Source organism: Akkermansiaceae bacterium (genome assembly GCA_019634595.1).
Lineage (GTDB): Bacteria > Verrucomicrobiota > Verrucomicrobiia > Verrucomicrobiales > Akkermansiaceae > Luteolibacter.
Genome location: JAHCBC010000002.1, coordinates 343,779 through 401,449 on the forward strand (window position 1 = coordinate 343,779; position 57,671 = coordinate 401,449).

A 57,671-nucleotide genomic window follows, 5' to 3' on the forward strand; every position below is an offset into this window, starting at 1 on the left:
TGCAAGGGCAACGGCCGCGTGAAGCTGGAAATGGACTTCCTGCCATCCACTTGGGTTCATTGCGAAACCTGCAACGGCGCGCGCTACAATCCGGCGACACTGGAGGTGACCTTCCGCGAAAAGAACATCGGTGAGGTGCTGGCGATGACCATCGATGAGGCGGCTTCATTCTTCGAGTCCCAGCCGCGCATCGCCGCGCCGCTGCGCCTGATGGCGGACACCGGCCTCGGCTACCTCCAGCTCGGCCAGGCGTCGCCGACACTTTCCGGCGGTGAGGCGCAGCGCATCAAGCTGGTGTCCGAGCTGACCCGCGGCCGTGTGACGGCGAGGAACCTGAAGACGCTCAGCCGCGTGAACCTCTACCTCATCGAGGAGCCGACCGTCGGCCTCCACCTGGAGGACGTCCGCCGCCTCATTGATGTGCTGCACCGCCTGGTTGATGAGGGGCACACCGTCATCGTCATCGAGCACCACATGGCCGTCGCCGCGGAAGCGGACTGGATCCTCGACATGGGTCCTGAGGCCGGCGACAACGGCGGGAAAATCATCGCCGAAGGGCCGCCGGAGAAGATCGTGAAATCGAAATCATCGCGGACGGCACCGTTCCTCAAGGCGGCGCTGGGGCTGTGAACCGCAGGTTGATGGCAGTCTCCACCACCGGATGCCATGGAAGGATGCCGCTGCGTCGGGTGGTTTCATGATCCCGCCGGAACCGTCGGCTTCTTGATCGGCTTCAGCACGTTCCAGGCGGTGACCCATTCGTGGCCGGTGCGGGTAAAGCCCTGCTCCAGCAGCCGTTGCTGCATGTCCGGGTAGTGGGCCGCACCGTAGAAGATGCCGACCTTTTTCCGGCCCGCGCCGAGTTCCCGCGCCAGCACCTCCAGGCAGCGGATGTTGCGGTCGCCGATGATCACGTTGTCCCCCGCGAGCCTGGAGATCTGGTCCTCCGCATCCCCCAGCGTGTGGATGAGGGAAAGTTTCAGCAGATCCGCCCGGCCGAAGACGGCCCCGAGGATGAATTTGACCGGGTTCGGCTGCGTGCCGGAGTGGTCGAGCTTGAGCATGAACTTGAGGAGTGACTCGCCGCGTTCCTCCAGCTTCTCGCTGAACTCGCTGGCGGTCAGATCCGCATGGAGGAAATTCTCCGCGTGGTAGTCGATGTGGTCCACCTGCCCCACCAGCTTCAGCGCACGGGCGGCCTGGTCATAGATGACGGCGAGGGGATCGGGCGCTTCCTGGTCCTCCACCTTCGGCGCGGGTTCGTCATCCGGTTTGATGCCCTCCCCGCCGATCATTTCGAAAAGCAGCACCTCGTAGTCCGCGAACCGCTTGTTGAGGTCCTGGTAATAGGCCCTGTCCCCGATGTGGACGGCACCGATGAGGTCCACCACCGTGCCGTCTTTCTCATAGCGGGTGATGCCGGTCTGGAGCCGGGCGGCCTTCGCGTCCTCCTCCACGCGGATGAATTCCTTTTCTTCCGCCCGGGAGTGGACCGGCAGGAGGAAAAACAGCGCGGCGGCGAAAACGGCGGGACGTTTCATGGCAGTGGGCCGGATTCTGGCACCGGAACCCCTGTGCGGCGAGGGATTTGTAAAGGTTGGTGCGGGCGACCGTTGCCGATGCCGGGATTTTCGCTTACAGGTCTTTGTCAATGAATCACGCGTCGCTGCGATATTGTCCGGACCTCCTCCACTACGCCCGCCGGGAGACCCGGGAAGTGATGGTGGGGAACGTCGGCATCGGCGCGCACCACCCCATCCGCATCCAGTCGATGATCACTTCCGACACGCGAGACACCCCGGCGTCGGTGAAGCAGGTGCTGGACCTGGCGGAGGCTGGCTGTGAGATCGTCCGCATCACCGCGCAGACCCGCATTTACGCGGCGAACCTGGAGAACATCGCCCGTGAGGTCCGTGCCGCCGGTTGCAACGTGCCGCTGGTGGCGGACATCCACTTCAAGCCGGACGCCGCCATGGAGGCCGCGAAGTGGGTGGAGAAAGTCCGCGTGAACCCCGGCAACTACGCGGACAAGAAGAAGTTCGAAGTCCGCGAATACACCGACGCGGAGTATGAGGAGGAACTGGAGCGCATCCGCGAGGAGTTCACGCCCCTCGTCCATCTCTGCAAGGATCTGGGCCGTGCCATGCGCATCGGCACCAACCATGGTTCGCTCTCCGACCGGATCATGAACCGGTATGGCGACACGCCGCTGGGCATGGTCGAGAGCGCGTTCGAGTTCGCCCGCATCGCCCGCGACAACGACTACCACAATTTCGTGTTCTCGATGAAGGCCTCCAACCCGAAGGTCATGATCGAGGCCTACCGCCTGCTCGTCGCCCGACTGAAGGCGGAGGGCGCGGACTGGAACTATCCTATCCACCTCGGTGTCACCGAAGCCGGCGACGGCGAGGATGGCCGCATCAAGAGCGCCATCGGCATCGGTTCGCTGCTGGCGGACGGCATCGGCGACACCATCCGGGTCTCGCTCACGGAAGATGCCGTGCACGAGATCCCCGTGGCGAAGGCAATGGCGCGGCCGTTCAATGAACGCGATGAGCAGAAACAGAACAGTGGCTGCGGCGTCCCGCCGCAGGCCGTGGCGGCTGCGTCCCGCAGCCGTTCTTTGGAAACGGATGCACATTCCACCCGGGTGAATTGGGATGAAGTCGCGAAGACGGAAGCTTCGTTTCTTCCTCACTGGTATGTGGAAAATGGAACTTACTCGGTCACTTTCCGCCTCGCGGACTCATTGCCAGCGGAGGTTCTGGATCGCTACAAAGCGCGCCAGAAGGAGCTGACGGAGCAACTTCAGATCCTGCAGCAGCTTTCCGGTTCACGTAGTGTTCGTGATGACCTCATTTCGTTGCGGAAGCAGTTGGCAGAGCTCCAGGTGCGGGAACTCGAACCGGAGCTGGATCGGTCCTTTGGCTCCAGCTTGTTCAACGATGCCTCCCTGGCTGGGCTTGTCGCTGGTGCACTACGGCATTTTGACGGAGAGCGTTACGATCTTCTCGCCTGGTGCGTGATGCCCAACCATGTCCATGTGGTGGTGAAGCCTCATGCCGGTGAAAAATTGGAGGATATCCTCCATTCGTGGAAAAGCTTCACGGCCCACGAAATCAACAAACGGCAGGGAACCACGGGCGCCATTTGGCAGAAGGAAAGTTACGATCACCTGATACGTGATGGGGAGGATCTGAGGAATCAGGTGGCCTATGTCCTGAATAATCCGCGGAAGGCGGGTTTGGGTGACTGGGAGTGGGTTGGTAGTGCCTATGGGGATGTTGCTGCGGGACGCAGCAACCACGGCCTGCGGCGGGACGCCGCAGCCACAGATGAAGATACCCCAGCCACATTCACCCCATCCTACGACCCGTTCTCCTACGAGCGTCGCCGTAGCTCCGTGATGACGCTCATGGGTCATGAACTGGGCGGGGACAAGACGATGCGTGTCTTCACCACCCAGGAACGCTGGAACGCGCTGGCGCACAAGATCGCCTCGATGGGTGACTTCAAGCCGGAGATCATCTTCGAGAAATCCGGAGCCATCGAGATCGATCCGCGTGACGAAGCCGCGGTTTCCCATCTCAATGACCTGACGGAACCCCATCTGGTCACGGTGAAGGATGGCATCGGCCTGGAGGTGATCCATGCGTTCCGGCAGCTCGCGTTCGAGGTGGATCCCCGCCACCCGATTCTGCTGAAGGACACGCTGGAACCACCGTCCGGCGACACGGACTTCCTGGAAGCGCTGCTGCCTGCCGCGCGGAACATCGGCTCGTTGCTCTGCGACGGCATCGGTGATGCCATCCTGGTCCGAGGTGAAACCGCACCCGGGCAGTCCCTCCGGCTCGCCTACAACATCCTTCAGGCATCCGGGAACCGCATCTTCAAGACGGACTACGTGGCCTGCCCGAGCTGCGGGCGCACGCTGTTCAACCTCCAGTCCACCACCCAGAAGATCCGCGCCGCCACCGGCCACCTGAAGGGCGTGCGCATCGCGGTGATGGGCTGCATCGTCAACGGTCCTGGTGAGATGGCGGACGCCGACTTCGGCTACGTCGGCGGCGCGCCGAACAAGATCAACCTCTACGTCGGCAAGACACCGGTGAAGTTCAACATCCCGGAGGACGAGGCCGTTCAGCGCCTCATCGACCTGATCAAGGAGCATGACAAATGGGTGGACGCCCCGGAACCCGCGGCAGCCGAAGCTTGAGACAATTCCATGGCGGACACCGACACACTGACGCTGACCCGGGAGGAGGTCGCCACGGCCTCTCCATGGAACGTGCTCGTCCATGATGATCCGGTGAACCTCATGGGCTACGTGACCTTCGTGCTGATGAAAATCTTCGGCTACGACGAGAAGAAGGCGGGCGTCCTCATGATGCAGGTGCACAAGGCGGGCCGCTCCGTCGTCTGGTCCGGGGAAAAGGAAAAGGCGGAGTTCTACGTCCAGCAGCTCCAGGCGCACCAACTGAAATCCTCGCTGGAGAAGGCGGAATGAAAGTCGGTCCCACACTGGAAGGCGGTCTGCGGATCGATGCGGAGGATCTCAGCGACTGGGAGATCCTCCATGCCATCCTGCATGATGCGAGGCGTGGTGAAACCGACCTTGCCCAAAGCCTCGGCGCACTGATTTCGGAGGAAGCGGGCGCGGAGGACTGGCGGGACTTCGTGGTGCCGGACTTGCGTGACGAGTTCGATGACCAGATCTCAAAAGTGGCCAAAGCCATCGAAAGCGCGATGGAGAAGTCCGGCGGCGAAGCCGGGTCCATCTGGATCAGCAAGGCGGACGGCTTCATCTGGTACGGCGCGCTGAACCAGGCGCGGTTGGCCATCGAGGACCTGCACCACTTCGGCCCGAGCGAGGATGTCTCCATGGAGGAACTCCACCCCGCGCGGCGCTCCGCCTTCTTCCGCTCGCAATTCTATCTCGCGATCCAGAGCCTGCTGCTGGATCATGTGATGCGGTGAAATTTCCGCCGGATCTCCACCAGCGCGCGGTTCACCGCTTCGCGGTCCGGGGCATCGGGCAAGCCGGAGTTCGTGAACGCCTCCGTCGCTTCCTGGAGTTTCCGTTCCGCCAGTGAGACGAGTTCATCGTAATCGAACTCCCCCGCCCTCACCCTCAGCAGGAACTCCCGGTCCGGACGGCGCACCCCCAGCTCTCCTGTGGTGGCGATCTCCCTGGCCATGTCCAGCAGGCGCAGCGTGTGCATCAGGTTCTTCGAGTCATAGCCGCGGCCATGCTGGGAGTTCGTCTGGTAGCGTTCCTCATTCCGGTTCGCGACCCATTCCCAATACTCGCGGTGGGCCTTGCAGTGGGCCTGGAAGGCATCGTGGTTGCAGTGCATCCAGCCGACCGGCTCCGCACCGATGGGGACGCTGCTGAAGACCAGCGCATCCGGATCCTTCGGGGAAACGAGGCCACGGTAGTTCGTCACGCCGTCATGGTAGATGGCATACATCCCGGCGGCGTGCTGGACGGCGGTCAGGCCGCATGCTTCAGGATCGATCCCGCGCTCTGCCAGCCATGACAGCACCGGCACACTGCCCTGCCCCTTCGGAACATGGCAGAAGTCCAGCAAGGCCAGCCGTTGCTCCGGCTGCGGATTGACGATCTTCTTGTTCAGCCCGCGGGCCTTGCGGATCTGGCCCATGGCATACTCGCCGAAGGTCTTCGCGCACAGCTTGGAAAGGAACAGCTGCGGCGGCAACAGGTCGAACAACGGATGGCGGTGGCGGATGCAGTCTTCCGGCATGCCGAGCAGCTCCAGCGCGTTCGGATTGTTCTTCAGCAGCAGCTCCACGAAGCGGCCCACCTCGTAATAGACGATGTCCCCGCGCTCGTCGGAAACCTGGTCGAGGTGATCCAGCCCGAGGATGAACTCCGTGGGCGCGACGAACACGCCGCGCCGGTCCTCGTCGGAGCCGGGCAGGTCCGTGCCATAAGCCTTGCTGCCCGCCACGCAGCCGAACAGGAGCAAGTCGGGCTGGTGCACGCGGTCTAGGGAAAAGGCCTCCGCCGCGACCGCCGGGCGTGGTGCGCCTGCCTCCAGTTCCTCCCGCAGCATGCGGTCGAGGATGTCGAAATGATCGCCGGGCCGGGCGAGTCCGGCGGCTTTTTCATCCAGATCCAGAATGGTTGATTCCAGGAAAGCGTCGATCACCGGGAGCTTGTCCATCCGGTCGCCTTCCGCGCTGCGCGCCTTGTATTCCAACAAGCCGGGGATCTCCGCCATGACATCGGCGGGTGCCAGGGACAGCAGCCGGTCGAACTCGACGGGCGGCGGGCCTTTGCCTGCGGTGACCCATGCGGCGGAAAGCAGCGCGCGCATGGCGTAGAGGTAGTCCTTCGCGCGGACCTTTTCCGCATCCAGCTTGCCCTTCATCATCTGGCGGGCCAGGCCACGGTAGTGGTCGGACGATGCACGCGGGGCGAAGACCTTCCGTGCCGCCGCCTGCCACCTTTCCCGGAAGCCGGGGGTTTCACGATAGATGATGGGGGAGTGCAGCCACTCGACCAGCGCGCCGTTGGACTTCGCCAGCAGCTTCAGCGCCTTCCGCACATCCCATCCTCCGGCGTCCAGCAGGCCCTCCAGCGGACGCTCGATGGTGTCCGCATGTTCCTTCACGGAAAGATAGGTCTCCGCCGGGCGCAGGTAGATGAAGCGGATGTCGAAGTCGCTGTCCGGCGAGGCGAATCCCCAGGCACGGCTGCCCGACTCGCAGGCGTAGAGGATCCTCACACCATACAGTGCTTCCAGCCGCTCCAACAGATTGCCGATCTCCACGTCACTCATGCACGCGGATCAGGTTACGCCCCCGCTCGATGGAATCGATCTGGAACTTCATCGGCAGGAATTTCCCGATGACGGAGATGTTCGTCGCCACATGGGAATCGAGCGAGCCGGTCGTGAAGCTGCCGCCACCGGCGAGAGCCATCGGCAGCAGCAGCTGGTCCGCCAGCCAGCGGCCGACCGGGAGGCCGGACTGGATGTGGTTGCGCATCGACTTCGCGGCACGGTGGCCCACCGCTTCGGCGGTAACTCCCATCTCGCCCAGCGCACTGGTCAGTTCGTTCACGTGGTCGAAGGTGGCGGAAACAAGGCACGTCACGCCACGTCCGGGGCCTGGTTCGCGGCGCTCGATCGCGGCGTCCTCACAGGGCAGCGTGACGAGCGCGGCATCCAGGATCCGTCCCGCGATGTCGAGGCTGAGGTGGCGCACCGGCACGCGGATGCTGGTGGCACGCAGCTCGCCGCGGTCGTGGAGTTCCACGGGCCGCAGTGGAGCGGACGGCTGGATGGCCGCCTCCATGATGCCACCGCCCGCGGGCGCAAAGCCGGTCTCCAGCAAGGAAAGGGTCGCATCCGCCCCCATCCGGCGGATGGCGGGGAGAAAGACATGATCGAGGAACTCGAACGGTGGTGCCAGCGGGTTGTGCGTGCCGCCCTCCAGCCGCAGCGTGCTCGCGCCGTCCGCATGGAGCAGCGCGGGCAGCAGCGTCTGGAACAGCAGGCCGGTGCTGCCGGCGGTGCCGATGGCGAAGCGGTGGTCCCCTCCCCTCACCTTCCCGGCACGGAAGACCAGCTCCGTGGAGCCGATCTCAGCACCGTCCGCGGTGCCATCGGAGATTTCCACCGCCGCGCGGACGCAGGTCAGATGCTGGCGCATGAGTCCCGGCTTCGGCCGCTTGCCCCGGATGTTGGTCATCCGGAACGGCTGCCCCGTGATCATGGCAAGCGACAGCGCCGTGCGGAGCATCTGCCCGCCGCCTTCCTCGCCGTCGATTTGGATGAGTTTGCTCATGAGTTGGTTTGGGTGATGAGGGATTGTCGCATTGGGAAGGCAACCTTCACGACTCGACATATTCTACAACTGATTGAACTGATTTTACGGATTACACTGATCATCAGAAAAATATAAATCTGTGTAATCCGTGTAATCAGTGGTATCCATCTCCGCTACCATGAGGATGGGTGGGTGCCAGTGTATTGCCATCAGTCATCCGCGCCGCTCTCGTCCTTGATGACAAAGCGCGCCTGCAGTTTGGCGACGGATTGGGCCAACCCGGCGGCTTCCACGCTGCGGAGGACCTCCGGGAAGTTCTTGTAGGCATCCGGCGCTTCGTCGATCGGATACTTCCGGCAGTTGGTGAGGATGTCGGAAACGTCGAAGTCGGCGTCCACGGACTTCTGGTCCAGCGTCCGCGCCGCGTGCTTCCGGCCCATGGCCCGGCCCGCGCCGTGGTTCACGGACCATGCGGTCCGCTCCGCTCCGCCCTGGGCGACCATCACCACGGACCCGTCGCGTGGGTTGCCCGGCAGCAGGATCGGGTGGCCGGTCTCCGCGAACGGGGTTCCGGCGAGCGAGAAGTGGCCGCCGGGGATCGCACGGGTCGCCCCCTTGCGGTGGACCCATGCTTTCTTTCCATCGACGACTTCCTCCCGCGCGATGTTGTGCGAGATGAAATAGACCAGCTTTCCGGTGGCACCGGGCAGGACTTCCTGGAAGGCCTCCAGCACCAGCGCGTTGATCAGCATGTGGTTCACCGTCGCGAAGTTCGCGCCGATGGACATGTCATCGATGTAGGCGTTGGCTTCCGGGGTTCCGAGCGGCGCATAGACGAGCTGCTTGTCACCGGCCGGGAACGGGGTCGCCCAGTCGCGGAACTTCTTCTCCAGGTCCTTGAACTGGCCCTGCGCGAGCAGGTTGCCCAGTCCGCGGGATCCGCAGTGGCTGAGGAAGGAAACATGGCCGTCCTTCAGGCCGAAGACGTCCGCCGCGGCACGCATCGACGGGCGGTCCACCACGCGGGTGATCTCGCACTCGCCGAAGTGGTTGCCACCGCCGTAGGAACCGAGCTGGCCGATCTTGTCGCCGAAGTTCCGGATCCGGCCCTGCGCCAGGATATAATCCAGGCGGTTGTTGAGCGCGTCATAGGTTCCATCGTGGCCGCGGTGGGACGAATCCTCGCAGCGGTCCGCCCACTCCGGCGGGATGCCGAGAGCCTCGCAGACGCGGGCGGTCGCGCCTTCGGTCACCGCCAGCACGCCGGTATCACGGTCCACGCGGCGGGATTTCTTGGCCGTCCGCTGTCCGCGTCCGGCACCGGTCGGGGTGCGCTCAACGATGGCGTTGATCAACGCGCGCCGGGTCTGCTTGTCGATGATGACATCCTCCGGGATGTCGAGCTGGAGGAGCGACATGGAGCACTTGATGTCCACCCCCACCGGGCCCGGATAGATGTGCGTCGGGGAAACCATCACGCAACCGACCGGCGCGCCGTAGCCGGCGTGCGCGTCAGGATTCAGGATCACGTCCGTCACGCCCGGAGCCATGCGGGAGTTCACCGCCTGCTGGAGGCAGGTTTCGTCGAAGTTGTCGCGGATCACGTCGGTACCGACCACGGTGATCGGCTTGCCCGCGCTGTCGGGAAGAGGGATGAAACCAAGGGCTTCGTCGGTTTTATGGATGGTGTTCATGATGATAAGAGATGTTGAAAAGGAACCGGCGACAAGAATGATGGAACAAGTGCCCCGCCATGGCCGCATCCTGGAAGGATGGCCGGGAGTCGAACCCGGGGATTCTCAAGAATGTAGTTCCACCGGCATTCGCCGGAAAATTTGATGGGTTACCTGCGGCAAGTTCGGGTCGAAGACGGGGCATCGCTCTACCAACTGAGCTACTCCGTTTTCACGGAGGCCGGAATCGAACCGGCGACATATGTAGTCTTCAAGGCATCCGCAGGGATGAGGTGGTGGTTGGTTGGAAAGGGATCGCGACAAGAGTGCGATGACATCGTTGGTTCAATGCGTCTGGTTCCGCCACGGACGTTGGTCCGGCGGGATTGGATACCCGCAACCCCTGCTACGGGGCGTTGTTCATGTAGTCATCGCGGCATTCGCGAAGTAGGAGAAACGAAGTGGTGATGGAGGTCTTGGACGGGAATCCGCGACAAAGTGTGGGAAGACATTCCAGTGCTCTGCCAGGCTGAGCTATCCGGAGAGTGTCTCCGGAGCCGGATTCGAACCGGCGAACCAGTGTAATCATCCAGGCATTCGCGGAGGGAGGGTGGACCGGCATGGCGTCGAGTTGTTAGGTGGGACATCGGCGTGAGCCAACGTGGTTGTTTGATGTAGTCCCGCCAGGCATACGCCATGCCGGAGAGTGTCATGCGGTTTTCATGCGCTTGTTGAGGGGTTGTTGGTTGATCCGCTGGATCCAGTGGTCCGCTCCGCTTTCACCGGCGGCGAATCCGGCGATGATGTCGAAGACGGTGTCACTGAAGCCGCCGATGTTGAGGATGTCCGCCCGGCTTGCGGCCTGGGTGGTCGTGTAGGGGGCGATGTCGATGCAGACGAGCTTGGCCTTGGGATTGCGGAGCCGGAGCTTTTCCCACTCCGCCATCATGGCGGTGCCGCGGTTCGCCTTCGCGTCCGCCCACGACTCGTTGTCGGAGACGAAGATCACCAGGTCCACCTTGGCCTTGTCGCGGTTGAGCTGCGCCAGGGGCGCGGAGCAGTTGGTTCCGCCACCGCCGATCTTGGCGAGCTTCACCGCGTTGGTCATGACGGAGTCCCGGGGGTTGAGCCGCAGGTTCACCACATCGCACTCGAAAGGCAGCACGTCGGCGTCCTTGTTCATGCGGAGGAAAGCGGCGGCGACCAGCGCGGCCACGTCGATGCAGCGCACCTTCGAGGTCGCGCCCTTCCGGTGACCGGTGACGGCGGCCTGCATGGAACCGGAGACGTCGGGGCAGACGACCACTTTCCCAGCGATGGCGGGCACGTTGGCGAGCGAGGCTTCCATCGCGTCCTGGAGGGACTCGCGGATGGCCCCGGGCACTTCGTTGCCCGCGTTGAGGTAGGCGACGAGGAGCTGGTAGGGGAACACCCGCGCCTTCCGGACCAGGTCTGTGTCGGCAAGCCGTGCGGCGATCCTTTTCACCCGTTCCGCGTCGTTGAAGACACCGTGCCGGGCGAAGGTGTTGAGGTTCATCCGCGTGGTCTGCCAGGAGGCGGTGTCCGCGATGGCGGCCCATCCGGTCTCACCCAGGTCCTGGGCGGTGAGCATCTGGAAGGGCACGTCGGGGACGGAACCCTGGCGGTCTTTCTTCCAGGCCTCGAACTCCCGCAGCGCCTGGGGCAGCGCGTCGCTGGTCCAGGGCTTGCCGACCAGCCAGGCGTAGAACGCCTCACGGGTGGCGGTGAGGGGCTGGGGATGGACCATCTTCACGATGTCCGCGAGCGAAGGAGCGTTGCCGACGGAGGCCTGGATGAGCTGGCGGTCCGTCGCGTAGTCCAGCCATTGGCGGACCAGCCGCTTCGGAGCGGAGCCGAGGGACTTCCGGCCGGTGACACCGGAGCGGATGATCTGGACGAAGTTCCGGAGCATCTTTCCGTTGTCGATCACCTGGGGGAAAATCTCCGTCAGGCGGTCGAGGTCACGGGTGGCCAGCACCGCGCACAGTAGGGCGGGCATGTCCTTCATGAAGCCCTTCCGCCGGGCGTAGAGGGCGGTCCGGGCGAGGAAATCCACATCCACCTGCCGGGCCAGCTCCAGCGTCTTTTCGAGCTGGGCCTCCGCGGAGGCATAGTAGGTTCCGGACAGGCAGCCGGTGACCGCCAGTTGGGCGAGCGCGGCTTCGGCGGACAGTTCGTAGGCACGGCCTCCCGCTTCGTTGACCGTGTTGGTCGCAGGGACGAGAGCGCCGCGGATGGTTTGGAAGAGGTTTCGGTTTGCCATGGAGTTGTATCCGTTGGTCAGGATGCGGAACCTATTGGCATGCACTGTGCCAGCCGGGAAAAATCAGCCTCCTGATTTTTGTAGTGGCATGATTTTCAACGGATTATTTTTTGTTAGAAAATTTCGGGTCGGAGTGGAGCTACCGGATAGACTTGATAAAATTATCCTATAGGATAAGGAAAATATCCATGAAGCGAGTTCTGATAGGACTGCTGGGCACCAAGATGGATGGTGGCACGGAAGCGTGGCGGTGGGACCGCTGGCGGCCGACCGTTTCCCTGTTCCAGCATGAGGATCTGGTGTGGGACCGCATGGAGCTGCTCGCGGAACCGACCTTCAACATCCTGGCGAAGCAGGTGGCGGATGACATCCGGATGGTGTCTCCGGAGACCTCCGTCGAGCTCCACCGGATGGATTTCGGAAAAGACCCGTGGGATCTGGAGAAAGTGTACAGCGTGCTGCATGACTGGTCGCGCGGCTACCGCTTCGACCCGGAGAACGAGGAATATTTCATCCACATCACGACCGGCACGCACATCGCGCAGATCTCCCTGTTCCTCCTCAATGAGGCGGGGACGCTGCCGGGCAAGCTGATCCAGAGTTCTCCTCCGCCTGCGGGTCGGTTCCGGACTCCGCCGCCGCCGAGGTATGCGGTCATCGACCTCGACCTTTCCAAGTACGACCAGCTTAGTACCCGCTTCGACAAGGAGCAGACGGAGGTGCTGGATTTCCTGAAAAGCGGCATCGCCACGCGGAACCCGACGTTCAACCGGCTCATCGAGCGGATCGAGCAGGTGGCCATGCGGTCGAAGGCGCCCATGCTGCTGACCGGCCCGACCGGTGCGGGGAAATCCCATCTCGCCAAGCGCATCTATGACCTGCGGAAACAACGGGCGGGTCTGCGGGGCGGCTTCGTGGAGGTGAACTGCGCCACGCTCACCGGGGACACCGCCGCGTCCGCGCTGTTCGGCCACGTGAGGGGTTCCTTCACCGGCGCGCAGAAGGACCGCCCCGGCCTGCTGCGGGAGGCGGATGGGGGGCTGCTGTTCCTCGATGAGATCGGCGAGCTGGGGCTGGACGAACAGGCGATGCTACTGCGCGCGCTGGAGGACAAGACCTTCCTGCCCGTGGGTGCGGACCGTGCGGTGACGAGCGATTTCCAGCTCATCGCCGGCACGAACAAGGACCTGCGCGCGGAGGTGGCGGCTGGCACGTTCCGGGAGGACCTGCTGGCGCGGATCCACCTGTGGACCTTCGCCTTGCCGGGGCTCGCGGAGCGGCGGGAGGACATCGGCCCGAACCTGGAGTTCGAGTTGGAGAAATACCACCGCAACCACGGCCGGGCGGTGAGCCTGAACAAGGAGGCGCGGACACATTTCCTGAAGTTCGCGGAAGCGGCGGACACTCCATGGCGGGGGAACTTCCGCGACCTGAACGCGGCGGTCACCCGCATGGCCACGCTGGCCCCCAGGGGGCGCATCCGTCCGGAGGATGTGGCGGAGGAGATCACCCGGCTGAAGGAAAGCTGGCAGCGTCCGGAGCGGGGATGCGAGGTCGCCCGCCACCGCCTTTCCGATGATCTGTTAGAAAGCATCGATCCCTTCGACCGCGTGCAGCTCTGCTATGTGGCGGAGGTCTGCATGAGATCGAAGAATCTCTCCGATGCCGGCCGCGAGATCTTCAGCGTGTCGCGTGGAAAGCGTGCCGTGACCAACGATGCGGACCGGCTGAAGAAGTATCTGGCGAGATTCGGCCTGTGCTTCGATGACGTCCGCTGATGAATCACCGCTTGCGGGCTGCTAGATCGGGTTGAAATTATTTTTGAATAGAAGCGGGCCAACAACCGTTTCACCCAATGTTATGAAAACCATATCAACCATCGCATTGAGCGCCCTTCTCATCGGTTCGGCAGGCATCGCCGAAGCAGGCCCGTTGGACTTCCTCTTCAAGAAGCACGACAGCCGGCATGACCATCGTCACGACCACCGGCATGACAACCGTCACGATCATCGCTATGACCGCGACCGTGGCCGCCCACGGATGAGCACGGAGGCCCGCGCGCAGCTCCGCCTCCGCGAGCTGGGCTACTACAGGGGTCCCATCGACGGTTCCTTCGGTCGTGGTTCGCAGGCCGCGCTCGTCCGCTTCCAGCGTGACAGCCGCCTGCGGCCCACCGGCTGGCTCGACGAACGCACCCGCCGTGCCCTCCGCCTCTGAAGCCGGGGAAAGCATCCTGACCACCACCCGCGGTCCGCCCATGCGGCCGCGGGTTTTTCTTTCCGTTAGACGTTCACGCGAACATGTGAAAGTCTGCGCCCGGACCCTTGGCAGATACCGAATCCATCCAATCCTTTCTCGCTGCCGGGCGGTGGAAGGACCGCTTCGACGACGAGATCCTCGCCGTGGCGCCTTCCTTTGTCGGAAAGACGCGTGACCTCAAGGTGGTCGGGCCGGATCCCGCCTCCGTCGCCATTTCCGGCGTGATCGCCGGGGAGGAGGTGCGGGTCGATCTGTGGGACACCGACGGCATCTGGGATCTGGAGACGTCCTGCGGCTGTGATGTGGGGTCTTTTTGCCACCATGCCGCCGCCCTGTTGCTGCGGGCGACGAAGGAAAAGGACGCGACCCGCCTGGTGGGCCGCGTGCCCGCGAAGGAGGCAGCCGCCCCCCTCCCCTCCGCCCGCGAGCTGATGAAGAGTCCTCCGGATGACCTTCCCCTGCTGGAGATCGAGCCGCGGTTCGAGCTGCATGTCACCCGCCAGCCGGCGGACCGTGCGACGCGACTCCTGCTGCAGTCGCTCGGCCAGGCGGAGCCGGACATGTGGATCTCCGCGGAGGCGTTCGCCATCTACGAAAAGCACCGTAGTCCGCTGCGTTCCGCCGCGCCGGAGTGGACCAGCCTGGTGAGCCACGGCGGCCAACCCGCGCTCATCCAGCATGACGCGGGCGCGGAGGGATGTGCCGCCCAGCAGCTCCGGGACACCGGGCTTTCCTCCCTCCACTCGAACCCTTCATGGAGGTTCCTCCTCAACCTCAAGGCGAAGGAAAATGCCGGGGTCAAGACGCCGGACCGCTGGTTCCCGGACCCCGGGCGCGTGCCTACCGACGCCTTCTGGCACCAGTTCCGCGGGGAGATGGTCGGCCGCCTGCAGGAGCTGGGATGGACCGTGGTGGTCGATGACAATGTAGGCCACCGGGTGCATGACGCGGATCCGGACCACTGGGAAACCGCGCTGTCTCCCGGGGACGGCGGCTGGTTCAGCCTTTCCGTCGGGTTCGACGTTTCCGGCCAGCGTTACGACCTGCTGCCCATCCTCGCCGGCCTGCTGGAGAACGCCTTCCTGGAGGAAACGCTGGACCGGCCGAACAACGGGCATGTCTATGCCCCCCTGCCGGACGGGGACGCGCTGCGCCTGCCCATCGGCCGGGTGCGGAAGATCCTCCACCACCTTTCCGCGCTCATCGATCCGAAGTTCCCGGGGAAAACGAAGCTGCACGCGCTGGATGCGGTGGCGCTGGCCGGGGTGGCGGAGCTGGGCCTCGACTCCCCGCCGGATCTCGCGGCGCTGGCGGGGAAGCTGCGGGATTTTTCCGGCATTGAGAAGATCCCCACGCCGGAGGGTCTCCGGGCCACGCTGCGGGACTACCAGCTTGCGGGCTTCCACTGGATGCAGTTCCTCGCACGGCACGGGCTGCATGGCATCCTGGCGGATGACATGGGCCTGGGGAAAACGCTGCAGACCATCACCCACATCCTGACGGAGAAAAAGTCAGGCCATTCGAAAGGCAGGCCCGTGCTGGTGGTGGCACCGACGTCCGTGGTGCCGAACTGGCGGGCGGAGGCGCTCAAGTTCGCCCCGGAGTTGCGGGTGCTCATCCTGAACGGCCCGGAGCGGAGGAAATACCACCGCTCCATCCCGCATGCGGACGTGGTGCTCACCTCCTTCGCGCTGCTCCAGCGGGACATCGACAGGCTGCGGGAACATCATTTCCACCTCGTCGTGCTGGATGAGGCGCAGTACATCAAGAACCCGCGTTCGAAGGTGGCGCAGGCGGCGTGCAGGCTGGACGCCTCCCACCGGCTCTGCCTTTCCGGCACGCCGGTGGAGAACCACCTGGGGGAGCTGTGGAGCCTCATGCGCTTCCTGATGCCCGGCTTCCTAGGCAGTGAGGACACCTTCAACACGCGTTATAGGAAACCCATCGAGAAGGAAGGCGACGTGGACCGCAACGAGGCGCTGAAAGAACGCGTGGCCCCGCTGATCCTCCGCCGGACGAAGGACCAGGTGGCGAAGGAACTCCCGCCGAAGACGGAGTTGGTCCATCTCATCGAGCTGCACAGCGGCCAGAAGGACCTCTACGAAACCGTCCGCGCCACCATGGACAAGCGCGTGCGCGAGGCCATCGCCGCGCGGGGCGTGGAGCAGTCGCAGATCGTCTTCCTGGACGCTCTGCTGAAGCTCCGCCAGATCTGCTGTGACCCGCGGATGCTGCCGGCGGAGTTTTCCAATGACGTGCGGGAATCCGCGAAGCTGGATTTCCTGACAGAGCTGCTGGCGCTGCTGATCGAGGAAGGCCGCCGCATCCTGCTGTTCTCCCAGTTCACCTCCATGCTGTCCCTCATCGAGGAGCATCTGGTGCGGGAAAAGATCCCCTACCTGAAGCTCACCGGAGCCTCGAAGGACCGGGGCAAGCTGGTGGAGGACTTCCAGACCGGAAAGGCGCCGCTTTTCCTCATTTCACTGAAGGCGGGCGGCACCGGGCTGAATCTAACAGCAGCGGACACGGTCATCCACTACGACCCGTGGTGGAACCCCGCAGCGGAGGCACAGGCGACGGACCGCGCCTACCGCATCGGCCAGGACAAGCCGGTCTTCGTCCACAAGCTCCTCTGCCAGGACACCGTGGAGGAGCGCATCCACCGTCTCCAGCAGGACAAGGCGAAGCTCGCCGCAGGCCTGTTGTCGGATGCGGACATCTCAGGCCGTCTGGATGCCACGATGATCCGTGGTCTTCTGGACAAGTGAGTGGCATTCCCTGACGCAGGAAGAGGCCGCATTTTTCAAAGTCCCCGCTTCGCCCGAAAGCGGAGAATCCCCGGATCCATACGGAAAATCCGAAGGTGGATGCCTTTCTCCGGTTCCGTTCTTCCCTTTCCTTCTTTTTTACCTATTGAATGGGGTTTTGTAATTGCGCAAACTGGCTCCTGTTCCCGTATGAAACCCACCCGGAAAGGTATTCCCCTGTTTCTGATCATCCTTGAGATCCTCGCGCTCGTTGCGTTTGTGATCGTCACGGTGAGGATCATCGCAGGGCGTTGAGCTTTCAGGAATGAGACGGAACCGGCCCATACTTCTCGACGGAACCGGCACGGAGCGGTATGGGTGTGGGATATGCGCATCCTTTTGATGGCGATGGTTTCCCTGGTGGCGGCAGGCTCACTTTCCGCCGCGGAGCCGAATGCCTTTCCCTACGATGAGTTCGCGAAGTTCGCGGAAAAGATGCCCGGTGAGGATGTGGGCGGGGTGAAGATGATCGCCGCGTTCCTCAAGGCGGCGCAGGCGGGCGAAACCCTTGATCCGGCGAAGGCCAACTTCCGCATCCGGATGGCGGACGGTTCCATCTCCCCCATGCGTTGCGACGTCCTGCCCGCAAAGCCGGAGGATACTGAGAATCTGGCGGACCGCAGGCGGATCCAGATGGGCTTCACCCACAAGCTGTGGATCCCGAAGGATCCTGAGAAATACAAGGGCGCGGCGATGCTCAACGACCTGCCCCAGGGCTACCTGGAAATCCAGTTCCCCCTGCCTCCCCGGGAGGATGCGGCACCCTGACCGCCTTTTTCCGCGTGACCCTGAACAAGCGGTTTGCAAGTTCCGCGCCCATCCGTTAGATTCCCGTCCATGACAAAATCCGCCCTGTTCTGCTGTGCCGCCGTTTGCCTGTTCCTCGCTTCCTGCGCCACGGAACGCCGGCCTGAATTACCGGGGGACCAGGAGACGAAGATCCGCCAGCACCGCATCGCCCCATCGGAGGATCTCGAAGCTTCCGGCCAGACCAAGGAAGGTTCGCCGCTCCCACCGACCTCCCAGGGAAGCTGGAAATTCTGATCCGCGGGGAAGCCGGGCGCTCCTGTTGACGGAGCGTGGATCCGGATGCCCGTGTCCCGCCCGGACGCGGAGAATTCCCATTTGATCCTTCCGCGCGGATTTTCCATGTTGGCGGCATGTCGAAAGAAAAAGGCGGCCGCGTGGTGGTGAAGGTGTTCCTCTATGGCATCAAGCCGGAGATCTGGAGGCGCTTCTCCATTTCCGTGGAGGCGACGTTCCTCGATCTCCACAACGCGATCCAGGCGGCGATGGGGTGGGAGAACAAGAGTCCCCATGAATTCCGCCACGGCAAGGGCAAGCGGCTCGTGGACGTGATCGGCCCCGTCGGCCTCCAGGGGGTCATCGGCGAGTTCCAGGATGAGACGCAGGTCACGCTGGCGGACTACATCGGCAAGAAGAAGCTGCCGATGCGGCTGCTCTACCGCTATGATTTCGCCGACGAATGGATCCATGAAGTGGTCTTCGAGAAAAAGGAGGAGGGCGAAGGCGGGCCGAAAATCATCGACGGTGGCCGCGCCTGCCCGCCGGAGGATTTCGGCGGGCATTTCCAGTACATGCAGGCGCTGCATGGCGAGATCGGCTGGATGAACCCGGGATACGAGCCGGAGAAGTTCGAGCCGGAGAAGGTGGACTTCACCCCGAAGAAAGAGCGGAAGCGGCGCTGAGCATCCGCGGCCACGACAGGAAATTTCCCCCCCCCCGAAGTCCATGAGCCTGCCACCACCCCTGACCGTAGAGCATGCCTGCCGCATCTCCGTGCTGGAACCTGAAAAGCGGTGGTCGCTGAAAGGCGATGTGCTGTGGGTGGCCTCCGGGGAATACCCGGCGATGCCCATTCCTCTGGCCTCCCTGAAAGAGGTGCGGCTGTTGTTCTCCCCCACGCGGATGCAGCGCAACCGCTACCAATGCCATCTTTACAATGCCAGCGGGCGCTGCGGTGCGTTCCAGAACGAGCACTTCCGGGGAATGATGGACTTCGAGGACCGCAGTGCCAGCTACAATGCGCTGGTGCGGCTGCTCGCATCCCGCGCCGCATCCGTCAATCCCCGCTGCCGGTTCACCATCGGTACGTCCTGGGGGAATTGGCTGGTGCAGACCGTCGTTCTCACGGCGATGCTCCTCGTGCTGGTCGTCATTTTTTTCACCACAGGCACTGCGGTGACGGGACTGGTGGTGGTGAAAGTGTTGATCGTGCTGTTCTACATCCCCACCGCCGGTTCCTGGATCGTGAAGAACAAGCCGAGGGTGTTCCCTCCCGGGGAGGTGCCTGCCAAGATGCTGCCCACACCTCCATGAATGTGGATGGCCTGCTGACCGTCCGGAATTTCCCAGTGGCCTTCCATGTGCTGCGTGACAACCGCGGCCTCTATCTGGTCGATGCCGGATTCATCGGCGGGGAAAGGGCGCTGGAAAGACACCTCGCGGCGCGGGGTTGGGAAAAGGAGCCGATCCTAGGCGTGATCGTGACACACGGACACCTCGACCATATCCTCAATGTGGCCCGAATCGCGGAAAGGCATGGAGCGTGGATCGCCGCACCGAGGCTGGATGCGGCCCACTATGAGGGTCGCCCGCGGTATGGCGGCTGGTCAAAGGTCGCGGGCATCTTGGAAAGGATCGGAAGACCATTGTTCGGGTTCAGGCCGTTCACTCCTGACCGTCTGTTGGACGACGGGGATTTCCTCGATGTCTGGCACGGTCTGCGGGCCATCCATCTCCCCGGCCACACCGCGGGGCATACGGGATATTTCTGCGAGAAGCTGGGGCTGCTGTTCTGCGGGGATCTTTTCGCCAGCTATCAGCGTTTCACCCATCTCCCGCCCCGATTCTTCAATGAAGATAGCAGCCGCATACCGCCCAGTGTGGGAAAGGCACTCGATCTTCCGCTGCGTGGCGTGGTTCCGAACCACGGGGATGATGCGCCGCCCGGAGTCCATCTGGAGAGGCTCCGGAAGCTCTCACGACGATAACGGCTGATGGCGAAACTGGGACCGCGGAATTCATTCCGCCCCGGAGAATCGAGCCATGCGAATCCAAGCGGAATAAATTCCGCGGTCCAGTTCCGGAAGGCTGGCTTATCTTGGAAAACCAGCAGGCGTCCGTCACGTGGCCGCGAGCCGGATCCCCTTCCCGTCCGCGGTGATCTTCCGTGCCTTGAGCAGCGCGCCGATGGTCTGCTTGAAGGTGCGCTTGCTGACGCCCAGCTCCTCCTTGATCTCCTCCGCGGAGCTGTGGTCGCCGATGGGCCAGAAGCCGCCGCGCGCTTTCAGTTCGTTGAGGATCTGTTCGGACAGGTCGTCCACGCGCTGCCGGCCCGGAGGATTGAGGGTGAGATCGACTTTCCCGTCCGGACGGCGGTCGGCGATGTAGGCGGTGAAGCGTTCGCCGGGCTGCACGTCCTGGAACACCTGGTTCGCGAAGAGCAGGCCGGTGTGGGTGTTCCCGATGACCGCCTTGTAACCGAGCGGGGTCTTGGCGAAGAGGATGATCTCCACCTTCTCCCCGCCGCGCCATGGGGGCGGGGTTTTGTCGAGATGGCGGGTGAGCCGCGTGGTGCCGATCAAACGGCCGGTTTCCTCATCCACGAACACATGGACGAGGTAGGATTTCCCCGGGATCATGCGCGTCTTCTGCTCCCGGAAGGGAACCATCAGGTCCTTCGCCAGGCCCCAGTCCATGAACGCGCCGACGCCGGTGACGGACACGCATTTCAGCTTCGCGAAGTCCCCCGCCATGGCCTTCGGCTGCTTCATGGTCGCCACCGGACGGTCTTCGGAGTCGTGGTGGAGGAAGACATCGATGAAGGCACCGACGGACCAATTCGCCGGCATCTCCCGCGTGGGCAGCAGGATGCGCCCCAGGTCCCCCCCATCGAGGTAGAGGCCGAACTTGGATTCGCGGAGAACGGGAAGGGTGGCGCGCTGGCCAATCTGCGGCATGGCGGCAGGATGGGACATCCCATGCCACCCGTCCAACATCGAACATTGAAATCTTCCGCCAGCGCGCCGATGAAAGGGGCATGACTTTGATTGTTGAACCGGTTGGGACAGTGAGGAGCAAGTGGGGTGAAGGCGCGGTCTGGTGGGGGGATGCCCTGCTCTACGTGGACATCGAGGGTCACAAGGTGTGGCGTTTCAACCCGGCGACAGGGGAAGAAACCTCCTGGGAGGTGGGCGAGCGCGTCGGCACGGTGGTGCCGCGGGAGAGCGGCGGGCTGGTCATCGCCGGGGACAACGGCATTTCCTTCCTCGATCCGGAAAGCGGGAAGCTCACCGCCATCGCGGACCCGGAGCCGGACAAGAAGCCGGACAACCGCTTCAACGACGGCAAGTGCTCTCCTGACGGACGTTTCTTCGCCGGTACCATCAGCCTGGTGAAAAAAACGGGGGACGCCCGGCTCTACCGTCTCGATCCCGACCTGACGCTGCACGAAGCCTTCGGCCCGGTGACGAACTCCAACGGAATCGTCTGGTCCGCGGATGGGAAGACGGTTTTCTACATCGATACGCCACGGAAGGAGATCATGGCGTTCGACTATGAAGCGGACGGACACCTGCGGAACATGCGGACGGTGGCGGACACCTCCCACATCGACGCGTCCCCGGACGGCATGACCATCGATGCGGACGGGAATCTGTGGGTCGCGTTCTGCCACGGCGGTTGCGTGGCCTGTTTTGACGCGGAATCCGGCAAGGAACTGCGGCGGGTGGAGGTGCCCGCGCTGGAGACGACATCCTGCGCCTTCGGCGGTGCGGACCTGGATGATCTGTATGTCACGACCGGCATCCACGGAAAGATCGAGGAAGAACATGGCGGGCGGTTGTTCGTCGTGCGCGGCCTCGGGGTGAAGGGCGTTCCCGCGAACGCCTTCGCCGGTTGAGATTTCCGGAATATCCCGGGGTTGATAAGTCTCTCCTCCGGAGGACGTTTTCTCCCAAACCCATCCAAGCAAAACCCATGAAAGCCAGCCCCGTCGTCGTCATCTCAGGCCTTGTCGTCGTCGCGACGGGGGGATTCATCGTCGGCCGGATCTCCTCGGATGAGGATGCCGCGGCGGCGAAAGCCGAAGTTTCCCGGCCGGAGCGGGTCCGTCCGGGTGGAACTGCGGCAGCTTCCGGAGAGGGTGGCCCGGGATCCACCAGATCGGCAGATGCCCGTCCCAACGGCAGGAACGCGCCCATGGCGGAAAAGCTCCAGAGGATGGAGGCCATCATGCGCGGCGAGAACCAGCTCGACCGCAGCCGCGCCCTGCTGGCTCTGATCGACCAACTGGCTCCGGGGGAGTTTGAGGAAGTCATCGCCCAGTTCCGCGCCCTGGGCATCACCCAGAACCGTCTCGGCGAGTATTCGATGCTTCTTTCCGCGTGGGCGAAAGTCGATCCCTTCGCCGCGCTGGAATACGCCCGCAACAACACCCAGGGCGGATTCGCTTCCAACACCATCCTCTCCTCATGGGCCAGCATGGACCCGGATGCCGCCCTCCGCTGGGCGGAAACGAATTTCGACGGAACCGGAGCGAATCCCTTCCTCGTCGGCGTGATCCGCGGCATCGCGGAGAGCAACCCGGCGCGTGCCACGGAGCTGCTGAAGGGCATGCCCTTCAGCGAGCAACGCGGGGAAGCCCTGGCGGGAATGATGCAGCACATCCTGAAGCAAGGTCCGGAGGCATCCCGCAACTGGATCATGGCACTGGATGACCAACGCCTGCGCGAAGGGGCGATGATGCGGATGGCGGAACCGCTGGCCGACGTCGATCCCAAAGGCACCGCCGACTGGCTGGTGAAGAACCCCGGCGAGGCCTCCAACCGGCGGCTGGATGATGTCTATGAAACATGGGCGGGCAAGGATCTGGACTCCGCGATCGCTTCGCTCAACACACTCCCTGCCGGGAACCAGCGCAGCATCGCACTCGGCGGCGTGGTCAGCCGCGAGGCTTCCAACGATCCGAAGGCCGCCCTGGCACTGATGGACCGCTACCCGGGAGATGTGAACGACGGGGTGGTGCGGGACTTCGTCAGGAACGCGGCGGGCAAGGATCCCGAGATCGCCGCGAACACCATTTCCCGCATCACGGATGAAGGGCAGCGCAACGCCACCTACCAACGCCTGCTCTGGCGCTGGTTGGAGTCGGACACGGCGAAGGCCCAGGCATTCGTCCAGGCGCACCAGCTCCCGGAGCAGGTCACCCGGATGGTCGCCCGCCGCGTGCAGGAGCTGCAGAACCGGCAGTGAGGGGTGGTGGTGCTTCCACCGCAGTCACATTGAAAGCGCAGCCGTCAACCCCATTGGCATCCGGCGGCCAGTTCCAGCCATGTCTTTGACACGGTGCCCGAGGCTGGAGATCGGTCCGAGGAAAATCAGCGCCGGCGCTTCCACGCGAGGAGCAACGAGCCGAATGCGACCAGAGAAACTCCGGACATCTCCGGAACGATGGTTGCGTTCAGGATGATATTATCGAATCGGCTCTGGCTGCCGATGGCGTCCACGTCATCGAACACATAGATCCGGAACTCCACGGCTCCGGAAACATTCGTGTAAGCGGAAAGATCAACCGACGGTCCCGGGCTCAGGGTGGTGGTTCCGCTCGCGGTTCTCATGACGGCAAAGGTTCCGAGGTTCGTCGCGAAGTTATCCAGGCTGGAACGCACCACGGCGTTGGAACTGATCGGAACGGGTCCGGAAGTCGCCACCTGCACCGAATATTTGAAGGTGAGCGACGTGAAGTTGTAGGACGTCCCGGGATCCGCGGTGACAGTGAAGGAAATATAGTCGTCCGGGGTGAGGGTGTCCGAGGTCACGCTGCTACGGATGTAAAGATCGCTCAACGTGCCGCTCCGTCCCCAGCCGTCGGCGACGGCACCGAGACCGCCTCCGGATTGGATGTCTGAAGCAGTTGAGGTGGTCTCGCTGTCGCCGGAGGCAAGACCTGAAGAGAAGTCATAACTTGCGATGATCGCCGCCTGGCACAGAGGCAGGCAGGCGGAGGAAACCAGAACAGCCAGCAGGGTTGGGAATGATTTCATTGGGATGGATCGATGGGTTATGAACTCACCCGGCCGTGGCGGCATCACTTCGGATGCACCGCCGCGCCCACAAGAGGTCTTTGATCATCTTCGTAGTGGGTAGTGATCTCCGGGTCCATAACCGGTTCCACACCAGTTGATATCGAAAACGCACATGACGCCTGCCCACACACCCATTCCAGACGGCCGCCGCGATGGTTACGGAGGAGATTCCTTTTCTTTCGCCGGGCTGGCCGGATCAGTTCATTTCCTGCGCGGCCCCTGCCACTCCCAGAGTTCGTTCAGCAGCAGCCGTTCGATCTGCTGGATCGCCCGTTCCGCGGCGCTGGAGCACTTTGCCGCGGCCAGCGTGGGCCGCAGGCGGCGGAGGGTCGCCTCCATCTGGGTGTAGAGCTGCGCCTGGCGGCGGAACTCGAACACGGAGATCATCGCGAGCGTCCATGCCGCGATGCCCGGCAGCACGGAGGGCATGAACTCCATCGCCCAACGGTCCCAGGATTCGGAAACCGGAGTCTTCAGAACTTTCATGAAGACCGCCGCACCGGTGAAGACCAGCGCCGCCCATGAAGCGATCCAGAAAAGGGTGCCAAAGATCCTCATGCGGCGCTTCGCCTTCTCCCCCTTCGCATTGAAGAAGCGGAGCTGCCCATCCACGCGCTCCCGGAGATAGGCGTCACGCGCCGTTTCCCATCCACGGCGTTCCGCCACCAGATACAGCGCCGCGCTGCGGAGAAAGGTCCGGTCTTTCTCGAAAAGTTCCGCCGCCGGTGGGTGCAGCGGGCTGCCCGGTTCATGGGACGCCAGCAGCGACCGCAGCAGCTCCGCCCTCACCCGGTCCGCCACCCAGTCCTGGAGCCTCAGCTTCGAGCCGACCCACGGCAGCGCCATCGCCACCAGCGCGAGCACGAACTTGATCGCCGCGCCGATTTCCTTTCCGGAGAGGATGAGCAGGACCAGCACCGCCTGCAGGAAGGTGGCCATATGGTTCACGGACATGGACCCGGCCGCGAACCAGCGGGACTTCGGCGCACTCGCCACCGCCCGTTCATCCAGCTTCGTGAAAAGTTCCGCGATCGTCCCCGCCGCAGGCAGGTCCTGGAAAGCCGGATCTCCACCCGCCGCGAGCGGTGTGCCCTGCCAGCGCCCCTCCAGCGTATCCGTCGCAATGATCCGGGCGGGGATCTCCCAGTGCTCCGCCTCCGCCACGGTTTCGCCGGTCCCTCCCAGCCCCCTTGCAGGTTGTCCGTCCCAGGCGAAAAGCATCCGGTCCGCGACCTCAAGCATCCTCCTTGCCACGATGTGGTAGGCGGCGGGCGCTTCCTCATTTCCCGGCGCCACCTCGCTCCAGAGCGCGGCATCCACCAGCCGCGTGGATCGCTCCCATTCTTCCGGATCATCGAAATCCTGGCGGAACCGTTCCGGGCCGAATGGCAGGATCACCACCGTCCTCATGCCCAGTTCCGCGCAGGCTTCCAGAAACAGCAGGTCCGCACCCGCCGCGGCGCTGGCGATGCCCATCACCTCTCCGTCCAGATCCGCGTCGAAATCCTCCAGCTCCTTCCGGATCACCGCCTTCAGCGCGGCGGGGTCGGCGACTTTCCGGTGCCCGGCGAAGCCGACCAGCCAGATCCGCCGGAAGGCATGGCGGGTTTCAGAGTTCATCGAAGTGGGAAAGCTTCACCGTTTCCTCCGCATGGGCGGTCCCCCGCTCGATGAGGAAGTCCATCAGTTCCAGGTTATCCAGCGTGAAGCCCTTCCGCGTCACTTTCTCCGCGGCCAGCAGGTCGTCTCCGGAGAACACCTTGTCATACCGGGCGTAGAGGAATTTCCCCTCCCCGTTCGGCCGCATCAGGTCGCCCACCTCGCCGTCCACCGGCGGGCCGAAGCGGCACTCGCCGTTCACGCGGCAGAGAAGATCCTGGTATTGCTGGAAAGAGCCGATGAGCGATGAGGGCAGGTTCTTCGCCTGTGCCAGCACATCCACGAACAGCCGGTCCCCGCGGCCCAGCTTGGTGCCACCGGTGCCGATGGAGACGACGCTCATGTTCTCACGCCCCGTCTTCCAGCAGAGGTTGTACTCCGGCAGCGTGGCCATGATGCTGAGCAGATAGGCGGGGCAGTTGAAAGGGGTCACTCCCCCGTCCTCAAACGCGAAGACGAGTGGCTTCCCCGCCTCCCCTTTCACTTCCAGGATCTCCGGCGGGAAGAAAGTCGGCGCGGCGGTGCTGGCCCGCACGAGCTGCCACAGCGGGATCTGCAGGTTGTTTCCGGGAGACTCCAGGTTGTTGTATTTCGCCTGCGGGTTGTTCGACAGCGGCCACGCGGAACCGGTCGAAGCGTTGCGCGTGACCACCAGCAGCAGCGTCTTCAGCTTCTTCGTTCCGAAGGTGGCGGGGCTTCCATCATCCTCCACGAAGAAGTCACGCAGGAACCGCGACAGGCCCTCCGCCACGAAGCGGTGGCTGGTGAAGCGTTTCAACAGGCCGGACTTCTGGAACATGGCCGCGGCGTTGATGCGGTAGAGCCGCTCGATCTCCGCCATCGGCAGCCCCCATGACACGAACGCGGCGATGATCGCCCCCGTGCTGGTACCACCCACGTAGTGGAAGTAATCCGCCAGCACCATGTCCGGGTTGCCCGTCTTTTCCCGCAGCAGCGTCTCGATCCGCTTCGCATACTGGAGCGCGAACAAGCCGCGGATCCCCCCGCCGTCGAAGGATAGCAGCCTTGCACGCGGTTCCGGTTGCAGCGTCCGTGGATCCATGGGCTTTCTCCTAACAATTCCGCGCTCCCGGTGAAATCCGAAATAAAATCCGCAGCCGGAATGCCCTGACGGTCACGCAGTCACAGTGTGCGGGCTCATTTCAATTTGACGCGGATCGCGTCCCGTGCTTTAACTGATACCGATGTCGAACCGCATCAACCAACGCTCCAGCTACCGCCGCCCCATGAAGGCCGGCGTCGCAGGCTGGTGCGCGCACCGGTTGTCCGCCTTCCGGGCGTGAGCGGGCAGTCTCCTTCATGGGATTCATTTCCTGAGACTGTCTGAGGCCACCCGCCAACCAACCGGTTCCCGGACCGTTTCCGGTGGAATCACGTACATCGCTTTCCCATGAACTCACCTCTTTTGAGTGAGGCGGACTTTGCTCGCCTCGAATCCATCCACAACCTCACCGCCACTCCTCCAAAGCCCTCGCATGAGCAACGCCTCGCGTTGGCCGGATACCTCGCATTCGCATCCGCAACGGCTGATCCGGCATCGCTGGATCTCCGCGTGGGATTTGGTGACGAAGTCATCCTGCTCTCTCCGTCGGATGCGACGGATGACTTCCGCCTCCGCATCGTCATGCCGCATGAGGCGGATCCGGCGGAAGGCCGCATCTCCGTCCTCGCCCCCGTCTCGCTGGCGATTCTGGGACACGAAAAAGGCCGCGTCGTTTCATGGCAGGCCAATGGTGCCATGAGGCAGATGCGCATCGCCGAAGTCCGCAAGCAGCGCGAGACGGACCTCGCCCCCCTTTCCTGAAACACAGAACAAAAACGAAAAACAAACAGATAGCATGAGCAACCAACACAACGTCCACATCCAGCTCAACGACGGCAAGGCCGTCATCGACCGCTGGTCCCATGACTCCGGCCAACTGCCGACCATCGGTGATGTCATCGCCATTCCATCCGTCGGTGGCCGCACTCCGGAAGGCTACCAGGAGAACGCCACCGTGTTCCGCATCGACCGCGATCTCAACAACGGGGAAGTCACCGTCATCCTCGACCTGCAACCCGTCTCCGCGAAGGGCGGCCGCCTCGTCGTCTTCCTGAACACGGAGTACGTCGCGGAAAATCTCCGCCGTGAGGTGGAGGAACACCTGCGCGGCAAGCTGGACGTGCCCGCGTTCGAGTGGATCCACAGCACCGAGCCGGCCCCGATCATCCGCATCCACCAGGGACTTTCGGAAATCCCCCATGCGGAGGTCGCCAAGCTCCAGAAAGGCATCCGTGCCATCATCGAAGCCGCCTCACCGCTCGCCACCGTCTGAGCCGTGGAGGAAATTCAAGTGCAAGATCCCACGGAATGTTGAATGTGGCGGTGGAGAGATCCCCGCCACATTCCTTTTCCGCATGTTCCACATCGTCCTCGTCCATCCGGAGATCCCGCACAACGCGGGGGCAGCCGGTCGTCTCGCCCTCGCCACGGATTCCACCCTCCATCTCATCAAGCCGCTGAGCTTCTCGCTGGAGGACAAGTACGTCCGCCGCACCGGTCTCGACTACTGGCAGGATGTGAAGCTCCACGTGTGGGAGAGCTATGACGACTTCATCGCCGGGGCGGATCCCGCCGCGCGGAAATGGTACCTCAGCACGAAGGCCACCCGCTCACCATGGACTGCGGAGTTCAAGGCGGGCGACTACCTCATCTTCGGCCGCGAGACCAAAGGCCTGCCGGAAGAGATCGTCCGCGACGCGGGGAACAATGGCCTGCGCATCCCCATGGCCCCTGGTGGCACCCGCAGCCTGAACCTGGCGACATCGGTTGCCATCGTGTTGTATGAGGCGGTGCGGCAGCAGGGGCCGGAGTGGTAGCTCGGATTTTTTTCAGAGCAGGTTTATTTACTCTTTCGTTGAAGCCCTATTGGACCGCTCAAACGACGCTTCCTATTGGTATTGGGAGATAATCGCTTACACCGAGATTCGGTTCGTTGTTGCAGCAATAGCATCAGCAGTGAAGTGAACGATGATCGTCGATCTGCAGGTCTACAATTTCTCACCTTTAATGACGGGACTTTTATCCACGCGACCATAAGGGTCAGGGCCAAGCATAGAATTGTGATTTCTTGGATCATAGAGTTACCTTGGAAGGTTTTATTTGATGGTTTTCCGAGATCCCTTATTCGCAATCAGCTGCTCACTTTTCAGATCTACGAGGGCTTCCATTAATTTCGTAAAATGGAAGCGGTTGGTTGCACCCTTCCTCATTTCCCGATGTAGATATTTTTTTGCCTCGAGACTCGCCGCTAGCCTTCGTGCTGTTTTGTGCGAAACAACCATTCTCACGGCAATGGTTTTGTAAGCAGGGAAAGGTGCTGCGTCGCTCCACTTATACTGCATCAGGTGGATCACAAACATTGCTTCTCCGTGGGTCAATGGGTAGGGCTTCAGTCGGTGATAGTTCTCTAAGAAAAAATTGCTAACTTGAGTGAACCCCTCTTTTTTGATAGCCGGATGCCATCGGTTTTCGAAATTGCGGTCACCGCTTTCGGAGCTGCTTTTCGTGGATTTCTTGGCTGCTTTCTTCGCTGTCATTTGCAGGAACAGTCGCGAATATTGCATCCTGTGGCAAACACATCAGAGTCCACGCGCTGCTTGTATTAGATTATTAGTCTATTTCATCATTTCATCTTCATAAGTTATTCGTCTTCTTTGGTAGACATTATTGTCTAGGCCTCCCTACTCAAAATTGTCTAGGGTTAGAATAGACAATAATGTCTAGGGGGGTATAGACATATTTTCCTCCTGAAAATCATCTAACCGTTGAAATGGAAAAACCAGATTGGGCGGTTAAAGGACTTGGGTAGCCGAAAAATCGGGTATTTTCGGCCCCCTGCATATGGGCAACCCTGTGAAACTTATCCCTTGGATCGCTTGGATAATCTGAAATTCCTTCTCTAAGGACGAAGGCTTCGATAGACGCGATCCATGTCACTCCGCTTTTACGCCAAATCCTTCCTCACCATAAGCCTTGCTTCGGCGGGTCTAGCGCACGCCACGGAGCAAGACTGGCGGCCCCTCCTCAACGAAAAGATGACCGGTTGGGAGGTCTGGCTCGGCAGGCCGCATCCATCGATCCAGGGACTGCCCGCCGACCTGCCGGCGGATGAGAAAGGCAAGAAGCTCCCGCTCGGCCTGGGCAATGATCCTAAGGGCGTCTTCACGATGAAGATGCAGGATGGCGAGCCGGTGCTGCGCATTTCCGGAGAAATCTGGGGCGGGCTGACCACCACGGAGACGTTCACCAGCTACCATCTGCGGACGCAGATAAAATGGGGCGAGCTGAAGTGGGAACCGCGGCTGGACCGGGTGCGGGACAACGGCATCCTCTACCACTGCACGGGCGAGCATGGCGCGGGCGGCGGCAACTGGAAGAAGAGCCTGGAGTTCCAGGTGCAGGAGGGCGACATGGGTGACTTCTGGCAGGTGGCGGGCACCCGCGCGGACATCCGTGCGGTCCAGGTGGAGAAGGATTTCTTTTATGATCCGAAGGGGGAGGTCCGCCGCTTCGGTGAGGCGGAGATGGAGGGCGTGACGAAGGCCCATGTGGCACACCTGCGCGGCGACTTCGAGAAACCGCATGGGGAGTGGAACACGCTCGACCTCTACGTGGTCGGCCGGGATGCGGTGCACGTAGTGAACGGCACCGTGGTGCTGGTGCTGCGCAACGCATCCGCCGTGGACAAGGAGACGAAAACAGAAACTCCGCTCACCTCCGGACAGATCCAGATCCAGTCGGAGGCGGCGGAGTGTTTCTACCGGCGGATGGAGATCCGTCCGCTGGTGGAGTTCCCCGCGGACCTCAGAAAGGCCGCGGGGCTGTGAGGTGGGTCAGTTGGCGGGGGCCGCGGGGAAGACGACCTTGGAGGCTTTCTTTCCACCGCTGAAGAGGTCGCTGACATCCTTCGAGCTGACGAACAGCATGAGGGAGATGAGCGCCAGCGCGAACGCGGTCTGGATGATCTCGAGCGGCTTGGCCTTCACCGGCCGACCGGCGATCTTTTCCAGGATGGCAAGGACGATGTGGCCGCCGTCCAGCACCGGGAACGGCATCATGTTCAGCACGGCCAGGTTCACGTTGAAAAGAACCATGAAAGCCAGGATGCGCCGCCAGCCGTTGTCGGTCTGCAGCAGCTTGAACTTCATGTTGAAGATGCCGACAGGGCCACTCAGGTGATCCACGCCGATGCTCGACTGCGGGGAAACCACGCTGGAGATCGTGACCCACATCATGTTCAGGCTGTCCTTCACCTGCCGGATGGGTCCGGGGTGGACGATGTGGACATCCACATCACTCCGGCCGCTCCATGCGATACCCAGCATGGGGAACTTGTCATTGGGAGGCAGGGGCTTCTTCGGCGTCGCGGTGACCTGGCGGATGGATCCGTCTTTCGCCTTCACGCCGAGTTCCACCGGATTCCAGTTCTTCTCCTTCATGTAGGCGCTGAGCTGTACGGGACTCAGGAGAGGGATGCCGTCATAGGTGACGATTTCCTCGCCTGGCTTGAGGCCGACATCCGCGGCGGAACTGTTGGGGGAAACGGCCTCCACGATCGAAGGGGTGGAGGGTGCCATACCCACTTCCCGCAACGCACGGCGCTGGAAGAACCCGGTTTTCTCGATTTCAAAGCCAGAGCTGAGCTTGAGCGGCTCCGCTTCGCCCGCCCTGCGGACGGTGAACTCGATCTTGTCCCCACGGCTGAGGATCACGCTCTCGCTGATGGAGTCCAGGGTGCCCGCGAATCCCCGCATCGGCTCGCCGTTGACCGCCTCGATCACATCCCCGGGGCGGATGCCCGCCTTATCCGCGGGACCGCCTTTTTCCACATAACCGATCTCCTTGGTGGTGATGACATCGGCGGGCTTGCCGACCATCCAGACGCCGACCGCCGCCAGCAGCGCGAGCAGCATCGAGAACAGAGGCCCGGCGAACGCGACGATGATCTTGTCGAGAGGCGTGATGGGTGGGAGCGGCTTCCCATCCTCATTGCGGGTTCCACCTTCGATGGATTCCATCGGCGCCATCTGCGGCAGGGCGACGAAGCCACCGGCCGGGATCCAGCCGAGGCCATACTGGACCCCGTTGATTTCCTTTTTCCAGATCGGCTTGCCGAACCAGATCTGGAAGCGGTCGATCTTAAGGCCCCGCCATCTGCCGGCGAGGAAGTGTCCCAGTTCGTGGACGAAGATGATGATGTTGAAGCACAACAGCACGACAAGGATGATGCCGATGGCTTTCAGAACAGTGTAAAGGGTATCCATTGGAGGGTGTCAGATGCCACGAAACCTAGCGTCACGGGACGCAGCGGCAAGTGGATTAAAATGGGGGCGGAATGGAGCGCGGGCTTCAGCCCGCCCCGGAGAATCCGGACTTCGCGAAGCCAAGCGGACTGAAGTCCGCGCTCCATCCGGAGGTGGATTCACCTCAGCCCCACCGGGGGATCGAGGATCTCCCGCATGACGATGGCGCGGCGGAGTTCCCGGCGGTCGCGCAGGCGTGACTTGAGGGACGACGGGGAGACCATCGGCTGCGGCGTTGCCTTGGCGGGCTTTCTGCCGGCCTTCGAAACGGCGGCCCGTTCTTTCCTCAGGCTGCTCAGGCGTTCCTGCATCGTGCGCTGGCGGGCCAGCTCGCGGTCATCCGCGGCGGGGTCCGGAGCTGCCACCGCCCGCGGGAGCGGAGGTGGCACCGATGGCCGGTAGGGTGGCGGGACCGGTTCCTGACGTTCGTCGTAGTCGTATCCGTCATCCTCCGGACTCCACTGCTCTTGCTCCTGCTGCTGTTCCTCCTTGTTCTTCCTGGCCTCGGAAATTTTTCCGATGACCCACAGCACCGCAGCCCCCACGAAAATGAGGATCTTGATGTTGTTGGTGATGAACTCTTCCATGGCGGAGGTGGGTTATGCGTTCGGGCCGTCTCCCTTGGAAATGCTGCCGCGCATCTGGGTGTCCGCCTTCACGTTCTCCATGCGGAAGTAGTCCATGACGCCGAGACGTCCGTTGCGGAAGGCCTCGGCCATGGCGAGAGGGACTTCGGCCTCGGCCTCGACGACCTTCGCCTTCATTTCCGCGACGCGGGCGACCATTTCCTGCTCGAGCGCGACGGCGGCGGCGCGGCGGATTTCCGCCTGGGCCTGGGCCATGTTCTTGTTCGCCTCCGCCTGGGCTTCCTGGAGCTGCGCGCCGACGTTCTCACCGACATCCACGTCCGCAATGTCGATGGAAAGGATCTCGAACGCGGTGCCGACGTCCAGGCCGCGGTGGAGCACCACCTTGGAAATGCTGTCCGGGGACTCGAGCACCTTCTTATAGCTCTCCGCGGAGCCGATGGTGGTGACGATACCCTCACCCACCCGGGCAATGATGGTTTCCTCCTTCGCACCGCCGACGAAGCGGTCGAGGTTCGTGCGGACGGTCACCCGCGCGCGGACCTTCACCTGGATGCCGTCCTTCGCCACACCGTCGATGGTGGTGCGGCCGGTGGCGGGGTTGGGGCAGTCGATGACCTTCGGGTCCACCGAGGTGCGCACGGCTTCCACCACGCTCTTGCCGGAACCTTTCGTCGCCAGGTCGATGGCGCAGGCGCGGTCCCAATCCAGCTCGATGCCGGCTTTTTTCGCGGCGATGAGCGCCTGGGTGGTGGGGATGACATTGCCGCCCGCCAGGAAGTGGGCCTCGATGTCATTGATCGGAATCTCGATGCCGGCCTTCTTCGCGGTGATGCGCGCGTCCACGATCATGCCGTAGGGCACCTGCCGCAGACGCATGGCGATGAGTTCCGTGAAGCCCACGTAGGCACCGGCCAGCCAGGCACGCAGCCAGACGCTGAAGAAGGAGAAGATGATGCCGACGACGATCAGTGCGGCGATACCGGCGATGACGAAGCCGATGATGGTGAAGTCGATGGCGGCGAGATAAGTGCTCATGGGATGGATGTTAGGCGTTGTGTGACAATCAGGCGGAAACTGTCGGCCCCGATGACTTCGAGGGCCGCGCCTGCCGGGGCCTGTCCCGACTGGCAGAAAGCCTCATAGCGCCGTCCGTCGATGCGGACGTAGCCACTGGGCGAAAGCATGGTAAGCGCCTCGGCCGGTTTCCCCACCAGGGCGATTGCGTCTTTTCCGATGGCTGCGGAAACGCCGGTCACCTCCTCCGTGAGGAAGGCGCGGCGGCCGATGGCCGTCTTTGGCAGGATCCGGAACTCGATGAACAGGGCCAGCGCCCCGACCACGGAAGCAATTCCCAGCGCGAGGAGTCCTCCGCCGGTCCCGTAGTCCAGGAAGGCGAGCACGGTCCCGCCAACCATCAGCAGGCCGCCGATGGTGCCGAGGATGGCTCCCGGGACGATGACTTCCGTGGCGATGAGGAGGATGCCAACGGCAAAAAGCAGGATGATGAGCGTCATGACAGGATCACCTCCACTTCCAGGCTGAACTCGCCGTGCCGGGTGACCACCACAGGGGTGCCCGCCTCCGCGTAGCCCACCGCCAGCCGTCCCTCATAGCGTCTGCCGCCGATGCTCACCTGGCCGCTCGGCATCAGGGCGGTCACAGCCACGCCGGACTCTCCGACGAGGGAGGCGGAGGATGCGCCGCCGCCTGCCAGCAGTGGCCGCGGGCCGCCCGGCTCACCACCCACGGCGGCATTCAGCACCAGCCTGCCCCACGGTCCGCCACTCGGCAGGAAACGCAGCAGCAGGATGAAAATGAGAACCGCCAGACCCACGCCGATCCCCACGCTCACCAGCGGCTGCAGGAACACATCCGCCGTGAACTCGACCGGCTGGCTGGGCCACAGGTCCGCCATCGACCACACCAGGGAGCCAAGCATCAGCGCGACCCCCGCCACCGCGAAGGCGATGGAACCGGGGAAGAAAAAGATTTCCACCGCCACCAGGATCACCCCGAGCGCGAAAAACAGCATCGGCTCATGGCCGGAAAGGCCCGCCACGTAGTGGCCGAGGAACACCACCGCCAGCAGCAACCCGCCAGCGATGCCGAAAAATCCGAAGCCCGGCGTCTTGAACTCGATGAACAGGGCGACCATGCCGATGGCCATCAGCAGCGGCGCGATGCTGGTCAGATACTGCGCCAGCTTTTCCGACCAAGTGACCTCCAGCCGCTGCACCGTCCAGTTGCCTTTCCCATGGAGGCTGTCGAGCAGACCGTCCATGTTCTCCGCGATGCCCGCCGCCAGCAGCGGCATGGGCGGCTCGCCGTATTCCTTCACCGCTTCCTGGGCGGTCAGGGAAAGCAGCTCGTCCTTCTCCTTGATGACGACATCCCCGATCTTGAACTCGGATTTCAGGTCGATCATCGCGGAAATGACCTCCGCCCGGTAGCCTTTGCCGTCGGTCAGGGAGCGGACGCGGGCCTTCAGGTAGCTGACCATCTTCGCCTGCATCGTCTCGTCGATGTCCGAACCGTCCCCGCTGACAGGGGCCGCCGCGCCGATCACGCCATTCGGCGCGAAGTAGATCTCATCCGTGCCTGCGGAAATGAGCGCCCCGGCGGAGATCGCATTGCTGTTGATGTAGGTGACGGTTTTCCCGGGAAACTTTTCCAGCGCCTTCAGCATGTCGAAGGTCACATCCACCCGGCCGCCGGGGGTGTCCATGTCCAGCACGATGGTCTGGACGCCATTGTCGATGGCCTCCTTCAGGCCGCGGCGGAGAATATAAAGCTCCGGCGGGGCGATCTGCTCCTTCACCGGGATCACCACCACTTTCGCCGGTCCGGCGGGCTTCGCCGGCGGCGCCTCATCGGCACGGCCCAGCCCTGGCGTCATCGCCAGCAGCAGCGCGCAGAATTTCGGGATCCAGTTCCTCACGACGCCGAAAATGGAGCACTCTCCGCATGGGTGCAAGTTTTCGCGGCCCTTACGGCCCTTATATACCCAGCTTTCTCCCAACAACTGTTCCAGCCGGAGCGGTTGGGGAATGGATCCTCACGATGGAGTCCCCACTTGAAAGCGGTCCCCGCCATCCCCGGTCGACACACGCGCGATCAGCTCCGCTTGGGAATGAACCTGGAAATGCAGGAAGACCGTCTTCACGTATTCATTCACCGTGTTTTCCGAAATGCCCAGGTAGTCGGCGATCTTCTTCCGGCCCCAACCCTCGCAGAGGCAGTTGAGCACAGTCCGGTGGCGGGGGAAAAGCCGCGTGATCTCCCTTCCCTCCTGGCCCGGGAAGCTCTGGAAGTGCAACCACGGGACTTCGCTGAGAAGGATGTGGCAGATCCGGGCCTCCCGCTCCCCGAACTGGGAACGCCCGAGATTCCGGTACACCCCCACCCCGCTGACCCCTCCTCCCGGCATGGGACGGAGGGAGGTCATGATGACGTCGATGTCCGCCCGCACCCAGGCCGGGTAGGCGGCGGAAGCTTCCAGAGAACAGTCGCTCCCTTTCAGAAGCTGTTTCTGGGTTCTTGTGAGATGGGTCCCCCGCTGTTGCAGCTCTTCCGACTGCGGCCTGCTGATGCGCTCCATGTCCGGGTGGTTGATCGCCTCGATGTAGCGTGCGAACCGCTTTTCGGTGAATCCCCCGTGCAACAACCCCAGGAAAGAGGGTGGTTTGCGCGGATCGAACTCCGCCATGCACCAAACCCAGACGTCGGCGGAAATGAGCTGACACAGTCCGTCCATCAGCCGCCTTCGGCAGACGTTGATGTTCCCTCTCATCGCGATCACCTCCCCCAGCAGGCGGACGATCCCCCTGACATCGTTTTCCGGGAGCACGAATCCCTCCGCCATGTCACTCACGGATGGCATGGTCGTCACCGGGGACACGGTTTTCCAGCCGAAACCGATGGGAGGCGGCCATCCCGGGAGAAAGGTTTGCCTTTCCGAAATACCCATCCGCCATCCTTACCCAAATCCGCAGCGTGCCTCCGACCCGCCCTCCCCTTTGTCCCGACTTCCGCCAATCCCACCCTTTACAAGCGGGAAAATCCCTGCCACACCCCGTCCAATTTACCCGCCCTGCCGCGCGTCCAACCGTCCCATATCCATGCCCAAAGACACCTCGATCCGGAAAATTCTCGTCATCGGCTCCGGCCCCATCGTCATCGGACAAGGTTGTGAATTCGACTATTCCGGCGTCCAGGCCTGCAAGGCACTGAAGGAAGAAGGCTATGAGGTGATCCTCGTGAACTCGAATCCGGCGACGATCATGACGGACCCGGAATTCGCGCACCGCACTTACATCGAGCCGATTACGCCGGAAGTGGTTGAGAAGATCATCGCCCGGGAAAAGCCGGATGCCCTCCTCCCGACACTGGGCGGCCAGACGGCGCTCAACACCTCCATGTCCCTCCACAAGGCGGGCGTGCTGGAGAAATACAATGTCCGGATGATCGGCGCGAAGCCGGACGCGATCGACAAGGGCGAGGACCGCCAGCTTTTCAAGGAGGCGATGATCAAGATCGGCCTCGACATGCCGCGCTCCGGCATCGCCCACACGATGGAAGAGGCGAAGAAGGTGGCAGAGGAGATCGGCACGTTCCCGCTCATCATCCGCCCCGCCTTCACCCTCGGCGGCCAGGGCGGCGGCATCGCCTACAACCGCGAGGAGTATGAGGAAATCATCGCCCGCGGCCTGGACCTTTCCCCGGTTTCCGAAGTCCTGATCGATGAATCCCTGCTCGGCTGGAAGGAGTATGAGATGGAGGTCATGCGTGACCGCGCCGACAACTGCGTGGTCATCTGTTCCATCGAGAACCTCGACCCGATGGGCGTCCACACCGGCGACTCCATCACCGTCGCACCGATCCAGACCCTCACCGACCGCGAATACCAGATCATGCGGGACGCGTCCTTCGCCGTCATCCGCGAGATCGGCGTGGAGACCGGCGGCTCGAACATCCAGTTCGCCACCTGCCCGAAGACCGGTCGGATGATCGTCATCGAAATGAACCCGCGGGTTTCCCGCTCCTCCGCGCTCGCCTCGAAGGCGACCGGTTTCCCCATCGCCAAGATCGCGGCGAAGCTGGCCGTCGGCTACACGCTGGACGAGCTGCCGAACGACATCACCCGCGAGACCCCGGCTTCCTTCGAGCCGACCATCGACTACGTGGTGACGAAGATCCCGCGCTTCACCTTCGAAAAATTCCCGCTCGCCAACCCGGTCCTCACCACCTCGATGAAGTCGGTGGGTGAGGCGATGTCCATCGGCCGCACCTTCAAGGAGTCCATGCAGAAGTGCCTGCGCTCCCTGGAAACGGGCCGCTGGGGCTTCGGGTTCGACAACAAGGACCCGCACGCTCCTTCCAAGGACGAGATCACCCGCAAGCTGCAGATCCCGAACGCGGAGCGTATCTTCTGGCTGCAGACCGCCTTCCTCCACGGCTGGACCATCGACGAAGTCTTCGCCGCCACGCAGATCGACCCGTGGTTCCTGGGCCACCTGAAGCAGATCGCCGATGAAGGCGCGCAGCTCGCGGAAATGGACCTGCGCCGCGCGAAGAAGCTCGGCTTCTCCGACCGCCAGATCGCCAAGGCGCGCGCCCACTCGAAGGCCATCCACGACGTTTCCATCCACGGCGAAAAGGATCAGCCCGCCGGTGCGCCGCCGCGTGCCGAGCCTGAGCCAGCCGTCGCCGACATCCCGACGGAGGACACCATCCGCGAGGAGCGGAAGTTCAAGGGCATCATCCCGACCTACCGCCTGGTGGATACCTGCGCGGCGGAGTTCGAGGCCTACACGCCCTATTTCTACTCCACCTACGGTGACGAGAACGAAGCCCGCGACAGCGACAAGAAGAAGATCATCATCCTCGGCGGCGGTCCGAACCGCATCGGCCAGGGCATCGAGTTCGACTACTGTTGCGTCCACGCCGCCTTCGCGCTGAAGGAGCTGGGTTACGAGACCATCATGGTCAACTCCAACCCGGAAACCGTTTCCACCGACTACGACACTTCCGACAAGCTGTTCTTCGAGCCGCTCACGCTGGAAGACGTCCTCAACATCTGCGACCAGGAGAAACCTCACGGCGTCATCGTCCAGTTCGGCGGCCAGACCCCGCTGAACCTCGCCGCAGACCTGGAGCGCCACGGCGTGCCGATCATTGGCACCTCGCCGAAGTCGATCGAGCTGGCGGAGGACCGCAAGTTCTTCTCCGCGCTGCTCGACAAGCTCAACCTCAAGCAGGCCGACGCAGGCACCGCCGTCAATGAGGAGGAAGCCATCGTCATCGCCAACCGCATCGGCTACCCCGTGCTGGTCCGCCCGTCGTTCGTCCTCGGTGGCCGCGGCATGATGATCGTCTACAGCGACGCCGAACTTTCCCGCTACATGCGTGAGGCCGTCATCGCCTCCCCGGAGCGCCCGGTGCTGGTGGACCGCTTCCTCGACAATGCAACCGAGGTGGACGTCGATTGCATTTCCGACGGCGAGACCTCCGTGGTCGGCGCGATCATGCAGCACATCGAGCAGGCCGGCATCCACTCCGGTGACTCCGCCTGCGTCATCCCCGCCTTCTCGCTTTCCGAGGAGATCAAGGCGGAGATCGTCCGCGCCGCGAAGGACCTCGCCCGCGAGCTGAACGTCCGCGGCCTGATGAACATCCAGTTCGCCGTGAAGGATGAACAGCTCTACGTCATCGAGGTGAACCCACGCGCCTCACGGACCGTGCCGTTCGTTTCCAAGGCGACCGGCGTTTCGCTGGCAAAGCTGGCCGCGAAGGTCATGGTCGGCCACAAGCTGGCGGACATGGGCTACACGGAGACCATCATTCCACCGCACTTCAGCGTAAAGGAAGCCGTCTTCCCATGGAACCGCTTCCCGGGCATCGACATCGTGCTCGGCCCGGAAATGAAGTCGACCGGCGAGGTCATGGGCATCGACGCCGACTGGGGCATGGCCTACGCCAAGTCGCAGATCAGCGCCTTCAACCCGCTGCCGACCGAGGGCAACGTCTTCCTCTCCGTCTCCGACCGCGACAAGTCCCGCGCCGTCGCCGTGGCGAAGGATCTGGTTGCGCTGGGCTTCACCATCTGCTCCACCGGTGGCACGCACGAGCGCCTCACCGAGGAAGGCATCCCCAGCAAGCGCGTCTACAAGGTCGCGGAGCAGGCCCGCCCGAACGTCATCGACATGATGAAGAACGGCGAGATCCAGTTCATCATCAACACCCCGGCCTCCCACGAGTCCCGTGCCGATGAAATCCTGATCCGCTCCACCGCCATCGCCCAGAAGATCTCCCACGCGACGAACCTCGCCGCCGCGGAGGCCTCCGTGAAGGCCATGCGCTCGCTCAAGAGCAACGAGCTGACCGTGAAGTGCCTCCAGGAGTATCACGTGAAGTGATCTCCGGTTGATCCCGGCCATCGTGAAGTTTCGAATGCCGCCTCCGGGGAACCGGGGGCGGTTTTTGCGTTATGGAGGGGTGGCAGGGACGGTTTTCCAAACCGTCCGGCGGGGTGGATTTTCCATCATCCTTTGATTCCGGTCTTCTGACGATTGCCCCCGCCGGATGCCATGGAATGGAAGCGGACATAACGACGATGTGGCAATGGCATCCCTGCCCTTCATGGATGACGTCTCCTCCCATGCGATGCCGCTGGGAGTATGGAAAGTTCTCCCTGCCGTAACGGCGCAGCCGTTACGCTACCTCCAGCGGTGACACTTGAAAACAGCACGCTCTAGTCACCACCACACCCGCCGCAGCCTCCTCCATCGCCCCCTCATCCGGAGAACAGCCGGAGCAGATACCGGATCTCATCCTCGATCACATCCTCCGAGCTGACCGTTTGCCGGACCTCCTCCCGCAGGAAGCCGCCGAACTCCCGCAGCATCCGGTGGAGCGCGGTGCGCAGGGCTTCCTCCGAAATGGAAAGGGACGCCGCCAGTTCCTTGCTGTTCCGTCCGCGCAAGGTGCCTCCTTCCGCAATCACCGGGCGGAGGACCTCAAAGAGCCGGAGTTTCCCCAAGCACTCATAGTGTGCGCCGAGCCGATCAAGCGAAGCATGGAGCACGGAGACCGCCCATGAGCGCTCATAGGCCAGATCCGGGGAGACTTCCCGGGTGATGAATCCTTCATACCGCCGGCCCAACCCGGACGCGGAGGCATCCTGCGCGGGAAGCCTCCGCGAGCTACGGGATCTCCAGTCGATCAGGCACCGCTCCAGCGAGGTCATCAGGTATCCCCGCAGACGCCCTTTCTCCTGATCCGCTTTCTGGAAGGAGCGGAGGCGGATGAACCGCGCGAAGAAATCCTGGAGAACATCCTCCGCATCCTGATGGGCGAGCCTCTTCCCGCGGAGATAGCAGTAGAGGGGGAAGCGGTAGCGGGAGTAGATGTCGGCCAGGGCGGCTTCCACCACCAGGGGATCTTCACCCGATGCCCTGGCGATCAACGTCCAGGATGTCTCCGGAAAGTAGCTCGGGAAAGGTGCGCTCATCGGGTTGGTTTCAAAGTTCGCGTGATCACCGCCACCACATCCCCGTCCGGGGTTCCCCCGAGGTCCAGCCACCGGATGTCCCGGACTTCCACCTCCTCGCCGCCCTTCGGGTTCTTCGGCGCATCGGAGCTGAGCGCGAAGTGGATCCTCTCCGAAGGCTCCGCCACCGGGAGACTCCCTATCAGTTCGCCGTCCACCCATGCGTGGAAATTCCGGGCCGTCCAGGCCACACACAGCTCCGCCTCATGTCCGGGAAGAAGGGGCATGGCATGTGGCCTGCGGATGCCACGGACGTTCCACCCAGCGAGGCGGACATCCTCACTCCGGTAGAACAACGCTGTCAGGCGGTCCGTCTTGCCCACGGCCAGCCGGAAAAGTTTCGAGGTGCCGTTCCACCTGACCTTGCAACGGATCGCTCCGCTGGCCGCGGGAACCTTGCGGACCTGCCAATAAGATGCGCCGTCCAGCCTCGCCCATCCATCCGGCCCACGGAGATCTTCCAGAAAAGGCTCCTGACCTCCCTCGGCGGACAAGACCGTCCAGCCCGGACGGCCGGGACCGGATGGGAAAACTTCCGTTCCGGCATTCCTGCCCGCGAACCAGTGGGCGGACAGACCGAGGGCCGCCGCAGCCAGAACACCAATCATGCCTTTGGCCAGCGGCCGCCACGGCTGTCTCCTTTCCGGAACTTTCTCCCGGACCGGTGGCAGACGGATGGCCTCGATATCCGCCTTCATTTCATCCGCCGATTGGTACCGGCGTGCGGGATCCTCCTGCAACGCCCTGATCAAGATCCCGTCGATGAGCGGGTCGATCGCTACTCCATCACCCGGGAGGTGCCAGGCACCCTGGGGGGTGCGGCCGCACAGCATTTCATAAAGCACCACGCCGAGCGCGTAGAGGTCGGCGCGGTGGTCCCCCTCCCCGCGCTTCTGCTCGGGAGCCATGTAATCCGGGGTCCCCATGGCCAGACGGGGCAGGGTGAGCTGGCCGGCATGGTCGGCGAGGGTGGGCCTGGCCAAGCCGAAATCCGCAAGCTTCACCGTCCCATCCTCCGCCACCAGGATGTTGGCCGGCTTGATGTCCCGGTGGACCACCCCCTTTCCGTGGGCCGCCCGCAGGGCATCACAGACCCTGGAGACGATCTCCAGCGATCGCATGGGAGATAGTCCGCCTTCGCGGATCAGCCGCTGGAGATCCGTGCCATCGACGAACTCCATCACGAAGTAAAGGTGTCCCTCCGGCGTCTGGCCGGAGTCATGGATGGCGACGATCCCCGGGTGGCTCAGCTTTGCGAGCGTGCGCGCCTCACGCTCGAACCGGACGGTGAAATGGACATCATCCGCCAACTCGGCGGGAAGCAGCTTGATGGCGACAGGCCTTTCCAAACGGTTCTGCGTGCCTTGGTACACCGCCCCCATCCCACCCCGGCCGAGCATCGCCGCTATTTCATACTGCGGGAGCAACCGGTGGAGTTCCTCCGGCGAAGGCGGATGCCATGCCCTGATCTCCGGCTCCGGCGGCGGCAGCAATCCCAACTCCAGCAGGCTCGTGGCGTTCAGCCCCTCGATGAGTTCCCCGCCCTGATGGGAAGCCGGGGCCGTGAGTCCGTTGCCGCATGCCGCACAAACGGTCCCGGAGATTTCCTGGAGCGCCTGGCAATGCGGACAAGGGAATTTCATTCGTGAAGAGGATGGGACGGAAAACGCCTGCCCCCCATTCTTATCCATGAGATCCCGGCGGCGGTCACGGCATTTGTTGCCGTCTCCGTGCGGATTCCCGGAAGGAACGATTCCCTCCAATTCGGGTAGCAGGCGGGCGGCGGCGGAAACCCTGCGGATTCCGGGGCGGAGCACGTTTCTTTGCGAAATTTGTCACGATGGAGACCGGGGGGCGTAATACCCGGCGAACGACCTCGGATTTCTCTGGAAATCCCACATAGTCCCCCATTTGCCATGAAACCGAAACTCCTGCTCCTCTCCGGCATTCTTTTCTTTCCCTCCCTCCACGCCGCCGAACTCACCGCGTCCGACGGAGCGGCGGGCGATTACTTCGGCGGGTCCCTGAGCCTTTCCGGCTCCATCGGTATCGTCGGGGCAGAGCAGGATGACTACAAGGGCTCAGCCTATGTCTTCCGTGACCTCGACACTGCCAGCGGCACCGTCACCCAGAACGTCAAGCTCACCGCATCCGACGGCGCGGCCTATGATCGGTTCGGCACATCCGTGAGCCTCTCCGGCTCCATCGGCCTCGTCGGAGCGTTCAGCGCGGCGTTCTGGGATGAGAATACCAGAGGCTCCGCCTACGTTTTCCGCAATCTCAACACCGCCAGCGGCACCATTACCCAGAACACAAAGCTCACCGCCTCCGACGGCGCGAAAGACGATTTCTTCGGCACATCCGTGAGCCTCTTCGGCTCCATCGGCCTCGTCGGGGCGTACGGGGATGACAGCTATCGCGGCTCCGCCTACATCTTCCGCAACCTCAACACCGTCACCGGCTCCATCACCCAGAATGTCAAGCTCACCGCTTCCGACGGGGCGGCATCCGATCTCTTCGGCACTTCCGTGAGCCTCGCCGGTACCGTCGGCCTCGTCGGGGCTTATGGGGATGACGGCTATCGCGGCTCGGCGTATGTGTTCCGCAACCTCCATGTCCCCACCGGCTCCGTCACCCAGAATGTCAAGCTCACCGCTTCCGACGGCGAGGCATTCGATGAGTTCGGCGTCTCCGTCAGCGTCTCCGGCTCCATAGGTCTGGTCGGGGCCTCTGGGGATGATGATATAGATCCCAATTCCGGCGCGGCGTATGTGTTCCGCAACCTCGGCGCCGCCACCGGCACCATCACCCAGAATGCCAAGCTCACCGCCTCCGACGGCGCGGCAGGCGATTACTTCGGCTACTCGGTGAGCCTCTCCGACAGCATCGGTCTCATCGGGGCCTATGCTGATGACGACAACGGAACCGATTCCGGCTCCGCCTATCTCTTCCGCAACCTCGACACCGCCACCGGCGCTATCACCCAGAATCTCAAGCTCACCGCCGGCGACAGCATGGCAAATGATCGTTTCGGCTGGTCGGTGAGCCTCGACGGTGACCTCTTCACCATCGGCGCTTACGGCAGGAACTCCTTCCGTGGCAAGGCCTACACCGGCAGCGTCAGCAGCCTCACCACCCTCGATCTTGGAGCCGCCTCCCGCACCATCTCCGGCATCAGCTTCGTTTCGCAGGAGGACTGGATCATCGGCCGGACCACGGATGACAACACCATCACCCTTTCCTCCGGGAGCACCGCGGATGTCACCGCCTCCGGGAAGGCCGTCCACATCGGCATGGACGCCGGGAGCGATGGCAACACCCTCATCATTTCCGGGAACCTCTATGCCACTGAAGTCAACGTCGGCTCCACCGCGGGCAATGCCGGAAACGTCCTCCAGTTCGACGCCTCCGCCAACGTCGGGGTCTGGGCCATCCGCCTGACGGCGGACAATCTCCTCCGCATTCAGGGGGACCACACCGCGGATCCCTTCGCCTACCTCGGCGCCACCGCCCTCGAGGTCTGGAACGGCGGAAGCTGGCAGACCGTCACCCCGGCGAACCGCGCCACCCTCCTCTCCACCAGCTACGGGAGCGGCTACACCACGCTCACCCCCATTCTCTCCTCTCCTCCCGCCTTCCATGCTTCCGAACTCACCGCCTCTGACGGCACTGGGGCCGATTACTTTGGCTATTCCGTGGGCCTGTCCGGCTCCATAGGTCTTGTTGGAGCGTATGGGGATGGCGACAACGGCAGCAGTTCCGGCTCGGTGTATGTCTTCCGCAACCTCGGCACCGCCACTGGTTCTGTCACCCAGAACGCCAAGCTCATCGCCTCCGACGGCACGACATCCGATGAGTTCGGCTGGTCCGTGAGCCTCTCCGGCTCCATCGGTCTGGTCGGGGCGATCCGGGATGACGACAAAGGCACCAATTCCGGCTCTGCGTATGTTTTCCGGAGCCTCGACACCGCCACAGGCGCCATCATCCAGAACGCCAAGCTCACTGCATCTGACGGCTCTTTCGACGATCACTTCGGCTGGTCCGTGAGCCTCTCCGGCCCCATCGGCCTCGTCGGCACGCAACTGGACGACTTTAGCAGAGGCTCTGCGTATGTGTTCCGGAATCTCGACACCGCCACCGGTACCATCACCCAGAACGTCAAGCTCACCGCCTCCGACGGCACCGCAAATGATCGCTTCGGCTATTCCGTGGGCCTCTCCGGCAACATCGGTCTGGTCGGGGCAGTGTATGATGATGCCCAGCGCGGTTCCGCCTACGTCTTCCGCAATCTCGACACCGCCACCGGCTCCGTCACCCAGGACGTCAAACTCACCGCCTCCGACGGTGCGGGGGGCGATCACTTTGGCTACTCCGTGAGCCTCTCCGGCAGTACTGCCATCGTTGGAGCCTATCTGGATGACGACAACGGCTACAATTCCGGCTCCGCCTATGTCTTCCACAACCTCGACACCGCCACCGGCTTTATCACCGAAAATGTCAGGCTCACCGCCTCCGACGGAGCGGTGAGTGATTACTTCGGCTGTTCCGTGAGCCTCTCCGGCAGCATTGCCATCGTCGGGGCTTATGGGGATGACGACAACGGCAACGCTTCCGGTTCCGCTTATCTCTTCCGCAACCTTGACACCGCCACCGGCACCGTCACCCAGAACGTCAAGCTCACTGCCTCCGACGGCGCGGTAAGCGATTGGTTCGGCTGCTCCGTGAGTCTCGACGGGGATCTCTTCATCGTCGGTGCGGTCGGCAAAAACTCCTCCACCGGCAAGGCCTACACTGGCAGCGTCAGCAGCCTCACCACCCTGGATCCCGGAGCCGCTTCCGGAACCATCTCCGGCATCAGCTTCGTCTCGCAGGAAGACTGGATCATCGGCCGGACCACGGACAACAACACCGTCACCCTTTCCGCCGGGAACACCGCGGATGTCACCGCCTCCGGGAAGGCCGTCTTCATCGGCATGGACGCCGGGGCGGATGACAATGCGCTGGTCATCTCCGGCACGCTCAATGCCACGGAGGTGTACATCGGCTCCACGGCGGGCAATGCCGGGAACGTCCTCCAGCTCGACGCCTCCGCCACCGTGGATGCCGGCGCCATCCGCCTGACGGCGGACAATTCCCTCCGCATCCAGGGCGACCACACCGCGGATCCCTTCGCCTACCTCGGTTCCACCGCCCTCCAGGTCTGGAGCGGCGGAAGCTGGCAGACCGTCACTCCGGCGAACCGCGCCACCCTCCTCGCCACCAGCTACGGGAGCGGCTACACCACCCTCACCCCCTCCGGGATGGCGGAAAACCTCCCGCCCGTGGTCACGCTCAACGGCGCGAACCCGATCACCCTGGAATGCTATGTGGACTTCTACACGGAGCATGGCGCGACCGCGGTCGATCCGGAGGACGGCTCCATCGACGTCGTCATCACCGACACGGTGGACCGCACCCACGTCGGCACCTACACGAACACCTACACCGCCACCGACAGCAAGGGGCTTTCCACCTCGGTGACCCGCACCATCCATGTGGTGGACACGCGGCCACCCGTCATCACGGTTCCGGCGAACATCCTCATCCCGTCCGTCGTCAAGAACCCGTCGGGGCCGACCTTGTCCAATCCCGTCTTCTATGCCCCCACCGTGACCGCCAGCGATGTGGCGACGGGCAACCGCCTGGTGACCCTCTCCCACCCGACCGGGACCCGCTTCCCGGTCGGCAGGACGACGGTGACCGCGATGGCATCCGACCCCAGCGGCAACACCGCCACGACCACCTTCGACGTGATCGTGCTCGAGCACCAGGAATCGCCCGGCGTCCGTTTCATGGACGTGATCGCCTACCGCGGTGAGCCTGCCACCGGAGCCCCCCTCGGCACGATCTTCAACGTCAACCGCGCGTTCGTGAACAACCGCAGCGACGTGATCTATGACGCGGCCCTCTCCGGAGCCGGAGCCAACGACACCGCGGTGTTCTACGGCCCGCTCAACGGGGCGCAGACCGTGCTCGCCGTCAAGGGGACCGCTTCCGGGGTGGGCAACTTCGGAGCCTTCAGCAACCTGACGCTCAACCACCTCGGTGACGCCGGCTTCGAGTCGCTGGTCGGTTCGACCCCCGCGCAGTTCAGGAGCGCCGGCGGTGCGGCCGCGGTGGTTTCCGCGGCGAAATCCGGAGCCGCGCCGACGGGCGGCGGTGAAGCGTTCAGCACGCTCTACCAACCGGCGATGTCCTCCAACGGCCTGTTGCTCACACCGGCCACCCTGCAGCTCGGTTCGGGGGCCGGGGTGACTGTCGCCAATGACACGCTCCTGGTCACCAGCGGCGGTGGCGTGCTCGCCCGCGAAGGCAGCCCCACCGGCGTCGCCGGAGTGAGCTACGGCCAGTTGCACCCGCGTGTGGTCGCCAGCCGTGCGAACGAAAAGTATGCGTTCTCCGCCTTCCTGGAGACGCCGGTGTTCGACCCTGACACCAACACCGGCCTGTTCGTGGGGACCGTGGGTGGCGGAGCGCCGGACCTGGTGGTCCGCGAGGGGAATGCGGCCAACGGGGTGACCGGGGCGAGGATCTTCCAGTTCCTGGGTGAATCGGTCAACAGCGCCGGGGAGATCGCCTTCCGCGCCACCATCACCGGGACCGGGGTGACCGCGGCGAACAATGACGGCATCTGGAGCAACTCCGGAGCGGTGGGTTCCCCGCCGGTATTGGTTGCCCGCAAGGGTGCCATCGTCCCGCTGGCTCCGGCCAACCGGATCGCCTTCAGCCGGTTCACCGCGCTGCACATGCAGGATGACGGTTCGGTGGTCTTCCACGCGTTCCTGCAGGACGCCACGGCGGTCGCGGTGGTCAACTCCAACAACGACGGCAGCATCTGGCGCTGGAGCGGTGGCAGGCTGACGCTGCTGGCCCGTGAGGGGGATCTGGCCAACAACACGGCGGGCGGGCGTTTGCTCAACATCAATGGATTCGACTGCAACGACATGGGCGGGATCGTCTATGACGCGACGCTGGTTCCGGGGGTGGGTGACACGACCACGGCCACGAACCAGGCGGTGTTCATCAACCGCGGCAACGGTCTGGACCCCGCGCCGCTGCTGGCCATGCGCCGCAACGACAGCTTCGAGGTGATGGGTGCCAAGCACATCGTGGCGGGGATCAAGATCAGCACCTCGGTGAACTCCGGAGGAGGGACCGGCGGTTATGGCCGTGCGATCAACGATTCCGGGGAGGTTGTGTTCAACCTGACGCTGTCCGGACTTCCGGGGCCGAAGTCGGGGATCTTCCTGCTCGGCTCGGCGCCGAACTGACGGGCTGGGAGCGGCCTGTTCCAAAGGATCCGGCGGGGTCGTCCTTCATCAGGACGGCCCCGCTTTTTTTTGGGGTGGGCACAAGGAGGGCGGCCGTCCCTCCGGCGGTCGCAAAGGCATCCCGGGGCAAAGGGATCCCGGAGCGGTAGGGATAAAGGGACATATGGGATTCCCGAAAAATTCCGCTGCAATCCCTTCCATATGCCGTCAGGATAGGGCCGCATGCTACGTTGGATCGCCTGTCTCGCCCTGACCATCCCGCTTTTTTCCTGCCAGAGAGAAACGCAGGTCGAAAAGGCGAACCGTGAGGGCATCCTCCTGGTCGGGAACTCCGCGGAGCCGAAGTCGCTGGACATCCACCTGGTGACGGGCGTCATCGAGAGCAAGGTGCTGACCTCCCTGTTCGAGGGTCTGGTCGCGAATGACGCGGTGAGCGACGACGCGACGCCACCCGGCGCGGCGGCCTCCTGGGAGCACAACGAGGACATGACGGAGTGGACGTTCAAGCTCCAGCCGGAGGGAAAGTGGTCCGACGGCGTGCCGGTCACGGCGGATGACTTCGTCTTCGCCTACCACCGCCTGCTCCACCCGGACCTCGGCGGACCGTATGCGGAGATGCTGTATTTCATCACCGGTGCGGAGGATTTCAACCGCGGCACGCAGAAGGATTTCTCACAGGTGGGGGTGAAGGCCATCGACGCCCTGACGCTGCAGGTAAAGCTGCGCGAGCCGGTCCCTTTCCTCCCCTCCCTCACCCGCCACTACACGTGGTTCCCCGCGCCGCGCCACGTGATCCTGAAGCACGGCAAGATGGAGGCGCGCGACAACCCTTGGTTCATGTTCCCCAACATGGTGGGCAACGGTCCGTTCAAGCTGAAAGAGTGGCGCTTCCATGACGTCATCGAGGTGGACCGGAATCCGTACTACTGGGACGCGGCGAATGTGGGCATCAATGGCATCCGCTTCCTGCCGATCGAGAATCCCTACACGGAAACGCGGGCGTTCCTGGCCGGGCAGCTCCACACGACGTACCAGGTGCCGTCCGACCTGATCAAGTCGATGAAGCGGGACCACTCACGCCACTTCCGGCAGGAGCCGTATGTCGGCACCACCTTCATCCGCCTGAACACGACGCGGCCGGTGCTGAACGACGCGCGGGTGCGCGAGGCACTGGCGCTGACCATCGACCGCCAGTTGCTGTGCGAGCACGTGACGGAGGGATTCCAGCCGGCCGTTTCCTTCACGCCGGACATGGGGTCGTTCCACCCGCAGCCGGTGCTGACGTTCGATCCGGACAAGGCGCGCCGCCTGCTGGCGGAGGCGGGCTTCCCGAACGGGGACAAATTCCCGCGCTTCTCCCTGCTGATCGCGCGGCCATCGGCACGCGCCAGCGCGGAGGCCATCCAGGCGATGTGGAAGACGCACCTCAACATCCTCATCGACATCCAGAACAAGGACTGGGGTTCCTATGTGAGCGCCCAGCAGAGCCTGGACTTCGACATGGCCGCCGCAGGATGGATCGGCGACTACCTGGACCCTACCACTTTCCTCGGCATGTGGACGAAGGGCAACGGGAACAACAACACCGGCTGGAGCGACACCCGTTATGAGGAAATGCTGCGTGAGGCGGCCGCCCAGGCGGACCCGGCCAAGCGGCTGGAATACCTGCAGCAGGCGGAGACGATCCTGATGGGCGCACTGCCGATCCTGCCGATGACCCACTACGCCCGGAACTACCTGCACCATCCGTCCGCCACGAACTGGCATCCGCTGTTGCTGGACCATCACCCCTGGAAGGCGATCCGCCTCGAGAAGTAACACCCTCACCTTTCCGACATGCTCGCCAACATCCTCCAACGCCTGCTGCAGGGCCTGCTGGTTCTCTTCGTGCTCTACACGATCACGTTCTTCCTCATCAAGGCGCTGCCCGGCGGACCGTTCAAATCCTCCGAACGCGCGATCCCGGAGCACATCCTCCAAAAACAGATAGCCTACTACGGTCTGAATGAAGACACCCACGTCCAGTATCTGAAACAGCTCGGGAATCTGGTGAAGGGAAATCCCGGAACCAGCATGCGCCTGGAAGGCCGCACGGTGACGGAGATCATCTCGCAGGGCTTTCCTGTTTCGCTCCGGCTGGGCGTGCTGGCCATGCTGTTCGCCATCTGCACCGGCATCCCGCTGGGGGTGATCGCGGCGTGGAAGAAAAACACGCTGATGGACTACTCCGCGATGGGGCTGGCAATGATCGGGATCTGCATCCCCGCCTTTGTCGTCGGGCCGTTATTGGCGGACTTTTTCGGTCGCCATCTGCAACTGGTGCCGGTGATGGGGTGGAACCCATCGATGCCATCCTCCCTGCTGCTGCCGTCCATCACGCTGGGGCTGGTGACGGCCGCTTATATCTCCCGCCTGACGCGCGCGGGGATGCTGGACATCCTGAGCCAGGACTTCATCCGCACGGCGCGGGCGAAGGGCGTGGGCAGCTTCCGCCTGCTGGTCCGCCACTGCCTGCGCGGCGGCATCATCCCTGCCATCGCCTATATCGGGCCGGCATTCGCCGCGGTGATCTCCGGCGCGGTGGTGGTGGAGAGCATCTTCGCCATGCCGGGGCTGGGCCTGCATTTCATCAAGTCCATCGAGGTCGGTGACGCGCCCGTCATCCTAGGCGTGGTCATGCTCTACGGCCTGCTCATCATCATCGCCAACTTCGCCACCGATCTTATCGGCATCTGGCTGAACCCACGCCTGCGCGGCAGCCGCTGACCCTCTACCCGCCATGTCCGGAACCGACTTCGAGAAAAGCCAGTCCCTCTGGAAAGACGCCTTCCACCGGCTGCAGCGCAACCGCGCCGCGATGGTGAGCGCCGTGCTGCTGTTCCTCATCATCGGCGCGTGCATCCTGCTGCCCGCCATCAAGGACCTGCTGCAGGACCCGAACGCGCAGAACCTGCCGAACAAGAACCTGCCGCCCTCCGGCGCGCACTGGTTCGGCACCGATCACCTCGGCCGGGACATCCTCTCCCGGGTGCTCTACGGAGGCCGCATCTCCATCGCGGTTGGCCTCATCACCACGCTGGTGTCCGTCTCCATCGGCGTGTGCTGGGGCGCAACCGCCGGCTACGCGGGCGGCAAGATCGACGCGCTGATGATGCGCATCGTGGATATCCTCTACGCGCTGCCTTTCCTCATCATCGTCATCCTGCTGGGCAAGACGCTGGAGCCGATGACCGCGGACCTGACGGAGTGGATCGTCAACCTGATCAGCGGCAGCGATGCGAAGACCGCCGACGTCAACCGGATCCGCTCGAAGGTGGAGCCGATCACCACGCTGGTGCCGTTGTTCATCGCGATCGGCACGCTGTCCTGGCTCACGGTTTCCCGCATCGTCCGCGCGCAGGTCCAGAGCGTGGCGAAACAGGAGTATGTGGAAGCGGCCCGCTCGCTGGGCCTGGGACCGGTGCGCATCCTTTTCCGCCACATCCTGCCGAACACGCTGGGACCGATCATCGTCTACACCACGCTCACCATCCCCAGCGTGATGCTGCTGGAGGCGACGATGTCCTTCCTGACGATGGGGGTGAAACCGCCGCACAGCTCCTGGGGCATCCTCATCGACGAAGGCGCGAACCGCATGATCTCGAATCCGTGGCTGCTGTTCTTCCCCACCCTCTTCTTCGCCACCACGCTGTTCTCGCTGAACTTCCTGGGGGATGGGTTGCGCGACGCTCTCGATCCGAAGTCGGCGAAGGATTAGAACGGGTGGTGATCGTTGTCCGCCGTTCTTTTTTCCATCCATGCTGCCATTCCACCTACCCGAGCATGTGGGCTACTGCATCAGTTGTTATGATGCGGAGGGTCCCCTGTTTTCCATTCCCATCAGCGTTTCCACCGCCCAGCTCCGCCAAACGCTCGGCAAACAGTGGCCCATTGACGCGACACCACTGACGCGGGAGGAACTGGAGGCGGTGTATCTCTTCGTCACCGGATACATTTCCCTGGGGTGGAGGGAGGAACTCAAATACTATATCGAGGGGGACAATCTCCCGCCGGGCTGGGAATAGCGTTGGAGACACTTCTCCGTCAGTCTCTTGGCGCAAGCAGATCTTTCTGCGATCACGATATCCGTGTGCTTTGTGTTCCCGTTGCAGCCGGTGGACAAGAGTGTCCACCCTCCTTACTGGGAACAGCCGGAGCTGGAGAAGTAAGGAGGAGGGACACTCCTGTCCCTCGGCGGCATTGGCGAATAAAGGGACAGGTGGATCTATCCCGGGATGCCTTTGCTATGGGTTCCCATTGCAGCCGGAGGACAAGAATGGGAGCGCAGCGGACATAGCGGCTCTGCCGCAATGTCCTCCCTCCTTACGAAAAATTCAGCGCATCCATGTCGAAGGTGACGATGACATCCTCCGGCAGTGTGGTCCTGGCGAGGACGGCCTGGACGTGGCGTGTGAGGGCGCGCGCGCGGTGGCAGCGGAGGGTGATCTGGAAGCGGAACTGACCGTGTGAGCGGATCAACGGTGAAGGTAGTACTTCCCCCAGGGTCATGCCCGCGGGCAGGTCCTCCGCCAGCCGAAGGTGCAGGGTCTGGAGCGTGAACTCCGCCCTGCGTTCATGCGTGGAGCGTGCCGTCAGCACGGCGCAGTGGGAATAGGGCGGAAAGGCGAACTGGTGGCGGAACTCCATCTCCTGCTCCGAGAAGCCGTCGAAGTCATGTTTCCGCGCGTACTGGATGGACGGCGAGTGCGGCGTGAACGTCTGCACGATGACCTCTCCCTCGAGGTCCCCCCGCCCTGCACGACCCGCGACCTGGGTGAGCAGCTGGAAGGTGCGCTCGCCCGCCCGGAAGTCCGGCACGTGCAGGCCGAGGTCCGCGTTCAGGATGCCGACCAGAGTCACGTTCGGGAAATGCAGGCCCTTCGCGATCATCTGGGTGCCGATGAGGATGTCGATCTTGTGCGCCTTGAACGCGTTCAACGTGTCGCGCAGCGCGTTTTTCCGCCGCATGGCGTCCGCATCGATGCGCGCGAACTTCGCGGACGGGAACACCTTCGCCAGCACCTCCTCCACCTTCTGCGTGCCGAAGCCCTGGAGAATGATGGCGGGGTCATGGCATTCCGGGCACTTGCGCGGGACGATCGCCTGGTGGCCGCAGACGTGGCAGACCAGCCGCTCGTCGGTGCGGTGGTAGGTCAGCGCGACCGCGCAATGCGGGCACTGGCAGACATGGCCGCACTTCGGGCACTGGAGGGAGCGGGCGAAGCCGCGGCGGTTCAGGAACAGGATCGCCTGTTCCCCTTTTTCCAGCCGCTGCTCCAGCGCGGTGCGCAGCTTGTCGGAAAGGATGGGCAGGCCGCCTTTCATCTTCGCTTTCTCAAGGCGCATGTCCACAACCCTCACCAGCGGCATGGACTGGCCGTCCGCCCGTTGGGTCAGCCTCACCAGATCATACTTCCCGGTGGTGCAGTTCTGCCATGATTCCAGCGACGGGGTGGCCGAGCCGAGCACGACGGCACAAGGCTCGAAATGCGCGCGCAGCACGGCGACGTCCCGGCCGTGGTAGCGGGGCGGGTTCTCCTGCTTGTAGGAATTCTCATGCTCCTCATCCACCAGGATCAGCCCGAGGTCAGGCAACGGCGCGAACACCGCCGACCGCGCGCCGATGACGATGCGCGCCTTCCCCTTGCGGATGCGGTGCCATTCGTCAAAGCGTTCGCCCTGCGAAAGGTTGGAGTGCAGCACGGCGACCTGATCCTGGATCGCGGCGAAGCGGGCCTTGAAGCGCCGCACGGTCTGAGGCGTCAGTGAAATCTCCGGCACCAGGACGAGCACCGTCTTTCCCAGATCCAGCACATGCCACGCCGCCTGAAGATAAACCTCCGTCTTTCCCGATCCGGTGACGCCCAGCAGCAGGATGGGCTTCGCCGCCCGCGGATCCGCCACGGCCCGGCACACGGTTTCCAGTGCCGCCGCTTGCTCCGTGTTCAGTTGCAACGGCTTCGACTCCAGGATCTCCTCCACCATGTCGCCGTCCGGGTCACGGCGGACTTCCTCCGCTTCCAGGGTGATCATGCCGGCTTTCTCCAGCGCCTTCAGCGTCGCCGCGGAGCCGTCGCCGAGATCCGCCACGGGCATCCTCTTTCCCTCCGCGTGCATGAGCAGCGACAGGATGGCATGCTGGCGGGGCGCGCGTTTTCCGAGCTTCTCCAACGCCGCCGCGTCAGGCTCCGCGGCCAGGATGGCAATGCGCCGGGTCTTCGCCGAGTTCTCCTCCGTCCTCACCGCCTCCGGCAAAAGGGACCGCACGACGGATTCAATACTGCACCCATAGTAGTCCGCTATCCACCGCCCGGTCTCCAGCAGCACGGGGGTGATGAGCGGCTCCGGCTCCACCAGCGCCTCCAGCTCCCGGAGCGCGAAGTCGGCCTGGCCGTCCGCCTCACCGACGGAGAGGACGGTACCCGCGGCGGACTTCCGCCGCAGCGGGACACGCACGCGGCAGCCCGGCCGGACGTTCATCCCGGCGGGGATGCCATAGTCGAAGACCAGCTCCGAAGGTCCGTCGATGAGCACGCGCGCGTTCAATGCCATGAGGATGCGCCGCGTCCATGCGCGGGCCAAGCGCCAAGTCACTGGCATACCTCACGGACGGCGACCAATGATCGCCGCCACTTTCGGTCACGGCACGATCATCACGCGGTCACCGGCTTCCGTCATGGCGAACAGCTTGGCCGCATTTCCCGCAGGCACGCGGATGCAGCCGTGGGATGCGGGGTATCCCGGCACCACCCCGGCATGCAGGCCGAAATCACTGCAGCTCAGCCGTTGGAAATAGGGCATGCTGGCGTGGTAGATGGTGGAGGTCCAGGCGCGGTGCTTGTTGGTGATGACGTACTCACCGGTCGGCGTCGCATAGCCCTTGCGGCCGGTGGAGACCTTCGTGGTGAAGATCTCATTCCCCTCCGCGTCATAGACACTGGCTTTCTGCTCCTTCAGGTTGACCACGATGTGGCGGTCCTCCTTGTGGGGGTCGCGTCCGAGAATCAGCCGCATCATCTTCACATCCGCGCGCCGCGAGGCGAAGTTGATGGGCCACAGACTGGACACCCGGGACCAAGTGTTCTTCTTCGCCCCGGCGTTGATGAGATGACGGGCGACCGCCGTGTTGCCGGAGTCCGCGGCGATCATGAGCGGCGTGATGTTCCGGTCCACCCGCAGCGCCCAGCGTGCGACGCCCGGACGGACCTGACGGACGAACTCACGCCGTGCGGGGATCTCGAAAATTTCGTTCGGGTCCGCGCCATGACCGACCAAGGCTTTCACCGTGGCCGGGCAACCGAGCGCGACCGCCAGGTGCAGCGGCGTCTGGCCTTCCGGCATGGGGAAGCGGATCTTCGCACCACCCCTCACCAAGGCCGCCGCGACCGCGTCATGGCGGTGGCGGATGGCCACGGAAAGGGGGCGGTCCAGAAAGGGAGGATGCACCACGTCCGGGTTCATGCCGAGGTGCAGCAGCAGCTCCACCATCAGCCTGTCCCCCACGGCGGCGGCGAGGTGCAGCGAGCGGCCCGCAGGACTGCCGTAGTCCGAAAGCAGCTTCACCATGCTCCCCTCACGCGCCAGCACGGCCCGCTCGATGGGCAGCCAGCCATCACTGCCGTGGATGTTCGGCCGGGCACCGTGGCGCAGCAGCAGCCGCACCATGCCCATGTCCTTCGCCTCCAACGCGTCCGCCAGCCAGCGGTCGATCCGGGATTGCTCGAGCTTCACTTTTCGGTCCAGGAACACCTGGAACACCCGGCGGTCCTGGTGGGTGAAGGCGATCTCCAGCGGCGTTTTTGAAAGTGTCCCGTCCTCACCGACCGGGTGGCGGAAATTCGGATCCGCTCCGGTGCCCAGCAGCAGCCCCATCATCGGCAGGTCGGCATCCATGACCGCTTGGGCAAGCGGCGAATGGCCGGATGGTCCCGGCAGGTTCGGGTCGGCCCCGGCTTTCACCAAGGATGGGATTGTCTCCAGCCATCCGTTCCGGATCGCGGTATGCAGGGTGGATTCACCACGAGCGTTTTTTTGGCCTGGGTCCGCGCCCAGCTTGATGATCGCCTCCATGAGGTCGCGGCGGTCGGCCTGCATGGCCACGTGGAGTAGAGGATTCCCCTCGCGGTCGGTCATGTGCGGATCCGGGGCCGCCGCCATCAGCAGCTCCACCAGCTCCGCGCTCCCCTCCCTGATGGCCCATGGCAGGATCTCCTCGCCACCGGGCATGGTCGCGTCCGGGCTGGCCCCGCGCTCCAGCAGCCTGCGGATGAACGCGGCATCCATCCGCCTGACGGCGGCACCGAGCACGCTGGAGCCATCCGCCGCGCGGGAGTCCGCATTCGCACCTCCGTCCACCAGCCTCAAGGCGGTGAACCGGTCATCGGCATCCACGCTCAGGCGCAACGGGGTGCGGCCCTGTGCGTCCTTCCGCTCCGTATCCACTTCCGCGAGCAGCAATGAATCGACGAGAGGACCATTCCGTGCCTCCACGGCCTCCACCAGGGAGCGGCCCGTCGGCTCGATGCCGGCACGGCTCAACCCGCGCAACGCCTTTTTCTTCGGGCTGTCGCACGATACGAACATTCCTGCGGCCACAACGACGAGACATGCCCGCATGGCTCCTGAAATCCCCCGTCTTTTCACGATCAAGCGGAGGCTAACGATTCCGCCATGCGAGATCAAGTCCGCTAAAACTCAGGAAATCCAGACATCTTATCCCACATCATCTTCCGGAAGATCATTCCATCGGGCAACAGGCGGCAACCCACCCGTGCACCCATCACTGCCCATCGGCGTCCGCGTCGTCCGCGACCTCCACCTCACCGATCACGGCGTTCAGTTTGCTCAAGGTGGTATTGATGGATTCCCTCATCTCGACGAACGCCTCCGCCGCGGCGACGGCCTCCCGCTCCCGGGAGAGGCTGAGCCGCTGCGCGCGGGAGAACGTGCGCAGGGTGGTGGTCATTTCCCGGACAGAGGCCAACAGGTCCCGGTCCTCCGAGTATTTTTCCAAGCTGTCCACCTGCGCCCGGGCGGAATCATAACTCTTGTCGAGCTTGGCGAGATCAATGTCAGCAGCGGCCTTCCCCCTCAGCCACCCCAGCGGCTGCATGGCACCGCGCAGCTCGAAGGCGAGGATCTTCCGCGAGATCCGCGTGGGACGCTCACCGGCACCCTGGATGCCCAGCAGCTTCGGCGAGGCGAAATACGGTGCCTCCACGGACAGCTCC

The 57,671-nt window shown here is 63.5% G+C and carries 45 protein-coding genes and 2 pseudogenes (2 of these 47 cut by a window edge); 26 read left to right on the forward strand and 21 right to left on the reverse strand.

The genetic code is table 11. From position 1 onward, the window contains the following. A protein-coding gene (gene uvrA / locus KF712_07225) for an excinuclease ABC subunit UvrA (protein ID MBX3740764.1) crosses the window boundary here: on the forward strand, positions 1-630 show its final stretch. It extends 4,914 nt beyond the left edge of the window; only the last 630 of its 5,544 coding nucleotides appear in the window; its start codon lies off the left edge, out of view; the stop codon is at positions 628-630. A gap of 65 nt (positions 631-695) precedes the next feature. Here uvrA and KF712_07230 read toward each other — a convergent pair whose 3' ends face one another. Beyond that, on the reverse strand, positions 696-1,541 hold the full coding sequence (locus KF712_07230) for a hypothetical protein (protein MBX3740765.1): 846 nt from the start codon (positions 1,539-1,541) through the stop codon (positions 696-698). Between the two features lie 110 nt (positions 1,542-1,651). On the opposite strand from KF712_07230, the pseudogene ispG reads away from it, so the two are divergent. The 5 genes and pseudogenes from ispG to KF712_07255 all read left to right on the forward strand — a co-directional run bounded on the left by ispG (position 1,652) and on the right by KF712_07255 (position 4,977). Next, positions 1,652-2,548: pseudogene (gene ispG / locus KF712_07235) on the forward strand ((E)-4-hydroxy-3-methylbut-2-enyl-diphosphate synthase). A gap of 477 nt (positions 2,549-3,025) precedes the next feature. Continuing rightward, positions 3,026-3,226: pseudogene (locus KF712_07240) on the forward strand (transposase). Between the two features lie 180 nt (positions 3,227-3,406). Further along, positions 3,407-4,216 carry a flavodoxin-dependent (E)-4-hydroxy-3-methylbut-2-enyl-diphosphate synthase gene (locus tag KF712_07245; GenBank protein ID MBX3740766.1) on the forward strand — a complete coding sequence of 270 codons (810 nt, stop codon included), beginning with the start codon at positions 3,407-3,409 and terminating at the stop codon, positions 4,214-4,216. A gap of 9 nt (positions 4,217-4,225) precedes the next feature. Beyond that, positions 4,226-4,507 carry an ATP-dependent Clp protease adapter ClpS gene (gene clpS / locus KF712_07250; protein ID MBX3740767.1) on the forward strand — a complete coding sequence of 94 codons (282 nt, stop codon included), beginning with the start codon at positions 4,226-4,228 and terminating at the stop codon, positions 4,505-4,507. Continuing rightward, on the forward strand, positions 4,504-4,977 hold the full coding sequence (locus KF712_07255) for a hypothetical protein (GenBank protein MBX3740768.1): 474 nt from the start codon (positions 4,504-4,506) through the stop codon (positions 4,975-4,977). Before clpS ends, KF712_07255 begins: the two co-directional genes overlap by 4 nt. Here KF712_07255 and KF712_07260 read toward each other — a convergent pair. From KF712_07260 to KF712_07275, 4 genes are all read right to left on the reverse strand, one after another. Continuing rightward, positions 4,962-6,806: a nucleotidyltransferase domain-containing protein gene (locus KF712_07260; GenBank protein ID MBX3740769.1), complete on the reverse strand. Its 1,845-nt coding sequence runs from the start codon at positions 6,804-6,806 to the stop codon at positions 4,962-4,964. The two genes, KF712_07255 and KF712_07260, sit on opposite strands and share 16 nt — an antisense overlap. Beyond that, positions 6,799-7,815 carry an RNA 3'-terminal phosphate cyclase gene (gene rtcA, locus KF712_07265; GenBank protein ID MBX3740770.1) on the reverse strand — a complete coding sequence of 339 codons (1,017 nt, stop codon included), beginning with the start codon at positions 7,813-7,815 and terminating at the stop codon, positions 6,799-6,801. The genes KF712_07260 and rtcA overlap by 8 nt, the downstream gene beginning before the upstream one ends. A gap of 191 nt (positions 7,816-8,006) precedes the next feature. After that, positions 8,007-9,491, reverse strand: a complete 1,485-nt coding sequence (locus KF712_07270) for an RtcB family protein (protein ID MBX3740771.1) — start codon at positions 9,489-9,491, stop codon at positions 8,007-8,009. 688 nt (positions 9,492-10,179) lie between these two features. Further along, positions 10,180-11,754, reverse strand: a complete 1,575-nt coding sequence (locus KF712_07275; protein MBX3740772.1) for a TROVE domain-containing protein — start codon at positions 11,752-11,754, stop codon at positions 10,180-10,182. A gap of 188 nt (positions 11,755-11,942) precedes the next feature. On the opposite strand from KF712_07275, the gene rtcR reads away from it, so the two are divergent. The 8 genes from rtcR to KF712_07315 all read left to right on the forward strand — a co-directional run bounded on the left by rtcR (position 11,943) and on the right by KF712_07315 (position 19,834). After that, positions 11,943-13,532 carry an RNA repair transcriptional activator RtcR gene (rtcR, locus tag KF712_07280; GenBank protein ID MBX3740773.1) on the forward strand — a complete coding sequence of 530 codons (1,590 nt, stop codon included), beginning with the start codon at positions 11,943-11,945 and terminating at the stop codon, positions 13,530-13,532. An 82-nt stretch (positions 13,533-13,614) separates the two neighbouring features. Beyond that, complete coding sequence (locus KF712_07285; GenBank protein ID MBX3740774.1) at positions 13,615-13,971, forward strand: peptidoglycan-binding protein; 357 nt, start codon at positions 13,615-13,617, stop codon at positions 13,969-13,971. Positions 13,972-14,078: 107 nt separating this feature from the next. After that, complete coding sequence (locus tag KF712_07290; protein MBX3740775.1) at positions 14,079-16,781, forward strand: DEAD/DEAH box helicase; 2,703 nt, start codon at positions 14,079-14,081, stop codon at positions 16,779-16,781. A gap of 366 nt (positions 16,782-17,147) precedes the next feature. Continuing rightward, on the forward strand, positions 17,148-17,588 hold the full coding sequence (locus KF712_07295) for a hypothetical protein (protein ID MBX3740776.1): 441 nt from the start codon (positions 17,148-17,150) through the stop codon (positions 17,586-17,588). A gap of 69 nt (positions 17,589-17,657) precedes the next feature. Further along, positions 17,658-17,864, forward strand: a complete 207-nt coding sequence (locus tag KF712_07300) for a hypothetical protein (GenBank protein MBX3740777.1) — start codon at positions 17,658-17,660, stop codon at positions 17,862-17,864. Positions 17,865-17,980: 116 nt separating this feature from the next. Continuing rightward, a complete protein-coding gene (locus KF712_07305; protein MBX3740778.1) occupies positions 17,981-18,529 on the forward strand; it encodes a plasmid pRiA4b ORF-3 family protein in 549 nt (182 codons plus the stop codon). Between the two features lie 43 nt (positions 18,530-18,572). Next, positions 18,573-19,160, forward strand: a complete 588-nt coding sequence (locus KF712_07310; protein ID MBX3740779.1) for a hypothetical protein — start codon at positions 18,573-18,575, stop codon at positions 19,158-19,160. After that, positions 19,157-19,834: an MBL fold metallo-hydrolase gene (locus tag KF712_07315; GenBank protein MBX3740780.1), complete on the forward strand. Its 678-nt coding sequence runs from the start codon at positions 19,157-19,159 to the stop codon at positions 19,832-19,834. The genes KF712_07310 and KF712_07315 overlap by 4 nt, the downstream gene beginning before the upstream one ends. A 132-nt stretch (positions 19,835-19,966) precedes the next feature. Here KF712_07315 and KF712_07320 read toward each other — a convergent pair whose 3' ends face one another. After that, entirely contained in the window at positions 19,967-20,803 is an 837-nt protein-coding gene (locus KF712_07320) for a GntR family transcriptional regulator (GenBank protein ID MBX3740781.1), read from the reverse strand. A gap of 86 nt (positions 20,804-20,889) precedes the next feature. Between KF712_07320 and KF712_07325 the strand changes: the two genes are divergently transcribed. Together KF712_07325 and KF712_07330 are read left to right on the forward strand one after the other, a co-directional pair. Further along, positions 20,890-21,744, forward strand: a complete 855-nt coding sequence (locus KF712_07325) for an SMP-30/gluconolactonase/LRE family protein (GenBank protein ID MBX3740782.1) — start codon at positions 20,890-20,892, stop codon at positions 21,742-21,744. A 77-nt stretch (positions 21,745-21,821) separates the two neighbouring features. After that, on the forward strand, positions 21,822-23,096 hold the full coding sequence (locus tag KF712_07330; protein MBX3740783.1) for a hypothetical protein: 1,275 nt from the start codon (positions 21,822-21,824) through the stop codon (positions 23,094-23,096). Positions 23,097-23,221: 125 nt separating this feature from the next. On the opposite strand, the gene KF712_07335 is transcribed toward KF712_07330, so the two are convergent. From KF712_07335 to KF712_07345, 3 genes are all read right to left on the reverse strand, one after another. Then, positions 23,222-23,887 (reverse strand): hypothetical protein, encoded by a 666-nt coding sequence (locus KF712_07335; protein MBX3740784.1) that lies wholly within the window; start codon positions 23,885-23,887, stop codon positions 23,222-23,224. Positions 23,888-24,130: 243 nt separating this feature from the next. After that, on the reverse strand, positions 24,131-25,549 hold the full coding sequence (locus KF712_07340; protein ID MBX3740785.1) for a hypothetical protein: 1,419 nt from the start codon (positions 25,547-25,549) through the stop codon (positions 24,131-24,133). After that, a complete protein-coding gene (locus KF712_07345; GenBank protein MBX3740786.1) occupies positions 25,539-26,651 on the reverse strand; it encodes a patatin-like phospholipase family protein in 1,113 nt (370 codons plus the stop codon). Before KF712_07345 ends, KF712_07340 begins: the two co-directional genes overlap by 11 nt. Positions 26,652-26,999: 348 nt before the next feature. Here KF712_07345 and KF712_07350 point away from each other — a divergent pair, with 348 nt between their 5' ends. From KF712_07350 to KF712_07360, 3 genes are all read left to right on the forward strand, one after another. After that, positions 27,000-27,413 (forward strand): GreA/GreB family elongation factor, encoded by a 414-nt coding sequence (locus KF712_07350; GenBank protein ID MBX3740787.1) that lies wholly within the window; start codon positions 27,000-27,002, stop codon positions 27,411-27,413. A 34-nt stretch (positions 27,414-27,447) separates the two neighbouring features. Continuing rightward, positions 27,448-27,924 carry a hypothetical protein gene (locus KF712_07355; protein MBX3740788.1) on the forward strand — a complete coding sequence of 159 codons (477 nt, stop codon included), beginning with the start codon at positions 27,448-27,450 and terminating at the stop codon, positions 27,922-27,924. 82 nt (positions 27,925-28,006) lie between these two features. Beyond that, positions 28,007-28,468, forward strand: a complete 462-nt coding sequence (locus KF712_07360) for a tRNA (cytidine(34)-2'-O)-methyltransferase (GenBank protein MBX3740789.1) — start codon at positions 28,007-28,009, stop codon at positions 28,466-28,468. Between the two features lie 279 nt (positions 28,469-28,747). On the opposite strand, the gene KF712_07365 is transcribed toward KF712_07360, so the two are convergent. After that, complete coding sequence (locus KF712_07365) at positions 28,748-29,188, reverse strand: hypothetical protein (GenBank protein MBX3740790.1); 441 nt, start codon at positions 29,186-29,188, stop codon at positions 28,748-28,750. A gap of 393 nt (positions 29,189-29,581) precedes the next feature. Here KF712_07365 and KF712_07370 point away from each other — a divergent pair, with 393 nt between their 5' ends. Beyond that, a complete protein-coding gene (locus KF712_07370) occupies positions 29,582-30,478 on the forward strand; it encodes a DUF1080 domain-containing protein (GenBank protein ID MBX3740791.1) in 897 nt (298 codons plus the stop codon). A 6-nt stretch (positions 30,479-30,484) separates the two neighbouring features. On the opposite strand, the gene rseP is transcribed toward KF712_07370, so the two are convergent. From rseP to KF712_07400, 6 genes are all read right to left on the reverse strand, one after another. Then, a complete protein-coding gene (rseP, locus tag KF712_07375; protein MBX3740792.1) occupies positions 30,485-31,915 on the reverse strand; it encodes an RIP metalloprotease RseP in 1,431 nt (476 codons plus the stop codon). 158 nt (positions 31,916-32,073) lie between these two features. After that, entirely contained in the window at positions 32,074-32,541 is a 468-nt protein-coding gene (locus KF712_07380) for a hypothetical protein (protein MBX3740793.1), read from the reverse strand. A gap of 12 nt (positions 32,542-32,553) precedes the next feature. Further along, positions 32,554-33,579 (reverse strand): flotillin-like protein FloA, encoded by a 1,026-nt coding sequence (floA, locus tag KF712_07385; protein MBX3740794.1) that lies wholly within the window; start codon positions 33,577-33,579, stop codon positions 32,554-32,556. After that, positions 33,576-34,058, reverse strand: a complete 483-nt coding sequence (locus KF712_07390) for a hypothetical protein (GenBank protein ID MBX3740795.1) — start codon at positions 34,056-34,058, stop codon at positions 33,576-33,578. Before KF712_07390 ends, floA begins: the two co-directional genes overlap by 4 nt. Next, positions 34,055-35,482, reverse strand: a complete 1,428-nt coding sequence (locus tag KF712_07395) for an ATP-dependent Clp protease proteolytic subunit (protein ID MBX3740796.1) — start codon at positions 35,480-35,482, stop codon at positions 34,055-34,057. The genes KF712_07390 and KF712_07395 overlap by 4 nt, the downstream gene beginning before the upstream one ends. Positions 35,483-35,599: 117 nt before the next feature. Continuing rightward, on the reverse strand, positions 35,600-36,424 hold the full coding sequence (locus tag KF712_07400; protein MBX3740797.1) for a helix-turn-helix transcriptional regulator: 825 nt from the start codon (positions 36,422-36,424) through the stop codon (positions 35,600-35,602). Between the two features lie 238 nt (positions 36,425-36,662). On the opposite strand from KF712_07400, the gene carB reads away from it, so the two are divergent. Further along, positions 36,663-39,959 carry a carbamoyl-phosphate synthase large subunit gene (gene carB / locus KF712_07405; GenBank protein MBX3740798.1) on the forward strand — a complete coding sequence of 1,099 codons (3,297 nt, stop codon included), beginning with the start codon at positions 36,663-36,665 and terminating at the stop codon, positions 39,957-39,959. A gap of 377 nt (positions 39,960-40,336) precedes the next feature. Here carB and KF712_07410 read toward each other — a convergent pair whose 3' ends face one another. Together KF712_07410 and KF712_07415 are read right to left on the reverse strand one after the other, a co-directional pair. Then, positions 40,337-41,053: a sigma-70 family RNA polymerase sigma factor gene (locus tag KF712_07410; GenBank protein ID MBX3740799.1), complete on the reverse strand. Its 717-nt coding sequence runs from the start codon at positions 41,051-41,053 to the stop codon at positions 40,337-40,339. Continuing rightward, positions 41,050-42,735 carry a serine/threonine protein kinase gene (locus KF712_07415; GenBank protein ID MBX3740800.1) on the reverse strand — a complete coding sequence of 562 codons (1,686 nt, stop codon included), beginning with the start codon at positions 42,733-42,735 and terminating at the stop codon, positions 41,050-41,052. The genes KF712_07410 and KF712_07415 overlap by 4 nt, the downstream gene beginning before the upstream one ends. 273 nt (positions 42,736-43,008) lie before the next feature. Between KF712_07415 and KF712_07420 the strand changes: the two genes are divergently transcribed. From KF712_07420 to KF712_07440, 5 genes are all read left to right on the forward strand, one after another. After that, positions 43,009-48,402: a DUF5011 domain-containing protein gene (locus KF712_07420; GenBank protein ID MBX3740801.1), complete on the forward strand. Its 5,394-nt coding sequence runs from the start codon at positions 43,009-43,011 to the stop codon at positions 48,400-48,402. A gap of 222 nt (positions 48,403-48,624) precedes the next feature. Further along, positions 48,625-50,220, forward strand: a complete 1,596-nt coding sequence (locus tag KF712_07425) for a peptide ABC transporter substrate-binding protein (GenBank protein ID MBX3740802.1) — start codon at positions 48,625-48,627, stop codon at positions 50,218-50,220. A gap of 18 nt (positions 50,221-50,238) precedes the next feature. Further along, a complete protein-coding gene (locus KF712_07430) occupies positions 50,239-51,168 on the forward strand; it encodes an ABC transporter permease (GenBank protein ID MBX3740803.1) in 930 nt (309 codons plus the stop codon). 13 nt (positions 51,169-51,181) lie between these two features. Continuing rightward, positions 51,182-52,159: an ABC transporter permease gene (locus tag KF712_07435; protein MBX3740804.1), complete on the forward strand. Its 978-nt coding sequence runs from the start codon at positions 51,182-51,184 to the stop codon at positions 52,157-52,159. 40 nt (positions 52,160-52,199) lie between these two features. Next, positions 52,200-52,466 (forward strand): hypothetical protein, encoded by a 267-nt coding sequence (locus KF712_07440; GenBank protein MBX3740805.1) that lies wholly within the window; start codon positions 52,200-52,202, stop codon positions 52,464-52,466. A gap of 298 nt (positions 52,467-52,764) precedes the next feature. Here KF712_07440 and priA read toward each other — a convergent pair whose 3' ends face one another. From priA to KF712_07455, 3 genes are all read right to left on the reverse strand, one after another. Beyond that, positions 52,765-54,993: a primosomal protein N' gene (priA, locus tag KF712_07445; protein ID MBX3740806.1), complete on the reverse strand. Its 2,229-nt coding sequence runs from the start codon at positions 54,991-54,993 to the stop codon at positions 52,765-52,767. 87 nt (positions 54,994-55,080) lie between these two features. After that, positions 55,081-57,057 carry an ankyrin repeat domain-containing protein gene (locus tag KF712_07450; GenBank protein MBX3740807.1) on the reverse strand — a complete coding sequence of 659 codons (1,977 nt, stop codon included), beginning with the start codon at positions 57,055-57,057 and terminating at the stop codon, positions 55,081-55,083. 163 nt (positions 57,058-57,220) lie between these two features. Continuing rightward, positions 57,221-57,671 carry the 3' portion of a hypothetical protein gene (locus tag KF712_07455; protein ID MBX3740808.1) on the reverse strand. 1,355 nt of this gene lie beyond the right edge of the window, so 451 of the gene's 1,806 nt are visible here — the last part of the coding sequence; its start codon lies beyond the right edge, outside the window; its stop codon occupies positions 57,221-57,223.

What these genes read in the sequence shown, in the direction of transcription:
- KF712_07230 (MBX3740765.1), bottom strand. Translation starts at nt 1,541, where the DNA reads ATGAAACGTCCCGCCGTTTTCGCCGCCGCGCTGTTTTTCCTCCTGCCG.
- KF712_07245 (MBX3740766.1), top strand. Translation starts at nt 3,407, where the DNA reads ATGACGCTCATGGGTCATGAACTGGGCGGGGACAAGACGATGCGTGTC.
- clpS (MBX3740767.1), top strand. Translation starts at nt 4,226, where the DNA reads ATGGCGGACACCGACACACTGACGCTGACCCGGGAGGAGGTCGCCACG.
- KF712_07255 (MBX3740768.1), top strand. Translation starts at nt 4,504, where the DNA reads ATGAAAGTCGGTCCCACACTGGAAGGCGGTCTGCGGATCGATGCGGAG.
- KF712_07260 (MBX3740769.1), bottom strand. Translation starts at nt 6,806, where the DNA reads ATGAGTGACGTGGAGATCGGCAATCTGTTGGAGCGGCTGGAAGCACTG.
- rtcA (MBX3740770.1), bottom strand. Translation starts at nt 7,815, where the DNA reads ATGAGCAAACTCATCCAAATCGACGGCGAGGAAGGCGGCGGGCAGATG.
- KF712_07270 (MBX3740771.1), bottom strand. Translation starts at nt 9,491, where the DNA reads ATGAACACCATCCATAAAACCGACGAAGCCCTTGGTTTCATCCCTCTT.
- KF712_07275 (MBX3740772.1), bottom strand. Translation starts at nt 11,754, where the DNA reads ATGGCAAACCGAAACCTCTTCCAAACCATCCGCGGCGCTCTCGTCCCT.
- rtcR (MBX3740773.1), top strand. Translation starts at nt 11,943, where the DNA reads ATGAAGCGAGTTCTGATAGGACTGCTGGGCACCAAGATGGATGGTGGC.
- KF712_07285 (MBX3740774.1), top strand. Translation starts at nt 13,615, where the DNA reads ATGAAAACCATATCAACCATCGCATTGAGCGCCCTTCTCATCGGTTCG.
- KF712_07295 (MBX3740776.1), top strand. Translation starts at nt 17,148, where the DNA reads ATGCGCATCCTTTTGATGGCGATGGTTTCCCTGGTGGCGGCAGGCTCA.
- KF712_07300 (MBX3740777.1), top strand. Translation starts at nt 17,658, where the DNA reads ATGACAAAATCCGCCCTGTTCTGCTGTGCCGCCGTTTGCCTGTTCCTC.
- KF712_07305 (MBX3740778.1), top strand. Translation starts at nt 17,981, where the DNA reads ATGTCGAAAGAAAAAGGCGGCCGCGTGGTGGTGAAGGTGTTCCTCTAT.
- KF712_07310 (MBX3740779.1), top strand. Translation starts at nt 18,573, where the DNA reads ATGAGCCTGCCACCACCCCTGACCGTAGAGCATGCCTGCCGCATCTCC.
- KF712_07315 (MBX3740780.1), top strand. Translation starts at nt 19,157, where the DNA reads ATGAATGTGGATGGCCTGCTGACCGTCCGGAATTTCCCAGTGGCCTTC.
- KF712_07320 (MBX3740781.1), bottom strand. Translation starts at nt 20,803, where the DNA reads ATGCCGCAGATTGGCCAGCGCGCCACCCTTCCCGTTCTCCGCGAATCC.
- KF712_07330 (MBX3740783.1), top strand. Translation starts at nt 21,822, where the DNA reads ATGAAAGCCAGCCCCGTCGTCGTCATCTCAGGCCTTGTCGTCGTCGCG.
- KF712_07335 (MBX3740784.1), bottom strand. Translation starts at nt 23,887, where the DNA reads ATGAAATCATTCCCAACCCTGCTGGCTGTTCTGGTTTCCTCCGCCTGC.
- KF712_07340 (MBX3740785.1), bottom strand. Translation starts at nt 25,549, where the DNA reads ATGAACTCTGAAACCCGCCATGCCTTCCGGCGGATCTGGCTGGTCGGC.
- KF712_07345 (MBX3740786.1), bottom strand. Translation starts at nt 26,651, where the DNA reads ATGGATCCACGGACGCTGCAACCGGAACCGCGTGCAAGGCTGCTATCC.
- KF712_07350 (MBX3740787.1), top strand. Translation starts at nt 27,000, where the DNA reads ATGAACTCACCTCTTTTGAGTGAGGCGGACTTTGCTCGCCTCGAATCC.
- KF712_07355 (MBX3740788.1), top strand. Translation starts at nt 27,448, where the DNA reads ATGAGCAACCAACACAACGTCCACATCCAGCTCAACGACGGCAAGGCC.
- KF712_07360 (MBX3740789.1), top strand. Translation starts at nt 28,007, where the DNA reads ATGTTCCACATCGTCCTCGTCCATCCGGAGATCCCGCACAACGCGGGG.
- KF712_07365 (MBX3740790.1), bottom strand. Translation starts at nt 29,188, where the DNA reads ATGACAGCGAAGAAAGCAGCCAAGAAATCCACGAAAAGCAGCTCCGAA.
- KF712_07370 (MBX3740791.1), top strand. Translation starts at nt 29,582, where the DNA reads ATGTCACTCCGCTTTTACGCCAAATCCTTCCTCACCATAAGCCTTGCT.
- rseP (MBX3740792.1), bottom strand. Translation starts at nt 31,915, where the DNA reads ATGGATACCCTTTACACTGTTCTGAAAGCCATCGGCATCATCCTTGTC.
- KF712_07380 (MBX3740793.1), bottom strand. Translation starts at nt 32,541, where the DNA reads ATGGAAGAGTTCATCACCAACAACATCAAGATCCTCATTTTCGTGGGG.
- floA (MBX3740794.1), bottom strand. Translation starts at nt 33,579, where the DNA reads ATGAGCACTTATCTCGCCGCCATCGACTTCACCATCATCGGCTTCGTC.
- KF712_07390 (MBX3740795.1), bottom strand. Translation starts at nt 34,058, where the DNA reads ATGACGCTCATCATCCTGCTTTTTGCCGTTGGCATCCTCCTCATCGCC.
- KF712_07400 (MBX3740797.1), bottom strand. Translation starts at nt 36,424, where the DNA reads ATGCCATCCGTGAGTGACATGGCGGAGGGATTCGTGCTCCCGGAAAAC.
- carB (MBX3740798.1), top strand. Translation starts at nt 36,663, where the DNA reads ATGCCCAAAGACACCTCGATCCGGAAAATTCTCGTCATCGGCTCCGGC.
- KF712_07410 (MBX3740799.1), bottom strand. Translation starts at nt 41,053, where the DNA reads ATGAGCGCACCTTTCCCGAGCTACTTTCCGGAGACATCCTGGACGTTG.
- KF712_07415 (MBX3740800.1), bottom strand. Translation starts at nt 42,735, where the DNA reads ATGAAATTCCCTTGTCCGCATTGCCAGGCGCTCCAGGAAATCTCCGGG.
- KF712_07420 (MBX3740801.1), top strand. Translation starts at nt 43,009, where the DNA reads ATGAAACCGAAACTCCTGCTCCTCTCCGGCATTCTTTTCTTTCCCTCC.
- KF712_07425 (MBX3740802.1), top strand. Translation starts at nt 48,625, where the DNA reads ATGCTACGTTGGATCGCCTGTCTCGCCCTGACCATCCCGCTTTTTTCC.
- KF712_07430 (MBX3740803.1), top strand. Translation starts at nt 50,239, where the DNA reads ATGCTCGCCAACATCCTCCAACGCCTGCTGCAGGGCCTGCTGGTTCTC.
- KF712_07435 (MBX3740804.1), top strand. Translation starts at nt 51,182, where the DNA reads ATGTCCGGAACCGACTTCGAGAAAAGCCAGTCCCTCTGGAAAGACGCC.
- KF712_07440 (MBX3740805.1), top strand. Translation starts at nt 52,200, where the DNA reads ATGCTGCCATTCCACCTACCCGAGCATGTGGGCTACTGCATCAGTTGT.
- priA (MBX3740806.1), bottom strand. Translation starts at nt 54,993, where the DNA reads ATGGCATTGAACGCGCGCGTGCTCATCGACGGACCTTCGGAGCTGGTC.
- KF712_07450 (MBX3740807.1), bottom strand. Translation starts at nt 57,057, where the DNA reads ATGCGGGCATGTCTCGTCGTTGTGGCCGCAGGAATGTTCGTATCGTGC.